The 56622-nt window shown below is 73.3% G+C and carries 49 protein-coding genes, 7 tRNA genes, 1 other RNA gene and 3 pseudogenes (1 of these 60 cut by a window edge); 33 read left to right on the forward strand and 27 right to left on the reverse strand.

The features are described 5' to 3' along the window. Window positions 1-293 precede the first annotated feature (293 nt). The 8 genes from ACIA79_RS22000 to ACIA79_RS22035 all read left to right on the forward strand — a co-directional run bounded on the left by ACIA79_RS22000 (window position 294) and on the right by ACIA79_RS22035 (window position 5091). Window positions 294-647, forward strand: a complete 354-nt coding sequence (locus ACIA79_RS22000; protein ID WP_399430038.1) for an Lsr2 family protein — start codon at window positions 294-296, stop codon at window positions 645-647. A gap of 122 nt (window positions 648-769) precedes the next feature. Further along, a tRNA-Gly gene (locus ACIA79_RS22005) sits at window positions 770-844 on the forward strand. Between the two features lie 93 nt (window positions 845-937). After that, window positions 938-1010, forward strand: a tRNA-Gly gene (locus ACIA79_RS22010). Between the two features lie 152 nt (window positions 1011-1162). Then, entirely contained in the window at window positions 1163-2080 is a 918-nt protein-coding gene (locus tag ACIA79_RS22015; protein WP_399430039.1) for an ABC transporter ATP-binding protein, read from the forward strand. Between the two features lies 1 nt (window position 2081). Next, window positions 2082-2852 (forward strand): ABC transporter permease, encoded by a 771-nt coding sequence (locus ACIA79_RS22020; protein ID WP_399430040.1) that lies wholly within the window; start codon window positions 2082-2084, stop codon window positions 2850-2852. A 13-nt stretch (window positions 2853-2865) separates the two neighbouring features. Beyond that, window positions 2866-4389: a sensor histidine kinase gene (locus ACIA79_RS22025; RefSeq protein WP_399430041.1), complete on the forward strand. Its 1524-nt coding sequence runs from the start codon at window positions 2866-2868 to the stop codon at window positions 4387-4389. After that, on the forward strand, window positions 4386-4997 hold the full coding sequence (locus ACIA79_RS22030) for a response regulator (protein WP_399430120.1): 612 nt from the start codon (window positions 4386-4388) through the stop codon (window positions 4995-4997). The genes ACIA79_RS22025 and ACIA79_RS22030 overlap by 4 nt, the downstream gene beginning before the upstream one ends. 21 nt (window positions 4998-5018) lie before the next feature. Then, a tRNA-Gly gene (locus ACIA79_RS22035) sits at window positions 5019-5091 on the forward strand. 43 nt (window positions 5092-5134) lie between these two features. Here the strand turns inward: ACIA79_RS22035 and ACIA79_RS22040 are convergent. The 6 genes from ACIA79_RS22040 to ffs all read right to left on the reverse strand — a co-directional run bounded on the left by ACIA79_RS22040 (window position 5135) and on the right by ffs (window position 14190). Beyond that, window positions 5135-6034, reverse strand: coding sequence for a phosphoribosylaminoimidazolesuccinocarboxamide synthase (locus ACIA79_RS22040; RefSeq protein ID WP_399430042.1), 900 nt, complete (start codon window positions 6032-6034; stop codon window positions 5135-5137). A gap of 168 nt (window positions 6035-6202) precedes the next feature. After that, on the reverse strand, window positions 6203-7663 hold the full coding sequence (locus ACIA79_RS22045; protein ID WP_399430043.1) for a N,N-dimethylformamidase beta subunit family domain-containing protein: 1461 nt from the start codon (window positions 7661-7663) through the stop codon (window positions 6203-6205). Between the two features lie 157 nt (window positions 7664-7820). Continuing rightward, complete coding sequence (locus ACIA79_RS22050; RefSeq protein WP_399430044.1) at window positions 7821-10172, reverse strand: hypothetical protein; 2352 nt, start codon at window positions 10170-10172, stop codon at window positions 7821-7823. Window positions 10173-10400: 228 nt separating this feature from the next. After that, complete coding sequence (gene purD, locus ACIA79_RS22055) at window positions 10401-11663, reverse strand: phosphoribosylamine--glycine ligase (protein ID WP_399430045.1); 1263 nt, start codon at window positions 11661-11663, stop codon at window positions 10401-10403. 61 nt (window positions 11664-11724) lie between these two features. Further along, a complete protein-coding gene (locus ACIA79_RS22060) occupies window positions 11725-14028 on the reverse strand; it encodes a DNA polymerase III subunit gamma and tau (protein WP_399430046.1) in 2304 nt (767 codons plus the stop codon). A gap of 63 nt (window positions 14029-14091) precedes the next feature. Next, an RNA gene (gene ffs / locus ACIA79_RS22065) (signal recognition particle sRNA small type) lies at window positions 14092-14190 on the reverse strand. A 97-nt stretch (window positions 14191-14287) separates the two neighbouring features. Here ffs and ACIA79_RS22070 point away from each other — a divergent pair. Beyond that, a tRNA-Ser gene (locus ACIA79_RS22070) sits at window positions 14288-14375 on the forward strand. 695 nt (window positions 14376-15070) lie between these two features. On the opposite strand, the gene ACIA79_RS22075 is transcribed toward ACIA79_RS22070, so the two are convergent. Then, window positions 15071-16363, reverse strand: coding sequence for an LPXTG cell wall anchor domain-containing protein (locus ACIA79_RS22075; RefSeq protein ID WP_399430047.1), 1293 nt, complete (start codon window positions 16361-16363; stop codon window positions 15071-15073). Window positions 16364-16676: 313 nt separating this feature from the next. Here ACIA79_RS22075 and ACIA79_RS22080 point away from each other — a divergent pair, with 313 nt between their 5' ends. After that, window positions 16677-17090, forward strand: coding sequence for a YciI family protein (locus tag ACIA79_RS22080; protein WP_399430048.1), 414 nt, complete (start codon window positions 16677-16679; stop codon window positions 17088-17090). 37 nt (window positions 17091-17127) lie between these two features. On the opposite strand, the gene ACIA79_RS22085 is transcribed toward ACIA79_RS22080, so the two are convergent. Together ACIA79_RS22085 and ACIA79_RS22090 are read right to left on the reverse strand one after the other, a co-directional pair. Next, entirely contained in the window at window positions 17128-18114 is a 987-nt protein-coding gene (locus ACIA79_RS22085) for an aldo/keto reductase (RefSeq protein ID WP_399430049.1), read from the reverse strand. Between the two features lie 97 nt (window positions 18115-18211). Then, window positions 18212-19639, reverse strand: coding sequence for an MFS transporter (locus tag ACIA79_RS22090; RefSeq protein WP_399430121.1), 1428 nt, complete (start codon window positions 19637-19639; stop codon window positions 18212-18214). Between the two features lie 269 nt (window positions 19640-19908). Between ACIA79_RS22090 and ACIA79_RS22095 the strand changes: the two genes are divergently transcribed. The 5 genes from ACIA79_RS22095 (at window position 19909) to ACIA79_RS22115 (ending at window position 24385) form a co-directional block, all read left to right on the forward strand. Then, on the forward strand, window positions 19909-20550 hold the full coding sequence (locus tag ACIA79_RS22095) for a TetR/AcrR family transcriptional regulator (RefSeq protein ID WP_399430050.1): 642 nt from the start codon (window positions 19909-19911) through the stop codon (window positions 20548-20550). A gap of 198 nt (window positions 20551-20748) precedes the next feature. Next, on the forward strand, window positions 20749-21399 hold the full coding sequence (locus ACIA79_RS22100; protein WP_399430051.1) for an HhH-GPD-type base excision DNA repair protein: 651 nt from the start codon (window positions 20749-20751) through the stop codon (window positions 21397-21399). A 138-nt stretch (window positions 21400-21537) separates the two neighbouring features. Continuing rightward, window positions 21538-23094, forward strand: a complete 1557-nt coding sequence (locus tag ACIA79_RS22105) for a M28 family metallopeptidase (protein ID WP_399430122.1) — start codon at window positions 21538-21540, stop codon at window positions 23092-23094. A gap of 188 nt (window positions 23095-23282) precedes the next feature. After that, on the forward strand, window positions 23283-23579 hold the full coding sequence (locus tag ACIA79_RS22110; RefSeq protein ID WP_031071687.1) for a type II toxin-antitoxin system VapB family antitoxin: 297 nt from the start codon (window positions 23283-23285) through the stop codon (window positions 23577-23579). Window positions 23580-23758: 179 nt separating this feature from the next. Further along, a complete protein-coding gene (locus tag ACIA79_RS22115; RefSeq protein WP_399430052.1) occupies window positions 23759-24385 on the forward strand; it encodes a LytR C-terminal domain-containing protein in 627 nt (208 codons plus the stop codon). A 120-nt stretch (window positions 24386-24505) separates the two neighbouring features. Here the strand turns inward: ACIA79_RS22115 and upp are convergent, their stop codons facing one another. Next, window positions 24506-25141 carry a uracil phosphoribosyltransferase gene (upp, locus tag ACIA79_RS22120; protein ID WP_399430053.1) on the reverse strand — a complete coding sequence of 212 codons (636 nt, stop codon included), beginning with the start codon at window positions 25139-25141 and terminating at the stop codon, window positions 24506-24508. Window positions 25142-25232: 91 nt separating this feature from the next. Between upp and ACIA79_RS22125 the strand changes: the two genes are divergently transcribed. The 9 genes from ACIA79_RS22125 to ACIA79_RS22165 all read left to right on the forward strand — a co-directional run bounded on the left by ACIA79_RS22125 (window position 25233) and on the right by ACIA79_RS22165 (window position 30578). Continuing rightward, window positions 25233-25472 carry a hypothetical protein gene (locus tag ACIA79_RS22125; protein ID WP_399430054.1) on the forward strand — a complete coding sequence of 80 codons (240 nt, stop codon included), beginning with the start codon at window positions 25233-25235 and terminating at the stop codon, window positions 25470-25472. Between the two features lie 160 nt (window positions 25473-25632). Continuing rightward, on the forward strand, window positions 25633-26163 hold the full coding sequence (locus tag ACIA79_RS22130) for a hypothetical protein (RefSeq protein ID WP_399430055.1): 531 nt from the start codon (window positions 25633-25635) through the stop codon (window positions 26161-26163). 95 nt (window positions 26164-26258) lie between these two features. Further along, entirely contained in the window at window positions 26259-26687 is a 429-nt protein-coding gene (gene tadA / locus ACIA79_RS22135) for a tRNA adenosine(34) deaminase TadA (RefSeq protein WP_399430056.1), read from the forward strand. 112 nt (window positions 26688-26799) lie between these two features. After that, a tRNA-Ser gene (locus tag ACIA79_RS22140) sits at window positions 26800-26884 on the forward strand. Between the two features lie 112 nt (window positions 26885-26996). After that, window positions 26997-27161, forward strand: coding sequence for a hypothetical protein (locus tag ACIA79_RS22145; protein WP_199819726.1), 165 nt, complete (start codon window positions 26997-26999; stop codon window positions 27159-27161). 26 nt (window positions 27162-27187) lie between these two features. Continuing rightward, window positions 27188-27481, forward strand: coding sequence for a Dabb family protein (locus tag ACIA79_RS22150; RefSeq protein WP_399430057.1), 294 nt, complete (start codon window positions 27188-27190; stop codon window positions 27479-27481). Window positions 27482-27667: 186 nt separating this feature from the next. After that, complete coding sequence (locus tag ACIA79_RS22155; protein ID WP_399430058.1) at window positions 27668-28507, forward strand: RNA polymerase sigma factor SigF; 840 nt, start codon at window positions 27668-27670, stop codon at window positions 28505-28507. Between the two features lie 234 nt (window positions 28508-28741). Next, window positions 28742-29731, forward strand: coding sequence for an RNA polymerase sigma factor SigF (locus ACIA79_RS22160; RefSeq protein ID WP_399430059.1), 990 nt, complete (start codon window positions 28742-28744; stop codon window positions 29729-29731). Window positions 29732-29780: 49 nt separating this feature from the next. Next, window positions 29781-30578 carry a hypothetical protein gene (locus ACIA79_RS22165; RefSeq protein WP_399430060.1) on the forward strand — a complete coding sequence of 266 codons (798 nt, stop codon included), beginning with the start codon at window positions 29781-29783 and terminating at the stop codon, window positions 30576-30578. An 83-nt stretch (window positions 30579-30661) separates the two neighbouring features. Here the strand turns inward: ACIA79_RS22165 and ACIA79_RS22170 are convergent, their stop codons facing one another. Beyond that, a complete protein-coding gene (locus ACIA79_RS22170; protein ID WP_399430061.1) occupies window positions 30662-30871 on the reverse strand; it encodes a hypothetical protein in 210 nt (69 codons plus the stop codon). Window positions 30872-31030: 159 nt separating this feature from the next. On the opposite strand from ACIA79_RS22170, the gene ACIA79_RS22175 reads away from it, so the two are divergent. From ACIA79_RS22175 to ACIA79_RS22185, 3 genes are all read left to right on the forward strand, one after another. Further along, window positions 31031-31492, forward strand: coding sequence for a MarR family winged helix-turn-helix transcriptional regulator (locus ACIA79_RS22175; RefSeq protein WP_399430062.1), 462 nt, complete (start codon window positions 31031-31033; stop codon window positions 31490-31492). Window positions 31493-31511: 19 nt separating this feature from the next. After that, a complete protein-coding gene (locus ACIA79_RS22180) occupies window positions 31512-34016 on the forward strand; it encodes an MFS transporter (protein WP_399430063.1) in 2505 nt (834 codons plus the stop codon). 97 nt (window positions 34017-34113) lie between these two features. Continuing rightward, window positions 34114-34935, forward strand: a complete 822-nt coding sequence (locus ACIA79_RS22185) for a YceI family protein (protein ID WP_399430064.1) — start codon at window positions 34114-34116, stop codon at window positions 34933-34935. On the opposite strand, the gene ACIA79_RS22190 is transcribed toward ACIA79_RS22185, so the two are convergent. The 11 genes and pseudogenes from ACIA79_RS22190 to ACIA79_RS22240 all read right to left on the reverse strand — a co-directional run bounded on the left by ACIA79_RS22190 (window position 34932) and on the right by ACIA79_RS22240 (window position 42445). Then, window positions 34932-35876, reverse strand: a complete 945-nt coding sequence (locus ACIA79_RS22190; protein ID WP_399430065.1) for a TetR/AcrR family transcriptional regulator C-terminal domain-containing protein — start codon at window positions 35874-35876, stop codon at window positions 34932-34934. The two genes, ACIA79_RS22185 and ACIA79_RS22190, sit on opposite strands and share 4 nt — an antisense overlap. A gap of 31 nt (window positions 35877-35907) precedes the next feature. Then, window positions 35908-37410, reverse strand: a complete 1503-nt coding sequence (locus ACIA79_RS22195) for an MFS transporter (protein ID WP_399430066.1) — start codon at window positions 37408-37410, stop codon at window positions 35908-35910. 128 nt (window positions 37411-37538) lie between these two features. Further along, a complete protein-coding gene (locus ACIA79_RS22200; protein ID WP_399430130.1) occupies window positions 37539-37799 on the reverse strand; it encodes a hypothetical protein in 261 nt (86 codons plus the stop codon). Window positions 37800-37803: 4 nt separating this feature from the next. Continuing rightward, window positions 37804-38190, reverse strand: a pseudogene (locus tag ACIA79_RS22205) (glycosyltransferase); the annotation flags it as partial. Next, window positions 38187-38351, reverse strand: a pseudogene (locus ACIA79_RS22210) (ATP-binding protein); the annotation flags it as partial. The pseudogenes ACIA79_RS22210 and ACIA79_RS22205, both read right to left, overlap by 4 nt. A gap of 119 nt (window positions 38352-38470) precedes the next feature. After that, entirely contained in the window at window positions 38471-39199 is a 729-nt protein-coding gene (locus ACIA79_RS22215) for a response regulator transcription factor (RefSeq protein WP_399430123.1), read from the reverse strand. A gap of 103 nt (window positions 39200-39302) precedes the next feature. Next, entirely contained in the window at window positions 39303-40199 is an 897-nt protein-coding gene (locus tag ACIA79_RS22220) for an amidohydrolase family protein (RefSeq protein ID WP_399430067.1), read from the reverse strand. Then, window positions 40186-41043 carry a DUF2797 domain-containing protein gene (locus ACIA79_RS22225; RefSeq protein ID WP_399430124.1) on the reverse strand — a complete coding sequence of 286 codons (858 nt, stop codon included), beginning with the start codon at window positions 41041-41043 and terminating at the stop codon, window positions 40186-40188. The genes ACIA79_RS22220 and ACIA79_RS22225 overlap by 14 nt, the downstream gene beginning before the upstream one ends. Continuing rightward, entirely contained in the window at window positions 41031-41870 is an 840-nt protein-coding gene (locus ACIA79_RS22230) for a carbon-nitrogen hydrolase family protein (RefSeq protein WP_399430068.1), read from the reverse strand. Before ACIA79_RS22230 ends, ACIA79_RS22225 begins: the two co-directional genes overlap by 13 nt. Window positions 41871-41941: 71 nt before the next feature. Continuing rightward, a tRNA-Arg gene (locus ACIA79_RS22235) sits at window positions 41942-42014 on the reverse strand. A 340-nt stretch (window positions 42015-42354) separates the two neighbouring features. Further along, window positions 42355-42445, reverse strand: a tRNA-Ser gene (locus ACIA79_RS22240). 217 nt (window positions 42446-42662) lie between these two features. Here ACIA79_RS22240 and ACIA79_RS22245 point away from each other — a divergent pair. Further along, a complete protein-coding gene (locus tag ACIA79_RS22245) occupies window positions 42663-43127 on the forward strand; it encodes an SSI family serine proteinase inhibitor (protein WP_399430069.1) in 465 nt (154 codons plus the stop codon). 159 nt (window positions 43128-43286) lie between these two features. Continuing rightward, a complete protein-coding gene (locus tag ACIA79_RS22250) occupies window positions 43287-47021 on the forward strand; it encodes a PAS domain-containing protein (protein ID WP_399430070.1) in 3735 nt (1244 codons plus the stop codon). A 224-nt stretch (window positions 47022-47245) separates the two neighbouring features. Here the strand turns inward: ACIA79_RS22250 and ACIA79_RS22255 are convergent, their stop codons facing one another. The 5 genes from ACIA79_RS22255 to ACIA79_RS22275 form a co-directional block, all read right to left on the reverse strand. Next, window positions 47246-48895: a long-chain fatty acid--CoA ligase gene (locus ACIA79_RS22255; protein ID WP_399430071.1), complete on the reverse strand. Its 1650-nt coding sequence runs from the start codon at window positions 48893-48895 to the stop codon at window positions 47246-47248. Between the two features lie 129 nt (window positions 48896-49024). After that, window positions 49025-49600 carry a SigE family RNA polymerase sigma factor gene (locus tag ACIA79_RS22260; RefSeq protein WP_399430072.1) on the reverse strand — a complete coding sequence of 192 codons (576 nt, stop codon included), beginning with the start codon at window positions 49598-49600 and terminating at the stop codon, window positions 49025-49027. 263 nt (window positions 49601-49863) lie between these two features. After that, window positions 49864-51030 carry a lipid-transfer protein gene (locus tag ACIA79_RS22265; RefSeq protein WP_399430073.1) on the reverse strand — a complete coding sequence of 389 codons (1167 nt, stop codon included), beginning with the start codon at window positions 51028-51030 and terminating at the stop codon, window positions 49864-49866. Then, window positions 51027-51446 carry a MaoC family dehydratase gene (locus tag ACIA79_RS22270; protein WP_399430074.1) on the reverse strand — a complete coding sequence of 140 codons (420 nt, stop codon included), beginning with the start codon at window positions 51444-51446 and terminating at the stop codon, window positions 51027-51029. The genes ACIA79_RS22265 and ACIA79_RS22270 overlap by 4 nt, the downstream gene beginning before the upstream one ends. 1 nt (window position 51447) lies before the next feature. After that, window positions 51448-52398 (reverse strand): bifunctional MaoC family dehydratase N-terminal/OB-fold nucleic acid binding domain-containing protein, encoded by a 951-nt coding sequence (locus ACIA79_RS22275; protein WP_399430125.1) that lies wholly within the window; start codon window positions 52396-52398, stop codon window positions 51448-51450. A 374-nt stretch (window positions 52399-52772) separates the two neighbouring features. On the opposite strand from ACIA79_RS22275, the pseudogene ACIA79_RS22280 reads away from it, so the two are divergent. The 4 genes and pseudogenes from ACIA79_RS22280 to ACIA79_RS22295 all read left to right on the forward strand — a co-directional run. Continuing rightward, a pseudogene (locus ACIA79_RS22280) lies at window positions 52773-53331 on the forward strand (primase alpha helix C-terminal domain-containing protein). Window positions 53332-53690: 359 nt separating this feature from the next. Continuing rightward, window positions 53691-54836, forward strand: coding sequence for an ice-binding family protein (locus ACIA79_RS22285; RefSeq protein WP_399430075.1), 1146 nt, complete (start codon window positions 53691-53693; stop codon window positions 54834-54836). A gap of 90 nt (window positions 54837-54926) precedes the next feature. Next, window positions 54927-55766 carry a DUF5819 family protein gene (locus ACIA79_RS22290; RefSeq protein ID WP_399430076.1) on the forward strand — a complete coding sequence of 280 codons (840 nt, stop codon included), beginning with the start codon at window positions 54927-54929 and terminating at the stop codon, window positions 55764-55766. Beyond that, window positions 55753-56622, forward strand: the 5' portion of a protein-coding gene (locus tag ACIA79_RS22295) for an HTTM domain-containing protein (RefSeq protein ID WP_399430077.1). 348 nt of this gene lie beyond the right edge of the window; only the first 870 of its 1218 coding nucleotides appear in the window; it begins with the start codon at window positions 55753-55755; its stop codon lies off the right edge, out of view. The genes ACIA79_RS22290 and ACIA79_RS22295 overlap by 14 nt, the downstream gene beginning before the upstream one ends.

Below are 56622 nucleotides of genomic sequence, written 5' to 3' on the forward strand. Positions count from 1 at the left end.
CGGTTCCCTCAGCGTACCTGTCTCCAAATTCTACGCGAGTAGACATCTGGAGGTCCCTACAAGTGGCCGACAGTCGACCATGCGGAACACGCCGGGAACGACGAGGAAAAGAGCCGGAAAAGAAACACCACCGGCATTGCAGCGGACACGCTGATGCAATTGGCTGGGCTTCACAATGTGACGCCTTTCGCTGTACAAAGGAATGCAGAGGAAAGCGACATTGCCTCTCAACAGCCCTAAAATCGGTGTCGCCGCACGTCAGGGCGGCACACCGCGGGAAAGGACCGATATCCGTGGCGCAGCGCGTAGTGGTCACGCTCTTCGACGACATCGACGGAGGGGAAGCGGCGGAAACGGTCATGTTCGGCCTCGACGGTAAGACGTACGAGATCGACCTCAATCCCGCCAACGCAAAGAAACTGCGCAAGGCCCTCGCGCCCTACGTGGCGGCCGGGCGCAAGCGCTCCGGCGGCACCGCCGCGGGCGGCGCCGGCAAGCCCCGGGCGCCGCGCGGCCCGTACAAGCACACCGCCCTCGAACCCGATCCGGCGGCCGTCCGCGCCTGGGCCCAGTCCAACAAGATGGACGTGCCGGCCCGCGGGCGGATCCCCAAGCACGTGTACGAGGCCTTCCGCGAGGCGAGTTGAGCGGGCGGACCGGGCCCCGCGACGGGGGCCCGTCCCACCGAGTTGCGCTGCCCCCCGGGTGATCGGCTAGAGTCTGGATCACGCCGAGGGGCGAGGCCGGAAGGCCCCACCTCACGGAGCGTGCGGGTGTAGTTCAGTAGTAGAACATCCCCCTTCCAGGGGGAAGGCGCAGTGTGCGATTCCTGTCACCCGCTCCACATCGCTTACCGAGCACTCCGGTGCATCAGGTACAGTGGTGTTCGCACCGCCCGGTGGCCCCTCTTGATGAGAGGCTGACGGTCGGCAGCACTGCGGACGTGGCTCAGTTGGTAGAGCATCACCTTGCCAAGGTGAGGGTCGCGAGTTCGAATCTCGTCGTCCGCTCAGAGTACGAAGGCCCCGGTCATCACGACCGGGGCCTTCGGCGTTCCCGGGTCCTTTCGCCCGGCCGCCGCTACGGCCCGATGACATTTGTCATCGCGGACCGGTGACAGCGCGGCCTGCCCCCGCGGGCCGGGCGGCGGAAGCCTGGAGACATGACCAGTGATGTGCACGTGATCGAGGCCGAGGACCTCCGGCGCCGGTACACCGGGGGGTTCGAAGCCGTGGGCGGGATCTCCTTCGCCGCGGCCCACGGCGAGGTGTTCGCCCTGCTCGGCACCAACGGCGCCGGCAAGACCTCCACCGTCGAACTGCTGGAGGGCCTGGCCGCGCCGAGCGGCGGCCGGGTGCGGGTGCTCGGCCACGACCCGTACCGCGAGCGGGCCGCCGTACGCCCCCGGATCGGCGTGATGCTCCAGGAGGGCGGCTTCCCCTCCGACCTCACGGTCGCCGAGACCGTCCGCATGTGGTCCGGCTGCACCAGCCGGCCCCGCCCGGCCGGCGAGGCCCTGGAGATGGTGGGGCTGACCGCCCGCGCCCGCGTCCGCGTCAAGCAGCTGTCGGGCGGCGAGCGGCGGCGGCTCGACCTGGCACTGGCCCTGCTCGGACGGCCCCAGGTGCTCTTCCTGGACGAGCCGACGACCGGACTCGACGCCGAAGGGCGCCGCGACACCTGGGAGTTGGTGCGGGCGCTGCGCGAGGACGGCACGACCGTCCTGCTGACCACCCATTACCTGGAGGAGGCCGAGGCCCTCGCCGACCGGCTGGCCATCATGCACCGGGGGCGGATCGTGACGGCCGGGACCCCGGCGGAGGTCACCGCCTCGCGGCCCGCCCGCATCCGCTTCGTCCTCCCCGAGGGCGTACCCGCGGCACGGCTGCCGCTGTCCCTGCGGGCCGCCGCCACCGGACGCCGCGTCGAGATACGCACCCACGAACTCCAGGACGCGCTCGGCGAACTCCTGCTGTGGGCGCGGGAGACCGGCGTACGCCTGGAAGGGCTCGACGCCCGCTCGGCCTCGCTCGAAGAAGCCTTCCTCGACATCGCACAGACCGAAACGGCAGGGGTGTGACATGACGGCCAGGGCGGAACGCATGGGCGCGCTGGGGCGCGCCGAACTGACCCTCCTCGTACGGAACCGCTACGCGCTCTGCGTGGCGCTGCTGATGCCGCTGCTGATGGTCGGCTTCATGCGGTCCTCGCTCGACCAGGTCGGGCTGGAGGAGACCGGGATGAGCGCGGTCGAGGCGTCGCTGACCGGGGGCGTGGTGATGGCCCTGCTGCTCGTGGTCTATCTGAACCTCGTGTCCGCGTACGTCGCGCGCCGCGAGGAGCTGGTGCTCAAGCGGCTGCGCACGGGGGAGGCGTCGGACCCGGAGATCCTGGCCGGGACCGCGCTGCCGGCAGCCGTGCTCGGGCTGGCGCAGTGCGTGCTGATGGTGGCCGCCGGGGTCGCCTTCCTCGGCGTACGGACGCCGGAGCGGCCCGAACTGCTCGTGCTGGGCGCCCTGCTGGGGCTGGTGCTGCTGGCGGTGCTCGCCGCGGCGACCGCGGCGCTCACGAGGACGGTCGAGAGCGCCCAGATCACCACCATGCCGCTGTTCGTCGTCTCGTCGATCGGCTCCGGGCTCTTCCTGCCGCTGGAGGCGTTCCCCGACGAGATGGCCTCCGTGTGCGAACTGCTGCCGCTCACCGGCGTGATGACGCTCGTACGGGCCGGATGGCTCGGTGCCGGGGACACGACGGCCGGGGACCTGGCGGGCGCCGCGGTGACCGCGCTGGCCTGGATCCTGATCTCGGTGTTTGCTGTGCGGCGGTGGTTCCGGTGGGAGCCGCGGCGCTGAGGGGGGCGAGGACATGAAACTGACGGGGTGGTGGAGCCGGCGCAGCAACCCGGAGAAGGTGGAGCTCTACACCCGTTGGTCGTACCACACCTTCGCGGTGATCGAGGTCCTCTACATCGGGCTCGGTGTGCTCGGCGGGTCGCCGAACCCGCTCGGCGGATGGCTGTTCCTGCTGGTGTGCGCCCATGCCGTACTGGGTGGCGTGCTGGCGTCCCGCGCCCTGGACTGGACCGTGGGCCGCCGCGGGCGCCCGCACCGGCTGATGGCCGCGCACGCGGTGGCGTCGTGCGTGCTCGCCGCGGGCGCGCTGGCCCTGCGCCGGTCGGGGGCGCTCGCCGACGCGGGGACCGCCGCGATCATGGTCACGGGGATGGTCGGCTTCGGGATCGGCGGGCTGGTGCTCGCCCTGGCCAAGGTCCGGCACATGCTCTGGCTGGTGCTCGGCTCGACGGTCGGCACCGCGCTGGTGTGCCTCGCGCTCGGGCTGCCGGTCGAGGAGCTCATCGGCTTCTCGGTCGGGGTGGTGATCGCCGGGCTGCTGCTCGCGTTCACCAGTGGCTTCTCGGGCTGGCTGCTGCGCTCCGTGTGGGAGCTCGACGCCGCGCGGGAGCTCCAGGCGCGGCTCGCCGTCGCGGAGGAGCGGCTGCGCTTCGGGCGCGACCTGCACGACGTGATGGGCCGCAACCTGTCGGTGATCGCGCTGAAGAGCGAGCTGGCGGTGCAGCTGGCACGGCGGGGCCTGGCCGAGCGGGCGGTGGAGCAGATGGCCGAGGTGCAGCGGCTCGCGCAGGACTCCCAGCGGGAGGTGCGCGAGGTGGTGCGCGGCTACCGCGAGGCCGACCTGCACACGGAGCTGGAGGGCGCGCGCGGGGTGCTGGCCGCGGCCGGGATCGCGTGCGACGTCGCGACCGCGGACGTCGCCCTGCCGGCCCCCGTGCAGTCCGCGCTCGCCTGGGTGGTGCGGGAGGCCACGACCAATGTGCTGCGGCACGGGGACGCGCGCCGCTGCACGGTGTCGGTGGGCGCGCAGGACGGGCGCGCGGTGCTGGTGGTCGAGAACGACGGGGTCGGGCAGGCCGCGGGAGCGTCCGGCGGCCCGGCGGCCGCCCCGGGGGCGCCGGGGTCCGGCGGCACCGGTCTCACCGGGCTGCGGGAGCGGCTCGCCGCGCTGGACGGGACGCTGGAGGCCGCGCGCCTGCCCGGCGCCCGGTTCCGGGTGACGGCCCGGGTGCCGCTGGGCGGGTCGGCCGGCGGCTCGGCTTCCGTATCGGCCGGCGGATCGGCCGGCGGATCGGGGAGCGGATCGGGGAGCGGTCCGGCGGGCGCCGAGCCCACCCGGGCCGCACCGGCCGGAGCCGTGCCCACCGGAGCCGCGCCGGCCGCGGAAGCCGGCGTGACGCGGTGCGCGGCGGGCGCGGGTGCCGGCACGGGTACGGGTGCGGGCGCCGGGCGGGAACAGGAACGGGAACGGGAACGGGATGAGCGGTCCGCGGACGCCGGGGAACGCGGTGCCGGAGTGGTGGGAAGGGCGTGGTGACACCCGTGCGTGTGCTGCTCGCGGACGACGAGCACCTGATCCGGGGCGCCCTCGCGGCGCTGCTGGGCCTGGAGGATGACCTGGAGGTCGTGGCCGAAGCGGGGTCCGGGACCGAGGCGCTCGCCATGGCACGGGCCCACCGGCCCGATGTGGCGGTGCTGGACCTGCAGATGCCGGGCGCCGACGGTGTGAAGGTCGCCACAGTGCTGCGGGCCGAGCTGCCCGAGTGCCGGACCATGATCGTGACCAGTCACGGCCGCCCGGGCCACCTGAAGAGGGCGCTCGCGGCCGGGGTGCGGGGCTTCGTGCCGAAGACCGTCAGCGCCCAGCAGCTCGCCGAGATCATCCGTACCGTCCACGCCGGACACCGCTACGTGGACCCGGAGTTGGCGGCCGACGCGATCTCCGCCGGGGACTCGCCGCTGACCGCCCGGGAGGCGGAGGTGCTGGAGCTCGCGGCGGACGGGGCACCGGTCGCGGAGATCGCCGAGCGCGCGTCTCTGTCCCCGGGGACGGTCCGGAACTACCTCTCCTCCGCCGCCACGAAACTCGGTGCCGAGAACCGTCATACGGCAGTGCGTCTCGCACGCGAGCGAGGTTGGGTATAGTGATACCGCGCAACAGCGCAGGCGGACGTAGCTCAGTTGGTAGAGCGCAACCTTGCCAAGGTTGAGGTCGCGAGTTCGAGCCTCGTCGTCCGCTCAGATGAAAGCCCCCGGCCGGTCGGCCGGGGGCTTTCGCGTCGTCATGCCCAGCTCGTCCCGGTCAGCCGCTCGTACGCCTCGATGTACTTGGCGCGCGTCGCCTCCACGACCTCCAGCGGCAGCGCGGGGGGCGGCTGCTCGCCGGCGCGGTCCCAGCCGGAGGCCGGGGACGTCAGCCAGTCCCGTACGTACTGCTTGTCGTACGACGGCTGCGCGCGGCCCGGCTCCCAGCTGTCGGCGGGCCAGAAGCGCGAGGAGTCCGGGGTCAGCACCTCGTCCGCGAGGACCAGCCCGTCGCCGCCGTGGCCGAACTCGAACTTGGTGTCGGCGAGGATGATCCCCCGGTCGCGGGCGATGTCGCGGGCGCGGGAGTAGATCGCGAGGGTCGACTGCCGCAGCTGCGCGGCGGTCTCGGCGCCCACCTGGCGGGCGACCTCCTCGTACGACACGTTCTCGTCGTGCTCGCCGACGGCCGCCTTGGTGGCGGGGGTGAAGATCGGCGCGGGCAGCTCGGAGCCGTCGGTGAGCCCCTCGGGGAGCGCGAGGCCGCAGACGGTACGGCTCTCGTCGTACTCGGCGAGGCCGGAACCGGTGAGGTAGCCGCGGGCCACGCACTCGACCGGGATCATGCTCAGCGACCTGCACACCAGCGTGCGGCCGGCCCAGTCGGCCGGGGCGCCGGCGGGCAGGTCGGTGGAGAGCACGTGGTTCGGGATCAGGTCGGCGAGCTGGTCGAACCACCACAGCGACAGCTGCGTGAGGACCCGGCCCTTGTCCGGAATCTCGGAGGGGAGCACCCAGTCGTAGGCGGAGATGCGGTCGCTGGCGACCATGACGAGGTCGCCCGCCTCGTTCCGGTACAGGTCGCGCACCTTGCCGGTGTGCAGGTGCACCAGCCCCGGGACCTCGACTGGCTCGGGCTTTTCGACGAATCCGGACACGGTTCCTCCCCGTGGTTCCGTACAAGGACAGTGCTGATTGTGTCCTATCCCGGGATCCAGTGTGCGCGCAGGTCAGCGCCCCGGTAGGCGCCGGTGCGGCCACCCGGGGCGGCGCGGCCGGCCACCACCGTCACGCCGGGCTCCGGGGACCGGCGCTCATCGGGCGCGTCAGTCGCGTTTGCAGATGCGGTCCAGGAGGTTCGCCGTCGCCCGCTGGATGCGGAGGTCGACGTGACCCGGGCGGTCGAGGGCCGGGGACCAGGCGAAGGTGCCGGAGGCGAAGACGAGGGCGCCGGAGGGGGCGCGGTAGAGGGAGGTCTCCTGGTGGCGGCGGGAGCCCTCGGTGTCCCGGTAGGGGGAGTGGGCCAGAAGGATGCGGTGCTGGTGCTGCGGGAGGGCCGTGCGGGGGAAGTAGCGGTCGGCCTCGCCGGCGACCATGCCCGGCAGTTCGTCGCCCTCGCCGGCGCCGGTGGCGTCCCACAGCCAGTGCTCGGCGTTGCGGACGACCAGGGGGTGCGGTTCGGGCACGCGGCCCGCGTACTGGATGCCGAGCAGCTGCTGCTCGGGGCGGTCGATCTCGCGCCACAGGGCCGGTTTGCCCGGACCGCGGCGTTTTCGGCAGGTGAGGAGGCGGTCGGGGACGCCGGAGGGCGAGGGCCCGAGCTCCACCTGCCAGTACATGGTGTTGGCGGAGAGGAAGACGAGCGAGGTGCCCTGGTCGCGGGCCGCCTCGACGGTACGGCGCATGGGGACGGACCAGTACTCGTCGTGCCCGGGGAAGACCAGGCCCCGGTAACGGGTCGGGTCGATGCGCCCGGCGTGCAGGTCGCGGGCGTCGGCGTAGGCGAGGTCGTAGCCGTACCGCTCGGCCCAGCGGATGAAGTCGTACGCGTGGCCGACGTGGAGCGGCAGGCCGGCCCCGGCGTACGGGCGGTCGAAGGAGACGGTCGTCGCCGCGTCCTCCTCGCCGAGCAGCCGGCCGTCCTCGTCCCAGGCGTGGTAGAGGCTGGCCCCGGTCCGGCCGTCCTCGGGGTACAGGTTGTACGCCTGCCAGGTGATGTCCGGCAGCAGGAGCAGCAGGTCGGCGGGGTGGTGGTCGCGGACCGTGAAGGGGATGTGGGAGCGGTGGCCGTCCAGGGTGGTCAGGACGGCGACGTACGCGCCGATCGACCAGTACGAGGGCACCTGGAGGCGCCAGGACAGCCACCAGTGGTGGCACGAGACGGTGCGGTCGGCGGTGAGCGGCGGGGGCTGGACGATGCCGGAGAGGCGCGGGCTCGTGGTGATCTTCGCCGCGCCGTCGCCCGCGTAGTGCCCGATGCGATAGATGTCGACCGAGAACTGCTGGGGCGGGTCCACGGTGATGTGGAAGTCGATCGCCTCGCCGGGCGCGACGGCGCCGGTGGAGGCGAAGCCCTTGATCTGACGGCGCACGTCGTCGGCGGAGCGCGGGCCGCCGTGGCCTCCGCGCGCGAGTTCGGGGTCGGCGTACCAGGGGACGACCTGGCCCGTGTCGCCGAAGTACTGCTCACTGCCGCGCAGCCAGGGCAGCGGCCCCTGGCCGAACGGGTCGGTCACGGCGTGGGCGAGCGCTCCCGACTCCCATCGCCGAATCTGTTCCGCCCCCATGCTGCGCCCCTCCCTCGTCGCCCCCGTGATGTGTTCAGTGCCGTTCCCCAGCACATCACATAACGCACGCACTCCGTCACCGTTCGTCGTTATTTGGCGAGAACGGAATGCGATATTCCAGTCGTATCGACTGCGGGCGGGGGCCGGCGGCATGCCGTCAGCCGAGGCGGACGGGCTTCTCGGGCCGTACGCCGACGGCGGCGAGCCAGTCGCGCAGCGGCTGCGGGTCGGCGTCCTCGATGAGCGTGAGGACCGGACCGGCGAGGTCCGCCCGCCGCTTGCCGCCGACCAGCAGGGCGGGGCCGTCGAGCCAGTCCAGCCCGGGGGCGGCTCCGGCCGTGTCGACGGCGGCGCAGCAGACCATGGCCGTGACGTGGTCCACGAGCAGGTCGCGCCCGGTGCGGGGTGGCTGCAGCGGGAACAGCGGCAGGGGGCCGCCGGCCCAGCCGAGCGCGATCTCGGCGGGGTGCCCGGCGGCGGGCGCCGCGGGGGCACCGGAGGTGCCGGTGGTGCCGCCGGACGTCGGGGCGGGCGTGAAAGCGGGTCCTGGCGCGTGGGCGGGTGTCTGGCCCGACGCGGGAGCGGGCGCGGGAGCGGGCGTCGGCGCCGTTCGCGCGGGTGCGGGCGATTGGGCGGGTGCATGGGCCGGTGCCGCCGCCTCGGGGCGCGATTCCGGTCCGCCGGCGGGGCCTGGGGCGGGCGCCTCGTCCACGGGGCCACGGGCCGCGGCACCGGGCCCGGAGCCGGGCGTCCGCGGGGGGCCGGGGGGCACGGCACCCGCGGGCGCCGCGTGGGGGGCCGCGGTCGCCGGGGTGACCGTGCCCGGGGTCGGTCCCGCGTCCGGCTTCCCGTCCGTCGAGACGGCCGCGGAGTCGGTGCGGCCCGCACTCGCCGGGTCGGCGTGCGGCCCGGCCGGGGCGGCCTCCGAGTCGGTGCGGCGTGCACTCGCCGGGTCGGCGTGCAGCCCGGCCGGGGCGGCCTCCGAGTCGGTGCGGCGTGCACTCGCCGGGTCGGCGTGCAGCCCGGCCGGGGCAGTCGCGGGGTCGACGCCGGGTACCGCGGCCGGTGCAGTCGCCGGGTCGACGCCGGGTACCGCGGCCCGGGCGGTCACCGTGGGGTCCGGGCGCGCCGGGGTGGGCGACTCAGGGGTTTCGGGGGCGGGGGAGGTCTGTGGCGGATGGGGGGCAGGGGCGAGATCCGGCCACGGTGCCGAGCGGGGCGGCGCGGTCTCCTCGGCGGCGAGGGTCGCGGTGATCGCCGCCGCGAGGGGGTCGGCCGTCTCCGGGGTGGTCAGGTGGTCGAGGACCCGGGACAGCGTGGGTTCGGCGGCGCCGCTGCGGACGCCCAGGCGGTCGAGGGCCCGGTGGAGGCGGGCGGCCTCGGTACGCCACTTGCGGTCGACGACCTCGTCCGGGTACTGCTGCCAGTCCACCGGCGCCCAGTCGGGGCCCACCTCGGGCGGCCCGCCGTGGAAGAGGCGGGCGGCCAGCAGCGAGGCGGCCTCGTCGACCAGCCCCGGCTCCTCCAGCAGGTCGCACGCCGGGCGCTCGCCCAGCCGGGAGGCGAAGCCCTCGGCGAGCCGGTCGCGGCGCGACAGCTCCGTCAGCGCGGAGACCACGCCCGCGTCCAGCCGGCAGGGCCACCGGCCCATCCGCCAGGCGGGCAGCGCCACCCGGGTCAGCAACCGGTCCCAGCCCGCGTACGCGAGCCCGACCTGCTCCTGCGCGACGATCCGCAGCCCGTAGTCCACCGTCCGGGCACGCTCCGACGCGGCCGACGCGACGCCCCGCTCCATCTCCCCGACGTGGACCTGGCAGCCCCGCAGCAGCAGCCGCGCGGCCGCCGCCACGCCCCGCGCCCCCAGGCGCCGTACCGGATCGAGCCCCGGCCGGCCCGCCACCGCGACCGCGGCGTCCAGGCCCCGTACGAAGCGGCGCGCGGCGGCTATGTCCGGGTGCGCCGACGGTCCCGTGCCGGCGACGACCGGTGCCAGCACCGCGCGCAGCTCGCCCACGCGCATCCACCACAGGAAGGGCGAACCGATGACGAGCACGGGTGCCGTGCCCTGGCGGTGGGCGCCGGGTATGCGGTGCGCCCGGTGCGTACGGTCCTCCAGCCAGCTGTCGCAGTCCGGCGTCAGCGCTATCGCGGACGGCACCGGCACGTCCAGTCGCACCGCCAGGTCCTCCACCAGCCGGTACAGGTCGGGCGCCGACTCCTCGGCGATCTCCACCGTGGGGCTCAGCGCGGGACGCGCCCGGGCGATCACGGTCGCGACGGCGGCCGCGGCGAGGAGGACCGGCACGGCGACGCACGTCACCAGCCAGCGGGCGGCGTCCCAGCCGCCTCCGTGCAGGTGCCCGGTGACCGGTCCCGCCCAGAGCACGACGGCGACGGCGACCGGCAGCAGCGCGACGGCCACGGCCCTGCCGCGGATGCGCAGCACCGCGAGCGCACGGGCCCGTGCGGCCCGCGCACCCCGCTCCTCACCCATTCCGGCATCGGACATGGCCGTACGTCACCCCCTCCTGCCCTGCGGCGGACTGCCCTGCGGTGGCGTTGCTCACTCCCCCACTGTGGCACCCGCCACTGACACCGCAATGCCGGTGGGCCAAGTGCCGGAACGCCTGCGCGGCACCCTAGTTGGGGCGTCGGCAGGCGTCATCCGGATGGCCCAGCCGTCACTCGATGGAATGGCTTTGGGCAAAGGTGAAGACGGTTCAGGGCTTCCCGGGTTTCACTCCCCGGCCGCAGGTGCGGCGGCCTTGCGGGCGATGTCCGTGCGGTGCTGCGAGCCCGCCAGCCGGATGCGGCCGACCGCCGCGTACGCCCGCTCCCGGGCCTCGGCGAGGTCCTTCCCGGTCGCGGTGACGGACAGCACGCGGCCACCGGCGCTCACGACGGCGTCGCCGTCCCGCCGGGTCCCGGCGTGCAGCACGTACGCGTGCGGCGCGTCCTGCGCCGCGACCTCGTCCAGGCCCTCGATCACGTCGCCCGTGCGCGGCGTACCGGGGTAGTGGTGGGCGGCGACGACCACGGTGACGGCGGCCTCGTCGCGCCAGTTCAGCGGCGGCTCGGCGTCCAGGGTGCCCTTGGCGGCGTTCAGCAGGACGCCCGCGAGCGGGGTCCGCAGGCGGGCGAGCACGACCTGCGTCTCCGGGTCGCCGAAGCGGGCGTTGAACTCGATGACCCGCACGCCGCGCGAGGTGATCGCGAGGCCCGCGTACAGCAGACCGGAGAACGGCGTACCGCGGCGGCGCAGTTCGTCGACGGTGGGCTGCAGGACGGTCGCCATGACCTCGTCCACCAGCTTGGGGTCGGCCCACGGCAGCGGCGAGTACGCGCCCATGCCGCCGGTGTTCGGGCCCTCGTCGCCGTCCAGGGCGCGCTTGAAGTCCTGGGCGGGGGTGAGCGGCAGGACGGTGGTGCCGTCGGTGATCGCGAAGAGGGAGACCTCGGGGCCGTCCAGGTACTCCTCGATGACCACGCGGTCGCAGGAACGCGCGTGCGCGCGGGCCTGCTCGATGTCCTCGGTGACGACGACGCCCTTGCCCGCAGCCAGGCCGTCGTCCTTGACGACGTAGGGAGCGCCGAAGGCGTCGAGCGCCGTGTCGATCTCCTCGGGCGTGGTGCAGACGTACGAGCGGGCCGTGGGCACACCGGCGGCGGCCATCACGTCCTTGGCGAACGCCTTGGAGCCCTCCAGCTGTGCGGCCTCCCGGGAGGGGCCGAAGCAGGGGATGCCGGCCGCCCGTACGGCGTCGGCGACACCGGCGACGAGCGGCGCCTCCGGGCCGACGACGACCAGGCCGGCCTCCAGCTCGGCGGCCAGCCGGGCCACGGCCGCGCCGTCGAGGGCGTCGACCTGGTGGAGCTCGGCGACCTCCGCGATTCCGGCGTTGCCGGGCGCGCAGTGCAGAGCGGTGACGTCGGGATCGAGCGAGAGGGAGCGGCACAGGGCGTGTTCGCGGGCGCCGCCGCCGATGACGAGGACCTTCACGCCAGCCAGGGTAGCCCGCGGGGAGGGGTGCCCCTTGTGCGGGATGCCGAGGACGCCCCTCCTACTCGTTCGTATATTCCTCCACCACGGTCGCCCCGAGCTCGCGGACGATCAGGTCGTGGCCGGAGAGCGCCGAGTCGACGAGGTCGGGGTCGTCGTCCTCCGGCATGTCGTCCTCGGGCGCCACGGGCTGCGGTGCGGCGGGGGCGGCCCGCCGCGCCTCGGCCGGTGCGCCCGGCCCCTGGCCCGACGGCGGTACGCCCCCGGGTCCCGGGCCGGCCGGGGCCTGCGGGGCCTGCTGTGCGGGGCGGGGTGCGGCCTGCGGCGCGGGCGCGGGCTGCTGGGGCGGGCGGCCGCCCCAGCCGCCGCCGGACGGCGGCGGGGGCGCGGAGCCGCCCGAGGGGTCGATGATCGCCTCGATCTTCCAGTTCACGTTGAACTGCTCGGCGAGTGCCTGCTTGAGCACCTCCTCGCTGCCGCTGCTCGCGAAGTTGTCGCGCGCTCCGGCGTTGAGGAAGCCGAGCTGGAGGGTGGCGCCGTCGAACCCGGCCACCTGCGCGTTCTGGCTCAGCAGGATCCAGGTGAAGCGGCGGCGGTTCTTGACCGCCTCCAGGATGTCGGGCCACATGTTCCGCACCTGGCCCGCGCCCTGGGCCATGCCGGGTGCGGGCGCGGTCGCCTGGGGAGCGGCCGCCGGCGGGGACGGGGGCGCCGGGGCCGGCGCCGCTGCCGCACCGGACCCGGGTGCGGGACCGGACCCGGGGGTCTGGGCGGTGGGCCAGCCGCCGGGGCGGCGGGTCTCGCCCTGGGAACCGGGCGCGGACGCGGTGGGCCACGCGCCGGGCCGGCTGCCGCCCTCCGGGGAGCCGGGCGCCGCGGCGGTGGGCCACGCCCCCGGGCGGGCCTCGGCCGCAGCGGCGGGCGCGGGTGCGGAGGGGGGCGCGGCGGACGGGGTGGCCGTGGCGGGCGGCGGCGCCGCGGCGGGCGCGGGCGGCTGCGCAGGTGAGGCGGCCGGGGCGGCGGGGACGGCGGCCGGTTCCTCGGCGCCCGTGCCCCGTACCGCCGCGCGGGCGGCGGCGGGTCCGCCTCCCGGGGGCACCGGCGCGGCGTGCGCCGCGGGCGGCATCTGCGCGTGGGCCTCGGGACCGGGCACGTACCCCATGGCGGGTCCCGGGCCGGTCGCCTGGAAGGAGGCGCCCTGCACGACCGAGCCCCGCTCCAGCCGGTCGAGGCGCGCCATCATCGAGCGCTCGTCGGCGAACGCGGCCGGCAGCAGCACGCGCGCGCAGATCAGCTCCAGCTGGAGCCGCGGCGACGTCGCCCCGCGCATCTCGGTCAGGCCGGTGTTCACGATGTCCGCGGCGCGGCTGAGCTCGGCGGCCCCGAACACGGACGCCTGCGCCTGCATGCGCTCGACGACGTCGGCGGGCCCTTCGATGAGCCCCTTCTCGGCGGCGTCCGGAACGGCGGCCAGGATCACCAGGTCGCGCAGCCGCTCCAGGAGGTCGGCGACGAAGCGCCGTGGATCGTTGCCGCCCTCGACGACCCGGTCCACGACCTCGAACGCCGCCGCGCCGTCGCCGGAGGCGAAGGCGTCCACGACCGCGTCCAGCAGCGAGCCGTCCGTGTACCCGAGGAGGGCGGTGGCCATGGCGTATGTCACACCCTCCTCGGTCGCGCCGGCGAGGAGCTGGTCCATGACGGACATCGAGTCACGCACCGACCCGGCGCCCGCGCGCACGACGAGCGGCAGCACCCCGTCCTCGACGGGGATCTTCTCCCGCTCGCACACCTCGGCCAGGTAGTCCCGCAGGGTCCCGGGCGGCACCAGCCGGAACGGGTAGTGGTGCGTCCGCGAGCGGATCGTCCCGATGACCTTCTCGGGCTCGGTCGTCGCGAAGATGAACTTGAGGTGCTCCGGCGGCTCCTCGACCACCTTCAGCAGGGCGTTGAAGCCCGCCGAGGTGACCATGTGCGCCTCGTCGATGATGTAGATCTTGTACCGGCTGCTCGCGGGGCCGAAGAACGCCTTTTCGCGCAGGTCACGGGCGTCGTCCACACCTCCGTGCGAGGCGGCGTCGATCTCGATGACGTCGATCGACCCCGGCCCGTTCCGCGCGAGGTCCCGGCAGGACTGGCACTCCCCGCAGGGCGTGGGCGTGGGGCCCTGCTCGCAGTTCAGGCAGCGGGCGAGGATGCGCGCACTGGTCGTCTTCCCGCAGCCGCGCGGCCCGCTGAACAGGTACGCGTGGTTGACCCGGTTGTTCCGCAGGGCCTGCTGCAGCGGGTCGGTGACATGCTCCTGCCCGATGACCTCGGCGAAGGACTCGGGGCGATAGCGGCGGTACAGCGCAAGGGACGACACCCTTACGACGATATCGGGCCCCGCCGACAACCGGCCCGGCCCGCGGAGGCCGCCCGGCCCGGGAACGCAAGCGCCCCTCACGCACCCGCCAGAGCCGACCTACCCTTGCTGCCTTCCGGCCCTGGGGGAGTTCAGTCAGATAGCGCCACGTGAGGGGCTTCAGACAGACTACCCGATTTCACGGGCCGGCGGTCCACCCCGGGAGGGCCCCCGGAAGAGGGTTCGCGAGCACTCCTCAACGTCTTGTATTGTTTGCGGCGGAGGATTCGCCTAGAGGCCTAGGGCGCACGCTTGGAAAGCGTGTTGGGGGCAACCCCTCACGAGTTCGAATCTCGTATCCTCCGCCAGTGCCTCACCGGGCACGATGTCGAAGGGCCCCACCGTTCGCGGTGGGGCCCTTCGACGTGTCTCAGGCCTCGAGTCCGCACCCTCAGCCACCTCGCACTCGGCCCGACCTGCCTCGAAGCCTGCTGTCACCTGCGTGACGCCGAACGCATCTCCACGCTGTCCCGCATCCACGGCGCCATGCCTGTGCAGGTCAGGCCGCACGCACAAGGTCGGCGCCGAAGCCCGGGGATCAAGCGAACGGAGTCCTCCACACGGCGCAGCCCGCCCGGAGCAAGCAGCCCCGGCTTCCGCCGCAACCGCGACTCCGCCACCGTGTGAAGGTCCGCGCAGTTCACGTACGACTCGTCGCACTTCGTCAGTCCCGCATCGGGCCCGATCGGCGGCCCGGTCTCAGTTCTGGTCTCATCCACCTTCGCCCAGCCCCCGTCCGGACGGGATCGGCCCCGAACGCTCCATCGCAGGTCAGGATGCCTACGTCCTCCGCCGGGCCCCCGTACGAACACTCGGAAGGCGGGTTGGGGGCAACCCCTCACGAACTCGATCTCGTATCCTCCGCCGGCCCAGAGGGCCGGACCGCAGCAGCGGCCCGGACCGGATGCGCCCGCACGCAGCGGCGGGGGGCCGGGAGGTCCCGGCCCCCCGCCGGGGGTCAGCTTGTCGCGGCGGCGCCGGGCCGCTCGCGGGCGGCGGCGGCTCAGCCGTTCGCGTCGGCCTTGCGGCGGCGTACGACGATCATCGCGCCGGCGCCCAGCGCCACCGCCACACCGCCCGCGAGGGCGATCTGCGGCACGGCGGAGGAGGAACCGGTGTTCGCGAGGGTGCCCGTCGCGGTCACCGTCCGGCCGGCCGTGCCCTGCGGGACCGTACCCGGCGTGTGGGGCGTGGTGCCGCTCGGCTTGGCGTCCTCGACCTTGCCCGGCTTCGTGCCCGCGGCCGCGATCCGGAACGTGTACTCCTGGAGCTCCGGGCTGCCGCCGCAGGTGCCGTCCTCGTTGAGGTAGTCACCCGCGACGAAGGCCACGCCCGCGCCGGCCGGGGCCTTGGCGTCGACCGAGAGGCGGAGCTTCACGTCCGCGTGGGCGCCCGGCTTCAGCGCGCCGAGGGAGTCGATGTACTCGACCTCGTCGAGGCCCTGCCACGCCGGGGAGGCGGCCGTGGACCACTGGACCTTCAGCAGGTCGTCGAGCGGGTTGTCGCCCGACTTGTCCACCGCGTGGACCGCGACGAACGGGTAGACGTCGTCCAGGGTCTTGCCGGTGCCGTTGGACACGCGCAGCGAGAAGCTCACCGTCGTGCCGGCGACGACCTCGGACGGCAGGCCCTTCACCACGGAGGTCAGCCGCGGCTCGTCGACGCAGTCCTCCCAGGGGTCCTCGTCGTCCTCGTCGCCGTCCTCGTCCCCGTCGCCCTCCTCCGCCTTCGCGTCCGCGAGGGCCTTGTCGGCGGCCTGCTTGGCCTTCAGGGCGTCGGCGGTGGCCAGCCTCGCCTGCTCGTACTTCCGGGCGGCGGCGATCCGGGCGTCGTCGGCGGCCGTGGCGGCGGCCGCGGCCTTCGCGTCGGCGTCGGCCTGGGCGGCCTTCGCGGTCCCGAGCGCCGCCTTCGCGTCGTCCACGGCCTTCTGCGCGGCGGCCTTCTGCTCCTCCGTGGCATCGGCCGGCAGGGCCGCCAGCTTCGCCTCGGCGTCGGTGAGCGCCTGCTCGGCCGCGGTCGTCGCGGCGGCGGCGTCGGCGGCGGCCTTCTTCGCGGCCCTGGAGGCCACGGCGTGCGGCGCCTCGTCGGAGAACGCCGCGTCCATGGCGGTGTAGGCGGCCTTCTCGGCGGCGACGGCGTCGTCGTACGCCTTCTGCGCCGCGGCGGCGGCCTTCTCCAGTTCCTCGATCGAAGCCTTCGGCGCCTTCGAGGCCGCGGAGACATCGCTCTGCGACGCCGCCGGCCTGGCGTCGGCGTACGCGGGGGTGACGGACAGCATCACGGCGGGCGTCGTCACGGCAGCGGCGACCGCCGTTGCGAGAGTGCGGCGAATCTTCACAAGAGCCCTTTTCTGGGTCCGAAAGAATGGGAGCCGTCGCGGCGGGGTGGAGCTCACGCAGCGCGACCGGCGGTCGTGATCGTATGACCGTGGTAAAGGCACGGGAAAGCGCTATTGCCCCGGCGGCCCGGGCGGCGCGGAGCCCCGGGAGCCGACATAGAAGGGCATCGGTCGCAGTTGCCCACAGTTTCCGTGTTTTCTCTGTGACTCATGTCATAGAGATGGGTCACAGTGGCGGGAGGGGGTGTCACCGCATCCGAGGAGCGACGTCATGAAGTACCTGGTCATGGTGCAGGGCACACAGGCCGACTACGACGCGATGATCGGCAGGCCGTCCGCCGGCAGCCCCGCCTGGACCGAGGACGACGTGCAGGCGATGTACGCGTTCATGCAGCGGGTCAACGACGACCTCACCACCTCCGGCGAGATGGTGGACGGCCAGGGCCTCGCCGCACCGGCCAGGACCCGGTTCGTCACCGCCGGAGACGACGGCCGGCCGGTGATCACCGACAACCCGTACGGCGAGACCGACGTGCTGCTCGCCGGCTACTGGGTGCTCGACTGCGGCAGCCTGGACCGGGTCACCGCGATCGCCGCCCGCATCGCGCAGTGCCCCGTGCCCGCCGGCTCGCCGGACTACCCGGTCGTCATCCGGCCCATCATGGACGGCGCCGAGGACATGTGACCCGTACGCCCCGGAGGGCACCGCGCGCGGGCGGGCCTCAGTGCGCCGCGTCCAGCCGGGACCGCTGGTCCGGCGTCAGCTCCAGGTCGGTGGCCGCCAGGCTCTCGTCCAGCTGCGCCACCGACGACGCCCCGACGAGCGGGATCGACGGCACTCCGGCGCCGATCATCCAGGCCAGCACCACCTGGTTGACCGTCGCCCCGGTCTCGGCGGCCACCGCGCGCAGCGCCGCCAGCCGCGCCGGCGTGCCCGCGTGCTCCAGGGACGGGTCCCGCCGCCTGTCCTCCCGTACGTATCCGCCGGACAGCAGCGGGCTGTAGGCGACCAGCGCCAGGTCCGGCTCGGCGCGCAGGTAGGCGAGCAGCTGAGCGTCCGTCACACCGACGTCGCCGTCGGGCGACCACCGCCCCGGTACGTCGGTGCGGCGGCGCAGGTAGGTGTGGTGGTACTGCAGCACCTCATAGCCGGGCAGCCCGGCCGCCGCGGCCAGCGCACGGGCCCGCTCCACCTTCCACACCCAGTGGTTGGAGGCGCCCAGGAGCCCGACGGCGCCGTCGGCGACGAGGCCCGCGAAGGCCTCGACCGTCTCCTGGAGCGGAACCGCGGGGTCGTCGATGTGCGCGTACAGCAGGTCGAGCTTCTCCGTGCCGAGCCGTTCCCGGCTGCGCTCGGCGGCCTCCCGGACCGCCGTGGCGGACAGGCCGTCCCGGGGGGCGTCGAAGCCGCCGCCGGGGGCGGCCGGGCGGCCGCCGAGCTTGGTGGCGATGGTGATCTCGTCGCCGACGCCCCGGCTGCGCCGCCAGCGCCCGAGCACGGTCTCGCTCTCGCCGCCCTGGGTGCCGTGGACCCAGAACGCGTAGTTGTCGGACGTGTCGATGAAGGTGCCGCCCGCCTCGACGTACCGGTCGAGGAGGGCGACCGCCGTCGCCTCGTCCGTCGTCGTGCCGAAGAGCATCGCGCCCAGGCCGAGGACGCTCACCTCGCGGCGGGTGGCGGGATCGGTGCCGATGGTGCGGTAGCGCATGCGGAGTCGTCCCCCTCGTACGGCCCGCCGGTCGCGGGCGGCACAGGGGAGTCTCGTTCCTGGAGCGCTCTCCAAGTCAAGCCCTCCGGGCGCGGGTTCAGTGCGCGTGCGGGCCGGACAGGTGCGGCTTCGCCCGCGGTACGAGGACGAGGGCCACGGCCGCGCCGGCCGCGCCCGCGACCGCGCAGACGGTGAACGCGGTGGAGAAGCCCCCGGCCGTGCCGCGCTCGATGCCCGCCGCGGCGACGGTCGACACGACCGCGACACCCACCGAACCGCCCACCTCGTGGAAGGTGTTGACGACCCCCGACGCCAGGCCGGCTTCCTCGTGCCCGACCAGGGCCAGGGCCGTGGCCGTGGCCGTGACGAAGACCGCGCCGATGCCGAGCGACGCGACGGCCAGCCCGGGCAGCAGCACCGCGTACACGCTCGGCCCGTCCGCGAGCCGCGTCAGCGGTACGCAGCCGGCGGCGGCGACCAGCAGCCCTCCGGTGGCCGTGGGCCGGCTCCCGAGCCGTCCGACGAGCCGCGAGCCGAGGTGCGCGCCGAGCCCGGTCGCGACGGCGACCGGCAGGAAGACGAGCCCCGTGCGCAGCGGGCCGAACCCCCGTACGTGCTGGAGGTAGACCGAGCCGAGGAAGAAGAAGCCGATCAGCAGCGCGGTCGCGAGGAGCATCAGGAACGCGCCCGCGACCACCGGGCGCCGCGCGAACATGCGCAGGTCCATCAGCGGCGCGCGGCCGGTCCGCTCGACCACGGCGAACGCCGCGTACAGCACGAGCGCGCCGAGCAGCGGCCCCAGCGTGGCGGCCGCGCCCCAGCCGGACTCGCCCGCCTCGACCAGGCCGTAGATCAGCGCGCCGGTGCCCGCGGTGACGAGCAGGGCGCCCGGGATGTCCAGCCGTGCGATCCGGCCGGCGGGCTTCACCGCGGACGGTCCGCTGTCCGTTCCGCCGGATGACCGGACGGACGGCCCGCCGGACGGCGCGGTGCGCCGAGGCTGACGGGGCGAACGGGGCGGAGGGGGTGGTAGGACGGCGGGCAGGGCGAGGAGCAGGGCGAGGCCGACCGGCACGTTGACGTGGAAGACCCACGGCCAGCCGGGGCCCTCGGTCAGGGCACCGCCGAGCAGCACCCCGGCGGCCGCGCCGGAGCCACCGATCGCGGCCCACACGCCGAGGGCCCGGTTGCGCTCGGCGCCGTGGAAGCCGGTGGTCACGAGCGACAGGGCGGCCGGGGAGAGGAGCGCCGCGCCGACGCCCTGGGCGATGCGGCCGCCGAGCAGTGCCGCCGCGCTGCCGGCGAGGCCCGTGACCAGGGACGCGGCGGTGAACAGTGCGAGTCCGGCGAGGAGGGTCCGGCGGGCGCCGAGCGCGTCGGCGAACCGCCCGCCGAGGAGCATGAGGCCGCCGAAGCACAGCGTGTACGCGGTGACCACCCAGGTCAGGGTGGTGCGGTCCAGGCGCAGGTCGGCGGCGATGTCGGGGAGCGCGACGTTCACGACGGTGACGTCGAGGATCAGCATGAACTGGGCCGTGCAGATCAGCGCGAGGGCGGTCCAGCGGCGCGGGTGGGGCGGGGGCGGCGGAGGGCCCCCGGTCCGCTGCGGGTCCGCGTGCCCTCCGGGGCCGTACGCGTGTCCGTGCTCGGGTCCGGTCCGTGCCGGGTGAGGTCCATGCGGTGGCGACAGGTGCGGCCGGTGCGAGGGACCGGTGGAGGAAGGCGTCATGAATTGAACTGTACGGTACAGTTCAATTGAACTCAATCGTTCAGTTCCGGTGCTAGCCTCGGCGCATGCCCGAGGACAAGCAGCCCCCCGCCGGCCCCCGCGCGGCCCGCAAGCGGAAGGCCATCGTCGACGCGGCGCGCGCGTTGTTCCTCCGCGAGGGCTTCGGCGTCGGCATGGACGCCATCGCCGCCGAGGCGGGCGTCTCCAAGGTGACCGTCTACAACCACTTCGGCAGCAAGGAAGCGCTGTTCACGGCCGTCATCACGGGCGCGCTCGACGAGACCCTCGACGACGACTCCTCCGCCGCCCTGGCACGCCTCGCCGACGCCGAGGACGCCGACGACCTGCGCGCCGCCTTCGTGGCCGCCGCCCGCGCCTGGGTGCACGCGGTACGGGCCGACCAGGACGTCGCCGCCCTGCGCACGCTCGTCGCGACCGAGATCCACCGCTTCCCCCAGCTCGGTGAGGCATGGCGCGGCCACGGCCCCGCGGGCCACCACCCCGCGGTGGCGGACGCGCTGCGCGCGCTGGCCGAGCGGGGCATGCTCACCGTGCCGGACCTGGAGGCCGCGGTCGTCCAGCTGTACGCGCTGCTGGTCTTCCCGCACATGGTCTTCGGGCAGTACGGGGCGGACCTCGACGAGGACCTGACGGACCGGCTGATCACGGGCGGCGTCGACATGTTCCTCACGTACTACCGCGCCTGACCGGGCGGCGGGCGGGGCACGCGCCCGGGCGCCTGCCCGCACCCCGGCCGGGCGGCGGGCCGGGCACTGGAGCGGGCGGCGGGCCGGGCCCGCGGGCCGGCCGGGGCGCCGCCGGGAGCCGCAGGCGCGGCGCGGGGGCGCTCGCCCGGAAGCCGGACCCCGCGTGCGGGCGACACGCGGGGGCGCGATCATCGGGCCATGACGACCACGATCCGCCTCGCCCAGCAGCCGGAGGCCGACGCACTGCTGGCCCGCAGCCCTCTCGCCGCCCTCGTCGGGATGCTGCTCGACCAGCAGGTGCCGATGGAGTGGGCGTTCACCGGTCCGTACACGATCGCCCGGCGCCTGGGCGGCGACGACCTCGACGCGCACGAGATCGCCGCCTACGACCCGGAGGAGTTCGTCGCCCTGCTGACCGCCAAGCCGGCGGTGCACCGCTACCCCGGCTCGATGGCCAAGCGGGTGCAGCAGCTGTGCCAGTACCTGGTCGAGGAGTACGGGGGCGACGCAAGCGCCGTGTGGACGGACGCCGCCACCGGCAAGGAGCTGCTCGACCGGCTCCTCGCGCTGCCCGGGTTCGGCAAGCAGAAGGCGCAGATCTTCCTGGCGCTGCTGGGCAAGCAGTACGGCGTGCGGCCCGAGGGGTGGCGGGAAGCCGCCGGCCCGTACGGCGAGGCCGGGTCGTACCGCTCGGCGGCCGACATCACCGGGCCGGAGTCGCTCGCCAAGGTCCGCTCGTACAAGCAGGAGGCCAAGCGCGCGGCCAAGGCGGCCGCACCGGCGAAGGCAGCCGGAGCGACGAAGCGGGCCAAATCCGGTAAGGCATCGAAAAGTTCACCCACGGAGTGACAGGTTCCGCGATGAATCGTACGGAATATCGCGTGAGTTGCGGCACATCTGTTCACAGACGGTGGGGAGATCGCTAGCTTCCCTTCAACCCTGTTCGCACCGGGAAGGACCTCTGTGACCGCATCCCCTCGCAGAGCCGTGGCCACCCTGGCCGCAGCCGCACTCGCGACCCCGCTCCTGCTGGCTTCCGCATCCCCCGCTTCGGCCGGCCGCCTGACGCCCGACGCGGGCGCCGGCGCCGCCAAGGACGCCGCCAAGCTGTCCAAGAAGCTGGTCCGCGAGGCGTCCGCCAAGGACGCCTACAAGCACCTGCAGAAGTTCCAGCAGATAGCCGACTCGGCCGGCGGTCACCGCGCGGCCGGCTCGCTCGGGCACGACGCCTCCGCGGCGTACGTGTACCAGCAGCTCAAGAAGGCCGGTTACCAGGTCGAGTACCAGAAGTTCGACTTCGTCTACACGGAGACCCAGGCCGAGAAGCTCGCGGTCGTCTCCCCCGCGCCCCGCACCGTCGAGATCAAGGCGATGACGTACACCGCCTCGACCCCGGTCGGCGGCGTCAAGGCACAGCTGGCCGCCGTGCCGGCCCCGGCCGAGGACACGACGCCCGGCTGCGAGCCCACGGACTTCGCGACCGGCGCCTTCACCGGCAAGATCGCCCTGATCAAGCGTGGTGGCTGCACCTTCGCCGACAAGCAGGCCCAGGCCGCAGCGGCGGGCGCGATCGGCGCGATCATCTACAACAACACCGACGGCGCCCTGTCCGGCACCCTCGGCGACCCGGCGCTCGGCAAGATCCCGACCGGTGGCGTCAGCAAGGCGGACGGCGAGAAGCTCGCCGCCGACCTGGGCGCCGGCCCGGTCGAGGTGAACTTCGAGGTCCGCCAGCTCCGCGAGACCCGCTCCACCAACAACGTCATCGCGGAGACGCAGCGGGGCAACGCCGCCAACACCGTGATGCTCGGCGCCCACCTCGACTCGGTGACCGCCGGCCCCGGCATCAACGACAACGGCTCCGGCTCCGCCGGACTGCTCGACGTCGCGCTGAAGTTCGCCAAGTCCAAGGAGAAGGACAAGACCGCCAACAAGGTGCGCTTCGCCTGGTGGTCGGCGGAGGAGAACGGCCTGCTCGGCTCCGAGCACTACGTGGACCGGCTCAGCGAGCTGGACCGCAAGGAGATCAAGCTCTACCTGAACTTCGACATGATCGCCTCGCCGAACTACGGGCTGTTCGTCTACGACGGCGACAACTCCGACGGCGTCGGCGCTCCCGCCGGCCCCACCGGCTCGGCCCAGATCGAGCGCGACATCAACACGTTCATGGACAAGCAGGGCCGGCCGCACGAGGGCACCGACTTCACCGGCCGCTCCGACTACGGCCCGTTCATCGCGGTCGGCATCCCCTCCGGCGGCACCTTCACCGGCGCCGAGGGCATCAAGACCGCCGGGCAGGCCGAGAAGTTCGGCGGCACGGCCGGGGTCGCGTACGACGCGTGCTACCACGCCAAGTGCGACGACATCAACAACATCGACATGACGGCGTTCGACGCGAACATCGACGTCATCGCGCACAGCGTCGGCACGTATGCCCACGACCTCAGCTCGCTGCGCAAGCCGGTCGAGTTCGTCCCGACCGAGGGCGACGCGGGCAGCGGCGGCGGTCTGCACGAGGACCACGGCCACGAGGTGACGGAGTAACCGGGAAGCCGGACACCGACACACCGCACAGCACGGAACGCGCGGCACACAGCGCACGGCGGGCACGCCGTGGGAGCCCTGCTCCCGCGGCGTGCCCGCCGCCATGTCCGCTTCCGTACCGATTCTTCCGCCACCCCATCGGCGCCGCGTGGCTGCGCCCGGCGCCGGTCGCCCGGTAGGCTTTCCGTGTGATCTTCAAGCGCATCGGTAACGGGCGGCCGTATCCCGACCACGGCCGGGAAAGCACCCGGGAGTGGGCGGACGTCGCGCCGCGCCCGGTCCGCCTCGATCAGCTCGTGACCACCAAGGGCCAGCTGGATCTGGAGACGCTCCTCGCCGAGGACTCGACGTTCTACGGCGACCTCTTCGCGCACGTCGTGAAGTGGCAGGGTGATCTCTACCTCGAGGACGGACTGCACCGCGCCGTGCGCGCGGCCCTCCAGCAGCGGCAGGTCCTGCACGCCCGCGTGCTCGAACTCGACTGACACCGCCGCCGCACGACCGGGCGTACCGGCACACCCCGCCGTACGCCCCGGCGGACCGGACGCCCCGCGGAGGCGCGGCGCAGCCCCCGGCTCAGCCTTTCGGGGGCATTCCCACCCATCCGGCCCCCTGGATTGATCGTTTAGTAGGCATAGTCACGGGGCCGCATTACGCTGCGCCCATGAGCATGCTCACTCCCCCGGGTATGGGCGGAAAGTACCGCATCACGGGTAACGCCTACCCGCGCATGCGCCGCCCCCGTCGCCGCCGCCGCATCGTGCTCGCGGCGCTCGCCGCAGTGGTCGCCCTCGGCCTGGCCGGCTGGGGGACATTGCAGCTCATCGACGTCTTCGGCGGGGGCGGCAAGGACGGCGGCCACCGCACCACCGCCGCCGGCCCCACCTGCAAGCCGCGCAAAGCCCCCGCGGTCGTCCACGCCCCGCTCCAGCCCGCCCAGATCACGGTGAACGTCTACAACGCGACCCCGCGCGCGGGCCTCGCCAAGTCGACCGCCGACGAGCTGAAGAAGCGGGGCTTCGCCATCGGCAAGGTGGGCAACGCTCCCGTCACGTACGACAAGAAGGTCCCCGGAGCCGCCCTCCTGCTCGGCGCCGCCGACGCCACCAAGGGCGCCTTCCCGGTCCTCGGTACGCAGCTCAAGGGGGCGGTGCTGAAGACGGACACCCGCCAGACGGCGGACGTGGACTTCATCATCGGCACGGCCTTCAAGAGCCTGGCCGCCCCGAAGGACGCGACCGCGGCCCTGACCGCCCTCGCCAAGCCCGCCCCGGCGCCCTCCGGCTGCTAGAGCCGGGGCCTGCCTCCGGACACAGCTCGGGCCCGGGCGTCCGGGAGGTGTGGTGCCTCCGGGACGCCCGGGCCCTGGCCGAACCCGAGCCGGAGCCGGGCGGGGTGCCTCAGCCGCGGCTCATTCGGCGGTGCCGTACATGCGGTCGCCCGCGTCGCCGAGTCCGGGAACGATGTAGCCGTGCTCGTTGAGGCGCTCGTCCACCGAGGCCGTGACGACGGTGACCGGGGTGCCGGCCAGCTCGCGCTCCATCACCTCGACGCCCTCCGGCGCCGCCAGCAGCACGACCGCCGTGACGTCGTCGGCGCCGCGCTTGATCAGCTCCTGGATGGCGGCGACCAGCGTGCCGCCCGTGGCCAGCATCGGGTCCAGCACGTACACCTGGCGGCCGGAGAGGTCCTCCGGCATCCGGGTGGCGTAGGTGGACGCCTCCAGCGTCTCCTCGTTGCGGATCATGCCGAGGAAGCCCACCTCGGCGGTCGGCAGCAGCCGCACCATGCCGTCGAGCATGCCCAGGCCGGCCCGCAGGATCGGCACCACCAGCGGCTTCGGGCTCGACAGCTTCACGCCGGTCGTCCCGGTCACGGGGGTCTCGATGTCGACCTGCTCGGTGCGCACGTCCCGGGTGGCCTCGTACGCGAGCAGGGTGACCAGCTCGTCGGCGAGCCGCCGGAAGGTCGGGGAGTCGGTGCGCTTGTCGCGCAGTGTGGTGAGTTTGTGCGCCACCAGCGGGTGGTCGACGACGTGGATCCGCATGGCCCCCACAGTAGCCCGCACTGGCATCAACCCCCGCCCTGGAGGGAAGGTGGGGAGGTCAGGACGGATTCACCTGGGGGTGGTGGTCGCGATGCCCGACCCGGAACGCCCGAACGCCCGGGATGCCCCGGATGACCCGGACGGCCGGAACCAGCGGCGCGAGCGGTCCGGGCCGGACGCGCCCGAGACGGACGCCGAGCGCCGCAGACGCCGCGCCCAGTTCCTCCGCGAGCTGAACGAGGCCAAGGCCCTGCGCGACCGCGTCCAGCCGCGCCGCGCCAGGGCCGCCAGGATGCGCCAGGCGATGCGGATGCGGACCTTCCGCTGGTGATGCCGGGTGACATGGACGGCGGATCGGGCTCAGACTGGTGCACGACGCAAGAGCGGAACACCTCTCCTGAAGCCCTCGCATCTGCCACGATGCCGAGTGGGCGGGGCATTCAGGAGCATGCCGCCCGATCGTCACACCTCTGATCAGTGGGAGAGTCACGGTGTACTTCGCCGCACTGCTCGCGCGCACCGAAGACGGGTGGGAAGCGAGCGACACAGAGCTCGACGATGTGGAGACCGTGTCGGATCTGACCGAGCTCGCCCGCGAGGCCTCGGTCGACGACGACACAGTGCTCGTCTTCATCGAGCAGGAAGACGCATGGTTCGGCATCGTCCGCGTGGAGGGTGAGGAAGACCCTCGCATCTACATCTCGGACGGCGCGGCCGCCGCCCGCTCCTCGTACGGGGAGATGCTCACCAAGGAACTGCTCGGCGACGACCTGGACGACGACACCGCCGACCTGGACGCGCTGGACCTCGACGGCACCGAGGACGGCGAACCGGCCGAGGACGACGAGGAGGAGGATGCGGAGGTGACGGCCGACGCCGTGCCCGCCGAACCGGTCGGCGACCGGCTGATCCTGGACGACCTGGGCCTGTCGGAGAAGGAGCTGCTCGCTCTGGACACCGACGCGCTCAGCGTGATCGCGGACGCGCTCGGCGCCGCGGAGGTGCTGGAGACCGTCCGCTAGTGCGACCCGTACATCCCTTGTCCACCCCCATCGATCCCGTACCGCCCGTACCCGGTTCCGCGCCCGATCCTGTACGGGATCCATGGCGCGCGCCGATGCGCCGGGCCGTGGAGGAGGCGGAGCGCGCCGCGCGGGCCGGTGATGTGCCGGTCGGCGCGGTCGTGCTGGCGCCGGACGGCACGGAGCTCTCCGCCGGGCACAACGAGCGCGAGGTGACCGGCGATCCGACCGCGCACGCCGAGGTGCTGGCGCTGCGCCGCGCGGCCGAGCGGCTCGGGGAGTGGCGGCTCACGGGCTGCACGCTGGTCGTGACGCTGGAGCCGTGCGTGATGTGCGCCGGCGCGCTCGTGCAGTCGCGGGTGGCGCGGCTGGTGTTCGGGGCGCACGACGAGAAGGCCGGCGCCGTGGGCTCGCTGTGGGACCTCGTACGGGACCGGCGGCTCAACCACCGCCCGGAAGTGGTCCACGGGGTGCTGGCGGAGGAGTGCTCGGCGCAGCTGACACGCTTCTTCCGCGAGCGCTGACCCGGCCCGGGACCGGCCCGGGACGGGCACCGGCGGTGCTTCGTACGGGCTCCGGCGGCGGCACCGGCTATCGATTTCAGCGAAGCGGCACCTTTGGGCTAAGCTCTCTCTCGGTAGCGTGTCCGAGCGGCCGAAGGAGCTCGCCTCGAAAGCGAGTGTGGCGCAAGTCACCGAGGGTTCAAATCCCTCCGCTACCGCTCTTCCGTGAAGGGCCCCGGCACACCGACGCGCCGGGGCCCTTCGTCATGCCCTCGGTTAGACTCACGCGACCGCCCAGGGGATCACAGGGGAAACGGGGAGTCCGGGCCGATGGTGCAAGCGAAGAAGGTCACGCTCTATGTCGTCGTCGTCTTCGTGCTGTACACGATCATCAACTCCCCCGACCGGGCCGCCGACCTCGTGCAGGTAGGGTTCGAGGGCATTTCGAGCGCCGCCCAGGGCGTCGGTGCTTTCATGACCGAGCTGGTCAACTAGGCATTCGAAGCAACGAGGAGTCCGCCGTGATCCGCCACTTGGTCCTCTTCAAGCTCAACGAAGGAGTGCGGCGCGACGAGCCGCGCGTCGTCGAGGCCGTGAAGGCGTTCGAGGAGCTCGGCGGGATCGTCCCGGAGCTGGAGTTCTGGGAGTGCGCCTGGAACATCACCGACCGGCCGATCGCGTACGACTACGCCATCAACTCCGCCGTCGAGGACGCGGACGCGCTCAAGCGGTACATCGAGCACCCGGCCCACCAGGCGGCCGCCGGCCGGTGGCGCGAGTTCGCCACTTGGGTGATCGCCGACTACGAGTTCTGAACCCCGCTTCCGCCCGCAGCCTCCCGAGCCCCGCACCGGCCCTTACCGGTGCGGGGCTCGTCGTTGCATCCCTGCTCGGGACGACAACACGGCGTTATCAGGTGCTTGCACACAGTGGACATGTCTTGTGATGCTATGACCGCTTTTGACGCATCAGTTGACCGTACTTGATCGCGAAGGGGTGGCGTGGACGTGCCGGCCAGTACGACGCCTCAACAGGTGCCGCCCCAGAACGAATCCGAGGGGCGCACCAGGCCACAGGGGCGGGCCGCCGACACCCGGGCGCTCACCCAGGTCCTCTTCGCCCAGCTCAAGGGGTTGCAGCCGGGCACACCGGAGCACAACCGGGTGCGCGGGGCGCTCATCGAGGCGAACCTCCCCCTGGTGCGGTACGCCGCCGCCCGCTTCCGCTCCCGCAACGAGCCGATGGAGGACGTCGTCCAGGTCGGCACGATCGGACTGATCAACGCGATCGACCGGTTCGACCCGGACCGGGGGGTGCAGTTCCCGACCTTCGCCATGCCGACCGTCGTCGGCGAGATCAAGCGGTACTTCCGCGACAACGTGCGGACGGTCCACGTGCCGCGCCGGCTCCACGAGCTGTGGGTGCAGGTGAACGGGGCGACCGAGGACCTGACGACGGCTCACGGGCGCTCCCCCACGACCGCCGAGATCGCCGAGCGGCTGAAGATCTCGGAGGAGGAGGTGCTGTCCTGCATCGAGGCGGGGCGCTCGTACCACGCCACCTCCCTGGAGGCCGCACAGGAGGGCGACGGGCTGCCGGGGCTGCTCGACCGGCTCGGCTACGAGGATCCCGCGCTGGCGGGCGTCGAGCACCGGGACCTCGTACGGCACCTGCTCGTACAACTGCCCGAGCGGGAGCAGCGGATCCTGATGCTCCGCTACTACAGCAATCTGACCCAGTCCCAGATCAGCCAGGAGCTGGGCGTCTCGCAGATGCATGTGTCACGGCTCCTGGCCCGGAGCTTCGCCCGGCTCAGATCCGCAAACAGGATCGAGGCGTAACCGGATCGGGTAGACCCGTTCAGCCTCCTTCGGGCGCACCAAAAGCCGCACACCCTCTGTTTCCTGCACGGATTCCCCCCTTTCTTGTCGACATGTCACTACAGCGTGTTGCCGACATGTGACATTCTGCTGGAACCGCGTTTGCCGCAGTCTCGGCGCCGGTATTTCAGGTGGAGGCTGCGTTCCTCCGATGGTCGCGGCCCACGCGACCGTCCGCGACCTCAAGGGGGTGGCATGTCCGCAGAACAGGGCAGCTCGAAGGTGCTCACGCTCACGCCCGCGTCCGAGCTCGCGCCGGTGGCCATGACGGGGCCGGTACCCATGACCGTGCCGGTGTCCGTGGCGGCGCCGACGGTCGTGACGCTCCCGGCGCCCGTGACGGCACCGACGGCCGCGGACAGCGCGGCCGGGGCGCTCGCCGACGCCCCGCCGGCCGCGCCGGCGGCCCCGGACGCCTCGGCGGCCATCGACACCCGCACACTGTCCCGCTCCCTGTTCCAGCGGCTCGCCGTGCTCGACCAGGACAGCCCCGAACGCACGTACGTCCGCGACACGCTCATCGAGCTGAACCTGCCGCTCGTGCGCTACGCCGCCGCCCGCTTCCGCAGCCGCAACGAGCCGATGGAGGACATCGTCCAGGTCGGCACGATCGGGCTGATCAAGGCGATCGACCGGTTCGACTGCGAACGCGGCGTGGAGTTCCCGACGTTCGCGATGCCGACGGTCGTCGGGGAGATCAAGCGCTTCTTCCGCGACACGTCGTGGTCGGTCCGCGTGCCCCGCCGCCTCCAGGAGCTGCGCCTCGCGCTGACCAAGGCCAGCGACGAGCTGGCGCAGAAGCTCGACCGCTCGCCCACCGTCCCCGAACTGGCCGCCGTGCTGGGCGTGTCGGAGGAGGACGTGGTCGACGGCCTCGCGGTCGGCAACGCGTACACGGCGTCCTCGCTGGACTCGCCCTCGCCCGAGGACGACGGCGGCGAAGGGTCGCTGGCGGACCGCCTCGGGTACGAGGACAGCGCCCTGGAGGGCGTGGAGTACCGCGAGTCGCTCAAGCCCCTGCTGGCCAAACTTCCGCCCCGTGAGCGCCAGATCATCATGCTGCGGTTCTTCGCGAACATGACGCAGTCGCAGATCGGCGAGGAGGTAGGCATCTCGCAGATGCACGTCTCCCGGCTGCTCACCCGGACGCTGGCGCAGCTGCGGGAAGGGCTCATCTCCGACTGAGCCCCGCCGGAGGCTTCATAACTGACGGCCCGTCAGCCACACTTGCGCGATGACCGCGAAGTGGCTCGGACGTGCGGCGGTGGCGCTCTGCGTGGGCGGGGCGCTGACCGCGTGCGGCAGTGGCGGTGACGGCGAGGGCAGGGCGGCGGTCGGAGCGGTCGGCTCCCGGCCGGACGGCGCCCCGGCCGGACCGGTGCCGCCCTCCGGCGAGGTGGTCCTGGTACCGCTGGACGGGACGGCCGCGCCGGACAGGCGCTCGCGCGCGGGCCCGGACGCCGGCAGGGCCCCGGGGACGCGTACGGAACCGGGCGCAGGTGCGGGCACGCCCGCCGCCGGGGCGGCACGGGGCGGCGTCACGCCTCCGGGCCCGTCCGGTACGGGCTCGGGCTCCGGCGCGGGCAAGGCTCCTGCGACGCCTGCGGGACCGGGCTCCGGCGCACCCGCGCCCGGCAGGCCGGCACCCGGGACGCCCTCGCCGGGCACGCCCGCGCCCACCACGCCGCCGGCGGACCGGCCACCGCCCGCCCCCGCCGCGCTCGCGGTCGGGGGTCACGTGCGTACGCCGACGGACCGGCGCTGGTGCGAGAGGGTCACGGTGGAGTTCCGCAACACCGGTGGCTCACCGGTGCGTTCGGGAACCGTCACCTTCGGCACGCACATCGTCGGGGCGCTGGGCGTCGACTGGGCGACGATCACGTCGACCCGGCCGCTGCCCGCGCCCATCCCCGCCGGCGCCACGAAGAGGGGGACGTACACGGTGTGCGTGGACGCCTGGCGGGTGCCGCTGGGCATGCACATCGACACCCGGGACGTCACAGCCGCCGACGCGCACGGCAGTCGCCGCTAGCCGCACCGAGCCCATCCGGTGCGGCTCGGGTGGACGCAGGTCGTGCATGCGGCTCGGGCGGGTGCAGCTCCGGTGGACGCGGCTCAGGCGAGTGCGAGCCAGGCGACGGCGGCGATGATGACGACGGCCGCGACGACACCGGCGATCAGGCCGGCCCGGGAGCGGGCCGGGGCCGCCGCCGGCTGCTGCCGCGCGGGCGCGCCCTCGTCGACGAACGCGCGGAACATCTGCGTGCTGCCCGCCGGGTCGTAGTTGCCCTCGGGGCCGTGCGGAGCGTGGGGGTTGTGTGCCATGGGGCAGGACCCTAGCGAACACGGGCCTGTCACCCCACTCCGGTCCCTGTCGACCTCCCCTTTGCCAGGTCTTTAGTCGCCTTCGCCCCTTATTAGTTTGCCTGTAGCAACCAATCGCTTCTATGGTTGCTCTAAGCAACAAGATGTGTGGGGGTGTCCATGGCCGAGCGGAGTCAGTACGAAGAGCTGGCCCGGCAACTGAGCGCCATCGGCGCCGTCAAGCGTGGTCTCGCGCGGCTGCTGCCCGCGGAGTGCCCGCCCGGCTCCGCGGCCGTGCTGGCCCTGCTCGACCGGTACGGCGAGATGCGGATGAGCCGGCTGGCGGAGCTGCTCGCCGTCGACATGTCGGTGACCAGCCGGCACGTGGCGCACGTCGCCGAGCGCGGCCTGGTCGAGCGGCAGCCGGACCCGGGCGACAAGCGCTCGCGCATCCTGCGGCTGACCCCGGCGGGCAAGGACCTGCTCGACGACCTCGGCCGCCGGTCGGCGGACCTGTTCGCCCACCACCTCAAGGACTGGTCCGACGACGACGTCGGACAGCTCAACGCGATGCTGGCCCGCCTCCGTACCGACTTCGGGGACTGCCGGGCCCATGCCACCACCCGTACACCCGCGCAATAGACAGACGTAAAGGAAGTTCATGGCTACGACCACACCGACCGGTGTGCGGGGCGGCCACCACGCCAAGACCCGCGACGGTGGCGGCGGTGCGCCGATGACGCACCGGCAGATCATGGAGGCGCTGTCCGGGCTCCTGCTCGGCATGTTCGTCGCCATCCTGTCGTCGACGATCGTCTCCAACGCCCTGCCGGAGATCATCACCGACCTCGGCGGCGGCCAGAGCGCCTACACCTGGGTCGTGACGGCCGCCCTGCTGTCGATGACCGCCACCACCCCGCTGTGGGGCAAGCTCGCCGACCTCTTCTCCAAGAAGCTGCTGGTGCAGCTGGCCCTCGTGATCTACGTGGCGGGCTCGGTCGTCGCCGGTCTGTCGCAGAACACCGGCATGCTCATCGCCTGCCGCGTCGTCCAGGGCATCGGCGTGGGCGGACTGACCGCCCTCGCGCAGATCATCATGGCCGCGATGATCTCCCCGCGGGAGCGCGGCCGCTACAGCGGCTACCTCGGCGCGACCTTCGCCGTCGCCACTGTCGGCGGACCGCTGCTCGGTGGTGTGATCACCGACACCGACTGGCTGGGCTGGCGGTGGTGCTTCTACGTCGGCGTCCCGTTCGCGATCATCGCGCTGGTGGTGCTCCAGAAGACGCTGAAGCTGCCGGTGGTCAAGCGGCAGGTCAAGGTCGACTGGGCGGGCGCCCTCTTCATCAGCGCCGCGGTCTCGCTGCTGCTGATCTGGGTCACTTTCGCCGGTGACAAGTACGACTGGCTGTCGTGGCAGACGTCCGTCATGGTCGGCGGCGCGGTGGTGCTGGGCGCGCTCTTCCTGCTCGTCGAGTCGAAGGCGAGCGAGCCGATCATCCCGCTGCGGCTGTTCCGCAACCGGACGATCACGCTGGCCTCGCTCGCGTCGCTCTTCGTCGGTGTCGCGATGTTCGCGGGCACCGTCTTCTTCAGCCAGTACTTCCAGCTGGCGCGCGACAAGTCGCCGACGATGTCCGGCGTCATGACCATCCCCATGATCGCGGGGCTGTTCGTCTCCTCGACCGTCTCCGGCTTCGTCATCACCAAGACCGGCCGCTGGAAGGCCTGGCTGGTCAGCGGCGGTGTGCTGGTGACGGGCGGCCTCGGCCTGCTGGGCACCATCAGGTACGACACCGCGTACTGGCACATCGCGGTGTACATGGCCGTCCTGGGCCTGGGCCTCGGCATGATGATGCAGAACCTGGTCCTGTGCACGCAGAACCAGGTCGCCCCGGCGGACCTCGGCTCGGCGTCCTCCGTCGTCACCTTCTTCCGTTCCCTGGGCGGTGCGATCGGCGTCTCGGCGCTGGGCGCCGTCATGGCCAACCGCGTCACCCACTACGTCCAGGACGGTCTCACCGAGCTCGGCCCGAAGGGCGCGGCGCTCGGCCACGGCGGCACGGGCGGCGGCAGCATCCCCGACCTGGACGCGCTGCCGGCCCCGATCCGCACGGTCATGGAGAGCGCGTACGGGCACGGCGTCGCGGACGTCTTCCTCTACTCGGCGCCCTTCGCCCTGGTCGCCTTCCTGGTCACCCTGTTCATCAAGGAGGTCGCGCTGAAGGGCAACGCGACGAAGGCCGAGCCGGACGCCGAGCCGGCGGCTGCCGCGTCCGCCGGAACGGTCGCCGGGCCGGTCCCGGGAGCGGTCCGCGGACTGCCGGACGACAGCGGGGACGGCAGCGGGGACGGCAGCGGAGACGGCGGTGCGCACGGCACCCTGACCGGCACGCTGTCCGGCATCGCCGTCCTCGGCACCGTCCGCACCGCCGAGGGCACGGCCGTCGCCCGCGCCGCCGTCACCCTCATCTCCCTGGGCGGGCGGCAGCTGGGCCGCTCGGTCGCCCATGCCGACGGCACGTACGCGCTGGACGCCCCGGGTTCCGGCTCGTACGTCCTCATCGCCTCCGCCGACGGCTTCCAGCCGCAGGCGTCCACGATCGTCGTCGGCGAGGAACCGCTGCACCACGAGATCCTGCTGTCCGGTACGAGCGGACTCGCCGGCGCGGTGAGGGCCGCCGACGGCGGGGCACCGGTCGCGGGCGCGATGGTGATCGTGACCGACGTGCGCGGCGACGTGCTGGCCAGCGGCACGTCCGCGGAGGACGGCACCTTCCTCTTCGGGGAGCTGGTGCCCGGCGCGGTGACCGTCGCGGTCAACGCCGACGGCTACCGGCCGCTCGCCCTGCCGGTCGAGATCGGCGGCCAGGGCGTCACCCGGATCGAGGCCCCGCTGGAGGCGGGTGCCCGCATCCAGGGCACCGTACGGGCCGGGGCGGATCGCCGCCCGCTGGCCGACGCGCGGGTCACGCTCGTCGACGCGGCCGGGAACGTCGTCGCCACGGCGACGACCGGCGAGGACGGCGCGTACGGCTTCGCCGACCTGAGCGCGGGCGCGTACACGGTCATCGCGACCGGCTACCCGCCGGTGGCCGGTGCGCTCACCGTGACCGGCCGCGGTGCGGACGGCCACGACATCGAGCTCGCCCACCCCGGCGAGTGACCCACGGCTCGGGTGCCCCGAGCGGAGGCACCCGATGAAGGGGCGGCAGGCAGGGGACGGCCTGCCGCCCCGCTTTTCGTACGAGGAGGAGGACCCCATGGCACTGCACGCACAGGTACGCACCCGCGACGGCTGGGCGGTCCAGCACGCGGTGGTGACGGTGACCGACATGACCGGCACTCAGGTGCTGCGGGCCGACGCCGGACCGGACGGGGTCGTCAGCTCCGCCACGCCGCTCGCGCCCGGCCCGTACACGGTGGTCGTCACGGCCGTCGGATACGCCCCCGCCGCGCGCACCGCGCTGGTGGGGGCCGGTGGGCGGGCCGAGCTCGGCGCGGTGGTGCTCGCCCGCGCGGGCGGCGTGGAGCTCCCGCCCCCGGGAGCCTGGACCCTGGACCCGGCCCACTCGTCGGTCGGCGCGGTGGCGCAGCACCTGGGCATCTCCAGCGTGCACGGCCGCTTCACCGAGTTCGCCGGCCGGATCGGCATCGCCCCGGACATCGTGTCGTCCCGCGTGGAGGCGGTGATCGCGGCGGCTTCCATCGACACGGGCAACGCCCTGCGGGACAAGCACCTGAAGTCCCCGGACTTCCTGGACGCAGAGGCGTACCCCGAGATCGTCTACCGCAGCCACGGCCTGACCCCCGCGGGCCCGGACCGGTGGACCGTCCACGGCACGCTGTCGCTCCACGGCATCAGCCGGGACGTGGACCTCGACCTGTCGTACCTGGGCACCGGCCCGGACCCGTGGGGCGGGACGCGGGCGGCCTTCCGCGCCACGGCCGAGCTGCGGCGGGACGACTTCGCGATGCACTACAACCAGGTGGTGCAGGCGGGGATCTCGGCGATCGGCACGACGCTCAGGGTGGAGCTGGACGTCCAGGCGGTGCAGGGCGACGGGCTGCCCGCGGCCCTCTAGTCCTGCGCGGGGTTGCGGCGCTCCATCGCCTCGATGCCGGCGATCAGAAGCTCCAGCGCGAAGTCGAAGTCGCGCTCGCGCATCTCCTGCACCGTGTCACCGCCCCGCGCCTCCATGAGCTCCGTGGCGCGCCGGAAGTCCCGCTCGTAGCCGGGCTGGGCCAGGACGGCGCTCATCGCCTCGCGGTAGTACTCGTCCTGGCTCATGCCCGCGCTCGCGCAGCGCTGGATGAAGTGGCCCTCGATGGTGCCGAACCCGTACACGAACTGGAAGACCGCCGACATGGCGCCCGTCTGGCCGTGGGCCGGCAGCCCCGTGTTGCCGATGACGCGCTGCACGCACAGCGCGAACGCCATCGAGTGCGGACCGATGTTGAGGAAGCGGCCGATCAGCGGGGAGACCCAGGGGTGGCGCACCAGCAGGGCCCGGTAGCCGGTGGCGAGCTCCCGCAGCTGGACGCGCCAGTCGGCGGCGGGGGCCGGGGCCTGGTTCCGTTGCGGGTCGGGGGTCTGGTCCTGGGCCTGGTTCCGTTGCGGGTCGGGGGTCTGGTCCTGGGCCGGGTGCCGTTGCGGGTCGGAGGCCGGTTCCTGGTCCTTTTCCGGGTCGGGGGCCCGTTGCGGATCCGGGTCCGGAGCCGGGCTCGGGTCCGGCAGGGTGAGCTCGCCGAAGACCGCGTCGATCGCGAGCTCCAACAGGTCGTCCTTGGTGTCGACGTACCAGTAGACCGACATCGCCGTGACGTTCAGCTCCGCCGCGAGCCGCCGCATGGAGAACTTGGCCAGGCCTTCGGCGTCGAGCAGCCGGACCGCCGCCGCCGTGATCCGCTCGCGGTCGAGCCCCGTGGGCTGGTCCGCCTTGCGGGTCCGCGGAGCCCGGCCCCCGCCCTCCAGCCACACGCTGGAGTGCGCCGGGCGCTTCGTGCGGTCGGCTGCCGACACCATGGGCGTTCCTCCTCGTTCCTGGCCCCCGATGCTATGCCCGCGTCCGCTCGGCGCGCCTGAGCAGCAGCGCCGCCAGCAGGCCGCCCGCCAGGACCGCCGCCGCGCCCACCAGTTGGCTGGTCTCCAGGCTGGTGGCGAAGGCCTCCGCGATGCGGGCCCGGTCGGCCGGGCCGTCCGCCGCCGCGAGCGCCGCCGGGAGGGAGGCGGCGGAGACGGACACGAGCGCGGTGAACCGGGAGTTGAGCACGGCCCCGAGGACGGCGACGCCCAGGCCGTTGCCGAACTCCGCGAGCGTGCCGTTGATGCCGGCGCCCACGCCCGCCTTCTCCGGCGGTATCGCGCTCATGATGGCGTTGGCCATGGCCGGCATGGACAGGGCGACGCCCGCACCCATGACGACCAGCCCGAGCAGCATGCCTCCGTAGCCGTGGGCCCCGCCCAGGACGGCGATCGCGGCGAGCCCCGCCGCCACCATGGCCATGCCGAGGGCGATGGTCCACGGCGTACCGAGCTTCGGCAGCAGTCGCGCACCGATGCCGCTCAGGTTGAGGACGACGACGGTGAGCGCGAGCGGCGCGGTGCGCAGGCCCGCGTCCAGCGGCCCGTACCCGAGCACGAACTGCAGGTGCTGTGTCAGCAGGAACAGCGAGCCGGTCATGCCGAAGGCGACCAGGATCGCGCCCGCCACGGCCCCCACGAACCGCTGGTTGCGGAAGAAGTGCATGTCCAGCATCGGATGCGGGGTGCGGAGCTCCCACAGGGCGAACGCGCCGAGGACCACCGCGCCGACCGAGGCGGCGACCACCACCTGACCCGACGTCCAGCCGTGCTCGGGGCCCGAGATGATCGCGTACACCACGGCCGTCATGCCGATGGTGGACAGCAGCGCGCCGAGCAGGTCGGGCCGGTCGCCCTGCTTGTGCTTGGACTCGGGGACGAGCACGGCGACGGCGGCGAGGCCGATGACCGCCACGGGGATGTTGATCAGGAAGATCGCGCCCCACCAGAAGTGGTCGAGCATGAAGCCGCCGAGCAGCGGCCCGGCGGCGAAGCCGAGCGAGCTGACCGTGGACCACAGGGCGATGGCCTTCACCCGCTCGGTGTCGTCGAAGACCTGGACGACGACGGCGAGGGTGGTGGTCATCAGCAGCGCGCCGCCGACACCCATGCCCGCCCGCGCGGCGATCAGCTGCGCGGAGGTCTGCGCGAGGCCGGCGGCGAGCGAGCCGACGCCGAACAGGGCGAGGCCGATGAGCAGCATCTTCCTGCGGCCGTAGCGGTCGGCGGCGTTGCCCGCGGTGAGCAGCAGGCCCGACTGGACGAGCGAGTAGGCGTTGATCATCCACTGCACGTCGGAGGTCGTGGCGTCGAGCTCGTCGGTGAGGGAGGGGATCGCGACGTTGAGGACGGTGTTGTCGAGCAGCACGGTGAGCTGGGCGAGGCAGATGACCCCCAGGATCAGCCAGCGCTGCGGGTGGCCACCGCCGGAGGATCCGGGGGCGGTGGTGGAGTGCTCGGCGCTCGTGGCCGTCATGCGGGCAGCTCCTTGTACGGTGTACGGGACTTGGTCTCGTACACCGTACAAGGGTTCTCGTACGCCGTATAACTATTTTCGCCGCGCCGGAACTTCGCCGCGCCGGCACACCGTCACGCCGTCGCGCGTCACCTGCTCGACGGAGCTGTCAGGTCGTAGAGCGTGACGCCGTCGACGGTGACCTTCGTGAAGGCGGACGCCACCCAGGTGCCGGTCTCGGAGGCGGCACCGGAACCACCGGGTCCGCCCGGGCCGCCGGGGGCGCCCTCCCCGCCGCCGCCCGCGCCGCCGCCCGGGATGAAGTAGTGGATCCTGCCCTCGGCGACGTACTGCTGGAACCGGGCGAGCGTCGGGGACGGGTCGCTGCCGTTGAAGCCGCCGATGACCATGACGGAGGTCGACGTCCATGTAGGCGAGGACGGGCGCGTCGGAGCGCGGCCAGCCGGTGCGCAGGGCGCGGCCGCGGCCCTTCTGCTCCAGCCCTACGGACCGTAAGCCGGGCAGCTCCGCCGCCATGCGGGCGGCGAGGACGGGCGTGCCGTCGGTGCTGGCGTTGTCGGCGACGGTGATGCGGAAGCCGTACGGGAAGGTGCGGGCGAGGTGCGCGTGCAGGCGCAGCACGCACGGTTCGAGGTCCTTCTCCTCGTTGTGCACGGGGATCACGACATCCAGGACGGGCCGCCCGCCGGTGTCCCGTACGGGCACGTGCTCCCGGGCCGGAAGCGTGAGGCATTCCATGGGTGTTGGCATGCCGCCGACGCTTCCGGCGGCCGCCGTCATGCCCGTGTGACGAGCCTGTGGCCGGGCTGTGAGTCCTCGGCCGGCAGGCGCACGGTGAAGACCGTCCGCCCGGGTGCGCTGCGCACGGCCACCTCGCCGCCGTGCGCGGTGACGACCGCGCGCACGATGGCGAGCCCGAGGCCGGTGGAGCCGGTGGAGCGGCCCGCACCCGCGGAGCCGGAGCCGGGGCCGGGGCCGGAGCCCGTTCCGTCACGCCCGAGCAGACACCCACGCCAGCGCCCGCCTCGTCCCCACGCCTGCCACCGGCGCAGGGGTGCCCTCACTCGCCCGGCTTGATCAGGTAGCCGGCGCCGCGCCGGGTGTGGATCATCGGCGGGCGGCCCGCGTCGATCTTCTTCCGCAGGTACGAGATGTAGAGCTCGACCACGTTCGCCTGTCCGCCGAAGTCGTAGCTCCACACGCGGTCGAGGATCTGCGCCTTGCTCAGCACCCGCCGCGGGTTGCGCATCAGGTACCGCAGCAGCTCGAACTCCGTCGCCGTCAGGTGGACCCCGGCCCCGCCGCGCGTCACCTCATGGCTGTCCTCGTCGAGGACCAGGTCCCCGACGACGAGCAGCGACTCGCTGCGCACCGCCGCCGCGCCCGAGCGCCGGACCAGCCCGCGCAGCCGCGCCACGACCTCCTCCAGGCCGAACGGCTTGGTGACGTAGTCGTCGCCGCCCGCCGTGAGACCCGCGATCCGGTCCTCCACCGCGTCCTTCGCCGTCAGGAACAGCACCGGGACCTCGGGCAGTTCGCGCCGCACCCGGCCGAGGACCGCCAGCCCGTCCGTGTCGGGCAGCATCATGTCCAGGACGACGGCGTCCGGCCGGAACTCCCGTGCCGCCCGCACCGCGCCCGCGCCGTCCCCGCAGCTGCGCACGTCCCACCCCTCGTACCGCAGGGCCATGGACAGCAACTCGGCGAGCGACACCTCGTCGTCGACGACGAGCACCCGGACGGGACTCCCGTCGGGCCTGAGCTTCTCGGTCCGCATGCCGGTACGCATGGGGGTACGCGTGTCGGCACGCATGTGGGTACGCATCTCGGTACGCATGCGCCCACGGTCGCGGCCGCCCCTGAAGGAACGCTTGCCCCTCCCTGTGAATCCGCTAAGAAACCGCCGGCTCGCCGAAGAGCCGGGCCCCGTTCCCGTAACAGACCGCCCGCAGCCACTCCTCCCCGAGGCCGAGCCGCTCCAGCGCCTCCAGCTGATGCAGGTACCCGTACGGGATGTTCGGGAAGTCGCTCCCGAGCAGGATGCGGTCCCCCAGTTCCAGCAGCCGCCCCCGCTCGCCCGGCGGGAAGGGCGCGAGGCGCTCGCTGAAGTCGGTGAACGCCATCGTCGTGTCCAGCCGCACCTCCCCGTACCGCTCGGCGAGGCCGAGGAAGTCGGCGTATTCGGGCATCCCCATGTGCGCCACGACCAGCCGCAGCCGCGGGTGCCGCGCGAGCAGCCGCGCCACCGGCCCGGGCCCGGTGTGCTTGCCCGGGGCGGGCCCGGAGCCGCAGTGGATCACGATCGGTACGCCGGCCTCGGCGAGCAGCCCCCAGGCGCCGTCCAGCAGCGGGTCGTTCGGGTCGTACCCACCGACCTGGACGTGCGCCTTGAACACCCGCGCGCCGCTCTCCACCGCCTCGCGCACGTACCGCTGGACGCCCTCCTCGGGGAAGAGGGTGGCCGTGCGCAGGCACCCCGCCACCCGCTCCGCGAACCGCGCGGCCCAGGCGTTGAGCCACTGGGCCATGCCCGGCTTGTGCGGGTAGAGCATCGAGGTGAAGCGCACCACCCCGAAGTCCCGCAGCAGCGCGACCCGCCTGTCCTCCTCCTCCCGGTAGGTGATGGGCCACTCGACGCCGGTCAGCGGCCCGACGGCGTCGAAGTAGGCCCACACCTTGCGCAGGACGCGGTCGGGCATGAAGTGCGTGTGCACGTCGACGAGCCCGGGCGTCCCGAGCCGTGTCCAGAAGGCCCTGACGTCCTCGGCCTCGCGTTCAGAAGAGCCCACCCTGCGCCCCCTTCGGTATCCGCACCACCGGCACGGTGGTCCCCTCCCCGCCGCTGACGAGGTCCCACCCCGTGAGCAGCCGTGTGTCGAGCACGATCCGCCGCCCGTCCGGCGCCACGAGGTGCACGTCCGGACCGGCGGCCGCGGCGACCGTGCCGTGCACCTCCCCGTCCGCGACCAGCTCCCGCACCACCCCGTCGACCCCGTCCACCCCCGCGAGCCCGAAGACCTCCGCGTGGTCGGCGACCCGCGGCTCGACCCGCTCCAGGGTCTCGCCCCACCCGGGCACCTCCGCGGCCCGCCGGTACAGCGCCATGACCTCGGCGGCCCGCTCCGCCGGGCCGGGCAGCCCGGCCCGGGCGGCGCGCTTCACGGCGTACGGGATCCGGTCGGGCACCCCGAGCGCGCTCCCGAGCACGTCCTCGGTCCGCCGCGCGGCCATCAGCGGCCCGCGCCCGAGCCAGGTGAACGCCACGGCCCCCTGCTCCAGCAGCCGGGCGTCGCCCCGCTCCTGCGCGGTGATGCCCACCTTGACCAGGCCGGGTCCGAACCACGCGAGGTACACGCGGAAGACCCGGGGATCGTCCGGCACCGCGTCGGCCGCCACCGAGGTCATCCGGTCCAGCCGCGTGCACTCGGCGCACCGCCCTCCGGTGCTGCGCCCGGCCACGACGGCCGCCAGGGGGCAGGGATGGCCGCGGGCCCCGGCGCACCGCCGTTCGCCGGCGGCGCGGAAGCCGATCTCCCGGCCGTACGGCAGCGGGCTGGCCCGCCCGCCCTCCCAGGCCAGCACGGGCCTGCCGTCCCGCCACCGCAGCCCGGCGGCCCGGGTCACAGCACGCAGCGGGTACGGCCGCCCGCGGTGGTGTCCCTCAGGTCGCGCAGCATGGTGTGCCTCTCCCGCACGTCCTTCAGCACCACGGGGTCGAGGTCCGCGAGGACGATCTCCGCCTCATCGGCGCCCGCTTCGGCCACGAGCCGCCCGTCCGGCCCCCACACGCCGCTCCCGCCGCAGGTGTTCCAGCCCCCGGTCCGCCCCACGTGGTTGGCGAGCACGCTGTACATGGTGTTGTCGAAGGCCCGCGCGGGGAACCACATCCGCGACTCGTGGTAGCCGTTGCCCACGCCGAACAGCGCGCCCACGACGTACGCATGGCACCCGTCGAGCGCGGCCGCCCGCGCGTGCTCGGGGAAGCCGGAGTCGTAACAGATCCCGAGGCCGAGCCGCCATCCGTCGACCTCGACCGTGCAGCCGGCCTCCCCGTGCCGGTAGACGTCGCGCTCCGCGGCGAACAGAGTCTGCTTGTCGTACCGCCCGGCGTCCCGGCCCTGCGCGTCGATCACCAGCGCCGACACGTACAGCGCCCCGCCGTCGTGCACGGCCGCCCCGACGATCCCCACGACCCCGCCGTCCCGGCATGCCTCGCGCACCCCGTCCAGCCGCGCGTCCCCCACCTGAACGGCGCACCGCTCCGGTTCGGCGGCGATCAGCCCCGGCTCGTACCCGCTCAGGAACTTCTCCGGGAACACCACCACGCGCGCCCCGCGCCCGGCGGCCCGGCGCACCATCGCGGCCACGGCCGCGGCATTGGCCCCGACGTCCCCGGCGACCGGCGTCGCCTGCGCGGCGGCCACACGCAACGCCCGCGAGGGCGACTGTTCGCTCGGCATACGGGTCAACCTAGCAATCCGGCCCCAACGCGAGAGGCCCCGGACTCTCGTCCGGGGCCTCTCGCGTGCTGTGCACTCGGCAGGATTCGAACCTGCAACCTTCTGATCCGTAGTCAGATGCTCTATCCGTTAAGCTACGAGTGCTTGTGCTTCCCGGGCTTTTCTGCCCGGTCGGCGTTGCGGGAACAACATTACATGACCTGCGCCGTCACGCGAAATCCGTTATCCATACCCGCCCTGACCTGGGCAAATACCCCCAGGCAAGATCAGGGACCGCCCTCGTGGCCCCCGCCCGGAAGCACCCGGAAGGGTCTGCACGAGACAGGAAGTGACCGGAAGCACCCGGACGGGCCGCACGCGGGAGGAAGTGTCCGGAAGCCATCGGTCACACACCGGGCCGTCGTCCGTCCCGGCCGTGGTCGCCTCACCGGTCCCGGGAACGGCCGAAGCCCCGGCCGTGGGGCCGGGGCTTCGGGTGGTGCGGCGGAGGCGGAGGGATTTGAACCCTCGATGGGCTTTAAGACCCAAACCGCATTAGCAGTGCGGCGCCATAGACCGGACTAGGCGACGCCTCCAGTGGACACCCACGCGAGCGCGGGTGGTGCGTGCAGATGATGACACAGCCCAGGGGGGTGTCACCAATCGCTCCCCACGGTACTAGGCGTGCGGGGCGCAGAGCAAAGGCTTTCGGGTTGCGCAACGCGCGGGGCGGTGCAGCGTTAGTGAGGTGAGGGATCCCGGGACGATCCGGGCATCCCGACGGTTTCGTGGTTCCGTGACCCTGGAGTTCGTATGCTGCGCCGTCTCGTCCTCACCGCCACCGCGTCCCTCGCCGTCCTCGGCGCCGCCGCACCCGCCGCGCTGGCCGGTACGACCGGGCCACTGATCCCGCGGCTGCCGTCCGTGCCGCTGCTGGCCGCCACCGACAAGCTGACCGTCACCGTGGCCGGCTCCGGCAGCGCCGCGCTGGACGGCACCTTCGAGCTGGAGTGCGGGGCACGCACCGCCGGCGGGAACCACCCGCAGGTGCAGCGCGCCTGCATCCGGCTGGAAGAGCTCTCCCAGGACGGCGGCGACCCGTTCGCTCCCGTGGCCCAGGACCGGATGTGCACCATGCAGCACGGCGGTGACGCGACCGCCCACATCACCGGAACCTGGCACGGACAGCAGGTGGACGCCCGGTTCGACCGGAGCAACGGTTGCGAGATCCAGCGGTGGGACACCCTGGAACCGGTGCTTCCGCGGACCGGCGCGTAAGACGGGGGAGGGGCGGGTTCCAGCCGGAACCCGCACACAACCTTCGCCGGGGCGACCCCGTCATCCGCCGCCGCACCCATTGCGCCTGCCCTTAGACTCCCTCCAGTGACAGGCCCCGGCCCGAGGGGTGGCAGTAGGTCAGTGGGAGGAAGCGTCGTCGTGAGCAGCAGGCCATCCCGAGGCGCTGCTCGCCTCGCAGCCATACTCGACGCGCTGCCGGACGGGCTCGTCCTCGTCAATGCGAACGGCACCGTCGTCAACGCCAACACCATCGCCCTGGAGATGTTCGAGAGCCCGGGGACCGCCCTGGTGGGACGCGGACTTCTGGATCTCCTCCCGGCCTTCGACTCGCGGCTCATCCCCGGCTCGATGCGCCGCCCCGAGGCCGCCGACGCGCGCGGGCGGACGAAGCCGACCCGGATGGTCGCGCGGCGGACGGACGGGAGCGAGTTCCCGGTCGAGGTGACCAGCGCGAGCCTGGAGGACGGGCGCGAGGCGTACGACGCGTACGGCGCCGCTCCGCGGCCGTACACCGGCGACGAGCTGCTCATGCTGGTCGTGCGGGACCTGTCCGGGACCATCGACACCGAGGCCGAACTGGCGCGCTCCCAGCGCCAGACCGAGATGATCCTGCGCGCCGCCTCCGAGGGTGTCGTGGGGACGGACACGGACGGGCGGATCGTCCTCGTCAACCCGGCCGCCGCGCAGATCCTCGGTTGGCGCGCCAGCGATCTGGGCGGCAAGGAACTGCACCCGCTGATGCTGCACTCGCGTGCGGACGGCGAGCCGTTCGCGTACGACGAGTCGCCGCTCGCCGACACGCTCCGCTCGGGGCGCAAGCACCGGGTGCGCGGACAGGTGGTGTGGGCCAAGGACGGTTCCCCGGTGCCGGTGGACCTGACGACGGCGCCGGTGCGCGACGGGGACCAGCTCGTCGGCGCGGTGATGACCTTCACGGACCGGCGGCCCTACGAGGAGCTGGTCGAGGCCCACGCGGCCGAGGTCGCCGCCCTGACGGGGAAGCACGCCGCCGAGGTCGCCGCACTGACCGAGAAGCACGCCACCGAGCTGGCCGACCGCAGCGAGCGGCACTCCGTCGAGAGCGAGCAGCGCGAGGAGCGGTACGCGGCGCTGGCCGCGCGGCACGCCCAGCTGACCGCCGTGCTCGGCGAGTCGCTGCGCGGGCCGCTGGAGGAACTCCGCGCCGAGCTGGGCACGCTGGCCTCCGACCCGGCGGGGCAGCTGTGGCCCGAGGCCAACCAGATCCTGCACCACCTGGCCGCCGGATACGCCCGGATGACGACCCTCGTCGACAACGTGCTGGGCTTCCAGCGGCTCGACACCGGCGACGAGGACCTGCAGAAGACGAAGGTGCTGCTCGACGCGGTCGTCGCGGCCGGTGTCGAGGGCGCGGTCGAGCTCATCGGTCCGGGCCGGGTGCAGTTCGCGGTGCACGCGCCGCCCATAGAGGCCGAGGTCGACGGCGTACGCATCTCCACCGCGCTCGCGCACCTGATCGCGGACGTGGCCGGGGTCGACTCGACCGGCAAGGCGCGGGTGGTGCCCGGCGCCGGGTACGTCGACTCGACGATCGTCGTCGCGGCGGCCCAGCGCAGTGACGTCGTGCGGATCGAGGTGCGCGGGCCGTACGCGGGCGGCGACCCGGTGCACGAGCCGATCGTGCGCGGGATCGTCCGCGCACACGGCGGTGTGCTGCAGACGCACGAGGTGCCCGGCATGAGCGGGCACGCGTACGTGCTGGAGGTGCCCCTGGGCGCGGGTGCCGGGACGGTGAAGCCGGCGGCCGGGGCCGTTCCGGCCGATGAGGCCCCGGCCGACGCCGGCACCGCCCCGGCCGGGGCGGTCGCTCCCGTGCTGCCGGCGCAGCAGTCCGGGGAGACCTCCGGCGGCGGGCGGCGCAGGGCCCGGCGGGCGTCGACCGACGCGTTCCTGGAGAGCCCGGTGCAGGCCGAGGACCCCGTGGCGGCCAAGCCGACCGGGCGGCGGCGGGGACGGCCGAGCCCGGCCGAGGCCGCGGCCGCCTCCGCCCCGGCCGCTCCCGCCGCGCAGGCCGAAACGCCCGCCGAGGGCGCGGTGATGACGGCCGCCGAGAGCGCGCAGGGCCGTGCGGCCCGTGGTCAGACGGTGCCGCCGCAGGGCGTGCCGGTGGACGCGGCGCCCGTGCCTGCCACGGGGCTTCCGGCCCTGTCGCCGGCTCCCATGCCGGGTGCGGCGCCGGCGCCGACCGGGCGGCGGGCCCGGCGGGCGCTCGGTGCCGCGCAGGAGCGGTCCTCGGCCGCCCCGCCGGAGGGCGCCCGCTCGGCGTTCGCACTGCCGCCCGCCCAGGCCGACCGGCGCGCCGAAACCGGCACCGACACCGGCACCGGCGCGGGCGCGGGCGAAGCGGCGGTCCCGGCAGCGGGACCCGCACCGGGACCGGGGATGGGGCCGGGCGCAGGCTCCGGACCGGCCGCGGGACCGGGCGCGGCGATGGGACCGGTAACGGGAATGGGTCCGGGAACGGGAATGGCACCGGGACCGGGGATGGGTCCGGGGGACGAGGGGCGTCACGACGCCGTACGCGACACCGGCGGCGTACACCCCGAGCCGGACGCCGACCACACGCCGCCGCAGCCGCACCCCGTGCAGCCCCGGCCGGTGGCGCCGCAGCCCGCGCAGCCGTCGGTCCCGGCCCAGGGCCCGGCGCCGGTTCAGACCCCGCCGCCGCCCACCGGCCGGCGGCGCGCCGCCCACGAGACCCCCGCCACCGGCACCGGAACGGGCCCCGGCACCGGCTCCGTACCGCTGCCGCCGGAGGTGCCGTCCGGCGACGAGGCGAGCAGCTCCACCCAGGGGCGGGCGTTCAGCGTGCGCACCCTGGGGCAGGGCGTGCCGTTCGCGCAGCAGATCACCCAGCCGCCGGCGCCCGCCCCGTCCGGGCGGCGCCGCAAGCTGGCCACGCCGCCCGCGGAGGGCGAGCGCCCCGTACCGCCCCCGGCGGCTCCCGCGGCGCAGCCCCAGCCGCGGCTGGCCCCTCCGGCGGAGGGCCGGGCCTACGAGATAGGAGCGCCGGACGCGAACGCGGCCGAGGGCCCCGAGCCGCTGGACGGTCCCGGCGGCGCCGTCGAGGTGGCCAACGAGCCCGCGCCGCTGCCCGTCGACGACGAGCTGCCGCCCGAGCCGCTGGACAACCCGCGCCGGCTGCTCGTCTGGCCCGCGCCGGACGTCGCCACCCAGGAGGCGCTGAGCGAGCGCGGCTACCGCCCGGTGATCGTGCACTCGCGCGAGGAGGTCGACGCGCAGATCGCGGCGTTCCCGGCGGCACTGTTCGTGGACCCGCTGACCGGGCCGATCACGCGCACGGCCCTCCAGTCGCTGCGCCAGGCCGCGGTGGCCGCCGAGGTGCCGGTGCTGCTGGCGGCCGGGCTCGGGCAGGCCACGCGGGAGGCGGCGTACGGCGCCGACCCCGCCGTCCTGCTCAAGGCGCTGGCCCCGCGGGACAGCGAGCAGCATCCGTCGCGCGTGCTGCTGATCGAGGAGCACGAGGAGATCGCCGCGGCCCTGACGGCTGCGCTGGAGCGGCGCGGGATGCAGGTGGCCCGCGCGGACGCGGATACCGACGCCGTCACGCTGGCGGCGCAGATGCGGCCGAACCTCGTGGTGATGGACCTGATGCAGGTACGCCGCCGGCGCGCGGGCATCATCGACTGGCTGCGCGCCAACGGGCAGCTGAACCGCACGCCGCTCGTGGTGTACACCTCGGCGAGCCTCGACGAGGACGAGCTGCCGAAGCTGGCCTCCGGCGAGACGGTGCTGTTCCTGGCGGAGCGGTCGACGAGCCCCGAGGTGCAGTCGCGGATCGTGGACCTGCTGGCGAAGATCGGTACGAACTGAGCCCGGCCCGACGAACCGGACGGGACGGACTGGGCCGGAGGAAGCGAGCCGGACGGACCGAGCCCGGCGGGCCGCGGAGTTGAGCGGCCCGAACAAGCGGCAGGTGTCCGAGCGGCATGCGCGTGAGCGGCACATGTCCGAGCGGCACACGCGAAGGGCGCCCCCGCGCGGGGGCGCCCTTCGTCGCGCCGGTACGGCAGAGCCGTGCGGCGGGAACCGTGCGGTCAGAGCAGCGTCACGTCCAGCTCACCGGCCGCGTACTGCCGTCGGATGACCTTCTTGTCGAACTTGCCCACGCTCGTCTTCGGCACGGCCGGAACCGTCGCCCAGCGCTCGGGCAGCTGCCACTTGGCGATCGACCCGGCGAGGAAGGCGCGCAGCGCCGCGTAGTCGGCGGTCGCGTCCTCCTTGAGGACGACCGTCGCCAGCGGGCGCTCGCCCCACTTCTCGTCCGGTACGGCGACGACGGCCGCCTCCACCACCTCGGGGTGGGCCATCAGGGCGTTCTCCAGCTCGACCGACGAGATCCACTCGCCGCCGGACTTGATGACGTCCTTGGCGCGGTCGGTGAGGGTGAGGAAGCCGTCCGCGCTGATCACGCCGACGTCGCCGGTACGGAGCCAGCCGTCCGCGCTGAACTTGTCCTCCGGGGACAGTGGTTCACCCGACGCGCCGCCGTAGTACGCGCCGGCGATCCACGGGCCGCGTACCTCCAGCTCGCCCGCCGACTCGCCGTCCCAGGGGAGGAGGTCGCCGCCGGGGCCGACCAGCCTGGCCTCGACGGAGGCCGGGAAGCGGCCCTGGGTGACGCGGTACGGCCACTCCTCCTCGGCGGACAGGCCGGCCGGCGGGTTGGCCATGGTGCCCAGCGGCGACGTCTCCGTCATGCCCCAGGCGTGGCAGAGGCGGACGCCGAGCTTGTCGTACGCCTCCATGAGCGAGGGCGGGCAGGCGGCGCCGCCGATGGTGACGCTCGCCATGGAGGAGAGGTCGCGGGGGTTGGCGGTGACCTCGGCGAGGAGACCCTGCCAGATGGTGGGGACGGCCGCGGCGTGCGAGGGCTTCTCCAGCTCGATCATCTCGGCGAGCGGGGCGGGCTGCAGGAAGCGGTCGGGCATCAGCATGTTCACGCCGGTCATGAAGGTGGCGTGCGGCAGGCCCCAGGCGTTCACGTGGAACTGGGGCACGACCACCAGGGTCGTGTCCTTGTCGGTCAGGCCCATCGACTCGGTCATGTTGACCTGCATCGAATGCAGGTAGATGGAGCGGTGGGAGTAGACGACGCCCTTGGGGTCACCGGTGGTGCCGGAGGTGTAACACATGGCGGCGGCCGCGCGCTCGTCCAGCTCCGGCCAGTCGAAGGTGTCGGGGCGGTCCGCGATGAGCTCCTCGTACTCGTGCACCTGGGGTGCCGCGTCCGCGAGGAGGGAGCGGTCGCCCGGGCCCGAGACCACGACGTGCTCGATCGTGGGCAGGTGCGGGAGGAGCGGGGCGAGGAGCGGCAGCAGGGAGCCGTTGACGATGACGACCCGGTCCTCGGCGTGGTTCACGATCCAGATCAGCTGCTCGGCGGGCAGCCGCAGGTTCAGCGTGTGGAGGACGGCGCCCATGGAGGGGATCGCCAGGTACGCCTCGACGTGCTCGGCGTTGTTCCACATGAGGGTGGCGACGCGTTCGTCGCCGGTGACCCCGAGTTCGTCGCGCAGGGCACCCGCCAGCCGGGTCGCTCGTACGCCGGCCTCCGCGAAGGTGCGGCGCTGCGGGGCGGCGGCGTCGCCGGTCCAGGTGGTGATCCGAGACCGGCCGTGGATCGTCATCCCGTGGTGCAGGATGCGGGTCACAGTCAGCGGTACGTCCTGCATGGTGCTCAGCACGGCGTCCTCCCGCGGGCGCGCAGTTCTTGGACCGGGGGGACCCCGGCCACCCTGGCGATAAGGGTGGGGAGATTCTGCGCACATACCGCGCGGTATGTCACTACCCGGGAGTAGATCCGTTCCCGGCGATCACCGGACGGGGCTGAGTTCCGGGTCCTCGCGGAGCTTGCCGAGCGCGCGGGACACGGCGCTCTTGACGGTGCCGACGGAGACCCCGAGCATCTCGGCCGTCTGCGCCTCGCTGAGGTCCTCGTAGTACCGGAGGACCACCATGGCCCGCTGGCGGTCGGGCAGTCTCATCACCGCGCGCCACATCGCGTCGCGCAGCGCCTGCTGCTCCGCCGGGTCGGGCTCGGCCACGCCGCCGGCCGGTTCGGGCAGCTCCTCGCACGCGAACTCGTCGACCTTGCGCTTGCGCCACTGCGAGGTGCGGGTGTTCACCAGGGCGCGGCGGACGTAGCCGTCGAGCGCACGGTGGTCCTCGATCCGGCTCCAGGCGACGTACGTCTTGGTCAGCGCGGTCTGCAGCAGGTCCTCGGCGTCGCACGGGTTCGCGGTCAGCGACCGGGCGGTGCGCAGCAGCATCGGTCCGCGGGCCCGTACGTACGAGGTGAACGACGGGTACGTCGGGTGGGACGGGTGCGGCGGGTGTCCGGTGGCGGCGGTGGAGGCTCCCGTACAGACGGGGCCGGCGGTCGAGGTCATGGGACCACGCTAGGTTCGGGTACACCCCGGGGGATCGGCCCCAGGTCCCGAACGCGGCTCCCCCTCAGGTTGTAGGGCCGGGCCGGGCCCCACCTCCTGGAGGTGGAGAGGGGACCGACGCGCGTCAGGGTCCCGCCGCCGGCGGGGGGCCGCCGCCGATGCCGGGGGGGCGCCGCCGACGCGTGGAGCCGTCGCCAGGGCCGGGGACCGCCCGGTCGCAGCCGGGGCCGGGCGGGCCGTCGCCCGGCGGGGTGCGTCCCGCGTCAGCCGTCGGTGCCGAGGACCAGCGCGGAGGTCGGCACGCCCGTACCCGCCGTGACCAGGACGCGCGCCGCGGCCGGGACCTGGTTCACCGCTGTGCCGCGCACCTGCCGCACGGCCTCCGCGATGCCGTTCATGCCGTGCAGGTACCCCTCTCCGAGCTGGCCGCCGTGGGTGTTGAGCGGCAGCCGCCCGGCGGCGACGAAGTCCGCGCCCTCGCCGGGTCCGCAGAACCCGTACTCCTCCAGCTGCATCAGCACGAACGGCGTGAAGTGGTCGTACAGGATGCCGACGTCGATGTCGGCGGGGCGGAGGCCCGAGGTGCGCCACAGCTGCCGGGCGACGACGCCCGCCTCCGGGAGACGGGTGAGGTCGTGGCGGTAGAAGCCGGTCATCGCCTCCTGCGCCCGCCCGGCTCCCTGCGCCGCCGCGACGATCACGGCGGGCGGCCGGGGCAGGTCGCGGGCACGTTCGGCGGACGTGACGACGAGTGCCTGGCCGCCGTCGGTCTCCTGGCAGCAGTCGAGCAGGCGCAGCGGCTCGACGATCCAGCGGGACGCGGCGTGGTCGGCGAGCGTGATGGGCCGGCCGTGGAAGTGCGCGGCGGGGTTGGTCGCCGCGTGGCGGCGGCCGGTGACGGCGACGTGCCCGAAGGCCTCGGGCGTCAGCCCGTACGTGTGGAGGTACCGCCGGGCGGCCATCGCGACCCAGGAGGCGGGGGTGAGCAGCCCGAAGGGCAGCGTCCAGCCGAGCGCCGCGCCTTCGGCGGTGGGTTCGCGCTGCTGGACGCCGGCGCCGAAGCGGCGGCCGGAGCGCTCGTTGAACGCCCGGTAGCAGACGACGACGTCCGCGACGCCCGTGGCGACGGCGAGCGCGGCCTGCTGGACGGTGGCGCAGGCCGCGCCGCCGCCGTAGTGGACGCGGGAGAAGAAGGACAGCTCGCGGATCCCGGCCGCCTGCGCGACGGTGATCTCCGGGCTGGTGTCCATGGTGAAGGTGACCATGCCGTCGACGTCGGCGGGTGTCAGTCCGGCGTCGTCGAGCGCGGCGTGGACGGCCTCGACGGCCAGCTCCAGCTCGCTGCGCCCGGAGTCCTTGGAGAACCCGGTCGCGCCGATGCCGGCGATCGCGGCCCGCCCGCCGAGCGCGTCGGTCCTGCGCACGCTCATCGCCGCTCCTCCTCCGGCAGGGACACCGTGACGGTGCCGGTGACGTGGCGGCCGAGCGCGTTGGCGCCGACGACCCGTACCCGGGCGGTGCGGCCGTCCACGGCGACGACGGTGCCCGTGAGGGTCATGGTGTCGCCGGGGCGGTTGGGCGCTCCGAGGCGTATGGCGAGGCTGCGCAGGCGGGCGAGGGGGCCGAAGTGGTCGGTGACGTACCGGCCGACGAGGCCGTTGGTGGTCAGGATGTTCATGAAGATGTCGGGGGAGCCCTTGGCCCGGGCGAGCTCCGGGTCGTGGTGCACGTCCTGGTAGTCGCGCGAGGCGATGGCGCCGGCGACGATCAGCGTGCGGGTGACCGGGATGCGCAGCGGGGGCAGCTCGTCCCCCACGGCCACGGCCCCCGCCCTCTCCACCGCCATGTCAGCTCCCCACCGCTCGGAACACCGGGAGCTCCAGGTCCTCGTCGACCCGCTGGAACTCCAGCCGGACCGGCATCCCGATCCGCACCTCGCCGTACGGAACGCCCGTCACGTTGCTGACGACGCGCACGCCCTCGGCGAGCTCGATCAGCCCGACCGCGTAGGGAGGGTCGAACGCGGGGAACGGCGGGTGGTGCACGACCACGTACGAGTACACCGTCCCGGACCCGTCCGCCTCGACGGCGTCCCACCGGTCCGAGCCGCAGGACCAGCAGCCCGGGAGCCACGGGAAGCGCAGCGTGCCGCAGCCCGCGCAGCGCTGGAGCAGCAGCCGGTGCGCGGCCACGCCCTCCCAGAAGCCGGCGTTGTCCCGGTTGACGACCGGCCGGGGCCGCCGTGGCCGGTCGGCTTGGCCGGGCTGGTCGGCCCGCCCGCCGCCGGGCGCGTACTTGAGGATGCGGAAGCGGTGGGTGCCGGCGAGCTCGCCGCCGTCCGTCCGGATGTCCGTGCGGGTGGTGACGAAGTAGCCCGTGCCGAGCCTGGTCGTCCTGCGCTCCGAGACGGACTCGATCACGGCGTCGAAGGAGACGGCGTCCCCGGGGCGCAGGTCGCGCAGGTACTCCTGCTCGCAGTCGGTCGCGACGACCGCTCCGTACCCGGCCTCGTCGAGCAGGCCGAGGAGCTCGTCGTACGCCTGCGAACGGCCCGGGTGCCCGGACAGCCCGCCCATCGTCCAGACCTGGAGCATGGCCGGGGGCGCGATGGCACCGGGGCCGGTGTACGCGGGGTTGGTGTCGCCCATCGCCTCGCACCAGTGCCTGATCATGGGCTCGTTGACGGGGTCCTTGCCGACGCCCCCGGTGACGGCCGCCCGGCCCTCGTACGCCTTCAGCCGCCCGTACAGTCCGTCCGCCACCGCCGCTCGCCCCCTCGATCCGCCGTATCTGACGATCCGTCAGCTACGGCGGGGGTGTCAACCCCCGCACCGCAGCGGGCCCGAACACGGCGAGGCGGCCTGCACCGCGGGTACCGAAGCACCGCCGCGCAGACCGCCCTTCACACCATCGACCTTGCCCCCCTCGGGCCGGTCCGGCTCCCCCTGTCGCACAGGAGGGGGAGAAGTACACCTCCGCATCGCCCTGTTGGATCACCGTGTCTCGACGTCGTAGCCAAGAGTTACCCACCGATTCCCCGGCGAACCAGACGGGCGAAAACAATTCGCCCTCAAGCGTGACAGCCGCCGAGCGATGACGACACTTTCCCGTTATCGAATAGCCGTACGGATATGAAGCCAGGGCGTCCGACCGGCAGACCGCCACCCCGGCACTGGCGCACGCCCTCTCCGCCGCCGAACAGGGCTTCACCCCGCTGTCGCCGACCGAGCTGCCCGCACCGCGCTCCCCGCACCGGGACACCCCCGGGGCCCCGCCGTGCCCGGCGCATGCGGCCTCCCCGGGCACGGCATCCACGACGCGACCTGCGACCCCCTCGCCGTACGGGCGCTCTTCGCCGCCGCGCCCCTGGCGACCGGCTACCGCATCGCCTGCGGCCGCCCGCCGCACCACCTCGTCGGAGTCGGCCTCGACACCGAGCCGGCGGCGCCGTGCCCGCCCGCGCTGCTCCGCCTCCTCGCCCCACCCGTCCGCCCGCACCCGGGCCGCCCGACCCGGGCACCCCCACGGTGGGGGCCTCACCCGCTTGATCCCGGGAGGCCAGCGCAACACCCGCCTGTTCTGGGCGGCCTGCCGCGCCTACGAGAACGCCTCGGCGGCACCCTCACGGCCGCCCTCATCACCCCCGCCGTCCGCCGGGCCTCCCCGAACGTGAGGCGCGCGCCACGATCGCCTCGGCAGCCCGCCTGACGGACGCCTCCCGCCGGGGCTGAACCGCGAAGGGTCCAGACGTCGGCCCGCCCGACGTACTCCTGGTGAGCACCTCCACCCATCCGGCCCATTTTTCATATATTTCATGGTGCATATGGTGGGCTCTGTCGAAATAACCCTGACAAATCCTAACGACGGACAGTTGTCTACGTAATATGCCAGCCGACAGAATGGGCGATTCTGGACCCTCAGAATTCCCTGAACGCGCCACCACCCCTCAGGAGCTGGCTTCTCCATGACGCTGTACACCCCTGACGCGCCTCAATGGCGCAGAACAACGGCCTGGTTGGCGGCAGTGCTCACCGTGCTGATTGCTGCCGTCGTCGTAGCGGTGACGCCCACCCGGGCAAATGCGATCGCCATGCCCGTACCTCTGGGTACCGCCGACAGCTTCGCGGTCCTGGCCGGTCAGTCGGTCACCAACACCGGTCCTTCGGTCATCACCGGAGATGTCGGAGTGCATCCCGGGACGGCCATTTCCGGTTTCCCGCCGGGGCTGGTGAACGGGACATTCCACTCCGCGGACGAGGTAGCCGCCGAGGCCAAGAGCGATCTGGTCGCGGCGTACAACAATGCGGCCGGACAGGCATCGGACGGCGCGCTTCCCCCTGATGCCGGCGGTCTGACGCTGGTCCCGGGCGTCTACACGGCGTCGTCCACCCTCGGTCTCACCGGAACGCTCACCCTGGACGCTCAGGGCGATCCTGACGCCATCTGGGTTTTCCAGGTCGGTTCGGGCCTGACGACGGCTTCCGCCAGCAATGTGAGCCTCATCAATGGCGCCTCGCCGTGCAATGTGTTCTGGCAGATCGGCAGCTCGGCCACCCTTGGTACGAATTCCGACTTCGTCGGCACCATCATGGCCATGACGTCGATCACCGCCACCACGGACGCGGACATCGTCGGCCGTGCACTGGCCCGTGACGGCTCCGTGACGCTGGACACCAACACGATCACCCGGCCGGCGTGCGACGGGGGCACCACGGGCGGGACCACCGGAGGAACCAACGGGGGCACCACGACCGGCGGGACCACCGGAGGAACGAACGGGGGCGTTGTGGGCGGCGTGACCACCGGCGGCGCCACCACCGGCGGCGCCACGAACGGTGGGACCACGAACGGCGGCACCACGACCGGCGGAGCCGGAGGCGTGGTGGGCGGCGTCACCACCGGCGGCACCACGACCGGCGGCACCACGACCGGCGGCACCACGACCGGCGGGGCCGGAGGCGTGGTGGGCGGCGTCACCACCGGCGGCACCACGACCGGCGGGGCCGGAGGCGTGGTGGGCGGCGTCACCACCGGCGGCACCACGACCGGCGGGGCCGGAGGCGTGGTAGGTGGCGTCACCACCGGCGGCACCACGGGCGGAGGCGGTCAGAAGCCGCCCGGCAAGCCCGGCAAGCCCGGCAAGCCGGGGAAGCCGGGGAAGCCCGGCAACGGGCATGACGGCAAGCCCGGCAAGCCGGCGAAGACCGGTGAGCCCGGCGGCCACGGCAGCAAGTGAGTTCCCCGCACACCTGCGAGAACCACGGCAACAAGTCCCACACAAGTCCTGCGGCAGGCTGAGCGGATCGGCAGGAGGCCGCATTCATGAGTGGGACAGGTGGCGCGCGACGGATCGTCATCGATCACGTCGCGCGCCACGCGCGACATCCGGAAGAAGCGGAAAATGAACAGTCGGGATGGGAAGGCCGGGTGGGCCGTGCTGGGCGGCGTCGAATCAGTGGCAGCGAAGGAACCGGATCACCCGGAATCCGGCTCGTCCGAGAGCGGCCGGAGCGGTGCTTCCCCTGCTCCTCATGGCGATTCAGGGAAACCGGTTCGTACCCTGAAGGCGGCCACCTGGGCCGCCGTAGTGCTGTGCCTGGCCGTAACGCTCATTCATGTGGCTCTCATTTTTCTCCATGTGGCGCCTGCGAATGCCATCTCACAGCAGTACAGCAAGCAGATCAACGCGTGGGTCCTTCCCGTGTTCGAGCAGAATTGGCGACTCTTCGCCCCGGACCCCGAGTCGGTCAACCGCCAGATTTCGGCGAGGACCATGCGGACCGCTCCGAACGGCACCGTGCAGGTGAGCGGCTGGTTCGACCTGAGCGGTGTGGACAATTCCACGATCGAGCACAATCCCTTTCCGAGCCATACGACGCAGAACATGCTGCGCCGGGCCTGGAGCTCCTATCTCGAAACGCTGGGCGGTGACGACCAGCCACGTTCGGAGCGGGGGGTGATGATCCAGCAGTACCTCCGCAACATCGCCGCCGATCGCATCGCCGACCACCGTGGTGGCGAACCGTTCGACTCCATCCAACTCCGTGTCGTCACACTGCCGGTGGGTCCTCCCGGTGCGGCGGGGAACGGCCGCCGGGTCACCATGCCGCCCGTGGACACCCGTTACCTGCCCTGGTGGAAGGTGGCCCCGCATGGCACACGCTGAACCGACCACCACCGCCGCGCCGACTCCCACCCCGAGCGGCCCGGAGCGCGCGGGTGCGCGCGGAGCGATGCGGCGGGTGCTGGACCGCGTCCCCGCGCTCGTCGCCCTCCTGATCGAACGTCCGTTGTCCCTGTACGCGGCGGCGGTACTGCGCATCGGATACGGCCTGCTCTACCTCGTGTTCCTGCTGCGTGAATTTCCGCACCGCGACGAGATCTGGGGGCCGGGATCGCCGTGGACGCCCCTGCTGGCGCGGCAGCTGTTCGACCAGACAGGATGGGCCAGCATCCTCACCCTGTCCGACAACCGCGCGTATTTCGAGGTCTGCTACGCGGTGGCCGTCGTCACGTCGGCGCTCTTCATGCTGGGCTGGCGCACCAGGGCGGTGTCCGTCCTGTTCGCCGTCGTGGTGGCCTCGTTCCACGCCAGGGCGATCTTCATGACGGACGGCGGGGACAACCTCATCCTTCTCATGGCCGTCTACCTGGTCTTCACGGCCTGCGGCCGACGCTGGTCCCTCGACGCACGCAGGGCCAGGTTCCGAGCGGCTGCCGGGAACGGGACAGGCCGTTCTTCCCGGACCGCGGGCGAGCTCCGGCGCCACCTCCGGGAGGCCCGCCTGACCGTGGTCACCGTCCTGCACAACTGCGGGATGTTCGTCATCGCCGCCCAGGTGTGCTTCCTCTACGGCTCCGCAGGCTTGTACAAGGTGCAGGGTGGCACCTGGGGCAACGGAACCGCCCTCCACTACGCCCTGAACCTCCACATGTTCCAGCCCTGGCCCACGCTCTCCCACCTGGTCGACAGCCATGAGGCACTGATCACCGCAGCCTGCTACCTGACAGTGCTGTTGCAG

This window comes from Streptomyces sp. NPDC051310 (assembly GCF_044455245.1).
GTDB lineage: Bacteria > Actinomycetota > Actinomycetes > Streptomycetales > Streptomycetaceae > Streptomyces.

Bases quoted from the DNA above. Each gene is read 5' to 3' on its own strand.
- ACIA79_RS22015 (WP_399430039.1), top strand. From the start codon at position 1,163: ATGACCAGTGATGTGCACGTGATCGAGGCCGAGGACCTCCGGCGCCGG.
- ACIA79_RS22020 (WP_399430040.1), top strand. From the start codon at position 2,082: ATGACGGCCAGGGCGGAACGCATGGGCGCGCTGGGGCGCGCCGAACTG.
- ACIA79_RS22025 (WP_399430041.1), top strand. From the start codon at position 2,866: ATGAAACTGACGGGGTGGTGGAGCCGGCGCAGCAACCCGGAGAAGGTG.
- ACIA79_RS22045 (WP_399430043.1), bottom strand. From the start codon at position 7,663: ATGGGGGCGGAACAGATTCGGCGATGGGAGTCGGGAGCGCTCGCCCAC.
- ACIA79_RS22050 (WP_399430044.1), bottom strand. From the start codon at position 10,172: ATGTCCGATGCCGGAATGGGTGAGGAGCGGGGTGCGCGGGCCGCACGG.
- ACIA79_RS22080 (WP_399430048.1), top strand. From the start codon at position 16,677: ATGAAGTACCTGGTCATGGTGCAGGGCACACAGGCCGACTACGACGCG.
- ACIA79_RS22085 (WP_399430049.1), bottom strand. From the start codon at position 18,114: ATGCGCTACCGCACCATCGGCACCGATCCCGCCACCCGCCGCGAGGTG.
- ACIA79_RS22090 (WP_399430121.1), bottom strand. From the start codon at position 19,639: ATGCTGATCCTCGACGTCACCGTCGTGAACGTCGCGCTCCCCGACATC.
- ACIA79_RS22095 (WP_399430050.1), top strand. From the start codon at position 19,909: ATGCCCGAGGACAAGCAGCCCCCCGCCGGCCCCCGCGCGGCCCGCAAG.
- ACIA79_RS22100 (WP_399430051.1), top strand. From the start codon at position 20,749: ATGACGACCACGATCCGCCTCGCCCAGCAGCCGGAGGCCGACGCACTG.
- ACIA79_RS22115 (WP_399430052.1), top strand. From the start codon at position 23,759: ATGAGCATGCTCACTCCCCCGGGTATGGGCGGAAAGTACCGCATCACG.
- upp (WP_399430053.1), bottom strand. From the start codon at position 25,141: ATGCGGATCCACGTCGTCGACCACCCGCTGGTGGCGCACAAACTCACC.
- ACIA79_RS22125 (WP_399430054.1), top strand. From the start codon at position 25,233: ATGCCCGACCCGGAACGCCCGAACGCCCGGGATGCCCCGGATGACCCG.
- tadA (WP_399430056.1), top strand. From the start codon at position 26,259: ATGCGCCGGGCCGTGGAGGAGGCGGAGCGCGCCGCGCGGGCCGGTGAT.
- ACIA79_RS22145 (WP_199819726.1), top strand. From the start codon at position 26,997: ATGGTGCAAGCGAAGAAGGTCACGCTCTATGTCGTCGTCGTCTTCGTG.
- ACIA79_RS22160 (WP_399430059.1), top strand. From the start codon at position 28,742: ATGTCCGCAGAACAGGGCAGCTCGAAGGTGCTCACGCTCACGCCCGCG.
- ACIA79_RS22165 (WP_399430060.1), top strand. From the start codon at position 29,781: ATGACCGCGAAGTGGCTCGGACGTGCGGCGGTGGCGCTCTGCGTGGGC.
- ACIA79_RS22170 (WP_399430061.1), bottom strand. From the start codon at position 30,871: ATGGCACACAACCCCCACGCTCCGCACGGCCCCGAGGGCAACTACGAC.
- ACIA79_RS22175 (WP_399430062.1), top strand. From the start codon at position 31,031: ATGGCCGAGCGGAGTCAGTACGAAGAGCTGGCCCGGCAACTGAGCGCC.
- ACIA79_RS22180 (WP_399430063.1), top strand. From the start codon at position 31,512: ATGGCTACGACCACACCGACCGGTGTGCGGGGCGGCCACCACGCCAAG.
- ACIA79_RS22185 (WP_399430064.1), top strand. From the start codon at position 34,114: ATGGCACTGCACGCACAGGTACGCACCCGCGACGGCTGGGCGGTCCAG.
- ACIA79_RS22190 (WP_399430065.1), bottom strand. From the start codon at position 35,876: ATGGTGTCGGCAGCCGACCGCACGAAGCGCCCGGCGCACTCCAGCGTG.
- ACIA79_RS22195 (WP_399430066.1), bottom strand. From the start codon at position 37,410: ATGACGGCCACGAGCGCCGAGCACTCCACCACCGCCCCCGGATCCTCC.
- ACIA79_RS22200 (WP_399430130.1), bottom strand. From the start codon at position 37,799: ATGGTCATCGGCGGCTTCAACGGCAGCGACCCGTCCCCGACGCTCGCC.
- ACIA79_RS22215 (WP_399430123.1), bottom strand. From the start codon at position 39,199: ATGCGTACCGGCATGCGGACCGAGAAGCTCAGGCCCGACGGGAGTCCC.
- ACIA79_RS22230 (WP_399430068.1), bottom strand. From the start codon at position 41,870: ATGCCGAGCGAACAGTCGCCCTCGCGGGCGTTGCGTGTGGCCGCCGCG.
- ACIA79_RS22245 (WP_399430069.1), top strand. From the start codon at position 42,663: ATGCTGCGCCGTCTCGTCCTCACCGCCACCGCGTCCCTCGCCGTCCTC.
- ACIA79_RS22260 (WP_399430072.1), bottom strand. From the start codon at position 49,600: ATGACCTCGACCGCCGGCCCCGTCTGTACGGGAGCCTCCACCGCCGCC.
- ACIA79_RS22265 (WP_399430073.1), bottom strand. From the start codon at position 51,030: ATGAGCGTGCGCAGGACCGACGCGCTCGGCGGGCGGGCCGCGATCGCC.
- ACIA79_RS22270 (WP_399430074.1), bottom strand. From the start codon at position 51,446: ATGGCGGTGGAGAGGGCGGGGGCCGTGGCCGTGGGGGACGAGCTGCCC.
- ACIA79_RS22285 (WP_399430075.1), top strand. From the start codon at position 53,691: ATGCCCGTACCTCTGGGTACCGCCGACAGCTTCGCGGTCCTGGCCGGT.